The organism is Serratia sp. CY52157, from assembly GCF_052168495.1.
Lineage (GTDB): Bacteria > Pseudomonadota > Gammaproteobacteria > Enterobacterales > Enterobacteriaceae > Serratia > Serratia ureilytica.
In genome coordinates, this window is sequence record NZ_JBJNMO010000001.1 from 728533 (window position 1) to 786203 (window position 57671).

The 57671-nt window shown below is 57.5% G+C and carries 48 protein-coding genes and 1 pseudogene (2 of these 49 only partly in view); 26 read left to right on the forward strand and 23 right to left on the reverse strand.

Translation table 11 applies throughout. The annotated features are described in order from the left end of the window. The 9 genes from ACJ8IP_RS03580 to ACJ8IP_RS03620 all read right to left on the reverse strand — a co-directional run. On the reverse strand, positions 1 to 2268 hold the 5' portion of the coding sequence (locus ACJ8IP_RS03580; protein ID WP_223084770.1) for a glucose/quinate/shikimate family membrane-bound PQQ-dependent dehydrogenase. It extends 168 nt beyond the left edge of the window; 2268 of the gene's 2436 nt are visible here — the first part of the coding sequence; it begins with the start codon at positions 2266 to 2268; its stop codon lies off the left edge, out of view. A 149-nt stretch (positions 2269 to 2417) separates the two neighbouring features. Further along, positions 2418 to 4727: a pyrroloquinoline quinone biosynthesis protein PqqF gene (pqqF, locus tag ACJ8IP_RS03585; RefSeq protein ID WP_273974296.1), complete on the reverse strand. Its 2310-nt coding sequence runs from the start codon at positions 4725 to 4727 to the stop codon at positions 2418 to 2420. A 2-nt stretch (positions 4728 to 4729) separates the two neighbouring features. Beyond that, positions 4730 to 5866 carry a pyrroloquinoline quinone biosynthesis protein PqqE gene (gene pqqE, locus ACJ8IP_RS03590; RefSeq protein ID WP_033643058.1) on the reverse strand — a complete coding sequence of 379 codons (1137 nt, stop codon included), beginning with the start codon at positions 5864 to 5866 and terminating at the stop codon, positions 4730 to 4732. Further along, the gene (gene pqqD / locus ACJ8IP_RS03595) at positions 5859 to 6137 is read right to left on the reverse strand and encodes a pyrroloquinoline quinone biosynthesis peptide chaperone PqqD (protein WP_033643059.1); all 279 of its coding nucleotides are present in this window, start codon (positions 6135 to 6137) and stop codon (positions 5859 to 5861) included. The genes pqqE and pqqD overlap by 8 nt, the downstream gene beginning before the upstream one ends. Continuing rightward, positions 6137 to 6892, reverse strand: a complete 756-nt coding sequence (gene pqqC / locus ACJ8IP_RS03600) for a pyrroloquinoline-quinone synthase PqqC (RefSeq protein WP_089194742.1) — start codon at positions 6890 to 6892, stop codon at positions 6137 to 6139. Before pqqC ends, pqqD begins: the two co-directional genes overlap by 1 nt. Before the next feature lie 9 nt (positions 6893 to 6901). Continuing rightward, entirely contained in the window at positions 6902 to 7813 is a 912-nt protein-coding gene (gene pqqB, locus ACJ8IP_RS03605; RefSeq protein ID WP_033643061.1) for a pyrroloquinoline quinone biosynthesis protein PqqB, read from the reverse strand. 58 nt (positions 7814 to 7871) lie between these two features. Next, positions 7872 to 7949 carry a pyrroloquinoline quinone precursor peptide PqqA gene (pqqA, locus tag ACJ8IP_RS03610; protein WP_004937827.1) on the reverse strand — a complete coding sequence of 26 codons (78 nt, stop codon included), beginning with the start codon at positions 7947 to 7949 and terminating at the stop codon, positions 7872 to 7874. Positions 7950 to 8066: 117 nt separating this feature from the next. After that, the gene (locus tag ACJ8IP_RS03615; RefSeq protein WP_442524303.1) at positions 8067 to 9116 is read right to left on the reverse strand and encodes a dipeptidase; all 1050 of its coding nucleotides are present in this window, start codon (positions 9114 to 9116) and stop codon (positions 8067 to 8069) included. A gap of 81 nt (positions 9117 to 9197) precedes the next feature. After that, positions 9198 to 9860: an O-methyltransferase gene (locus tag ACJ8IP_RS03620; RefSeq protein WP_442524304.1), complete on the reverse strand. Its 663-nt coding sequence runs from the start codon at positions 9858 to 9860 to the stop codon at positions 9198 to 9200. A 94-nt stretch (positions 9861 to 9954) separates the two neighbouring features. Between ACJ8IP_RS03620 and ACJ8IP_RS03625 the strand changes: the two genes are divergently transcribed. After that, the gene (locus ACJ8IP_RS03625) at positions 9955 to 10596 is read left to right on the forward strand and encodes a TetR family transcriptional regulator (RefSeq protein ID WP_047575227.1); all 642 of its coding nucleotides are present in this window, start codon (positions 9955 to 9957) and stop codon (positions 10594 to 10596) included. Between the two features lie 40 nt (positions 10597 to 10636). Here ACJ8IP_RS03625 and ACJ8IP_RS03630 read toward each other — a convergent pair whose 3' ends face one another. The 4 genes from ACJ8IP_RS03630 to ACJ8IP_RS03645 form a co-directional block, all read right to left on the reverse strand. Beyond that, positions 10637 to 11542, reverse strand: a complete 906-nt coding sequence (locus ACJ8IP_RS03630) for a LysR family transcriptional regulator (protein WP_047026114.1) — start codon at positions 11540 to 11542, stop codon at positions 10637 to 10639. Positions 11543 to 11685: 143 nt separating this feature from the next. Beyond that, positions 11686 to 13155 carry a pyridoxal phosphate-dependent decarboxylase family protein gene (locus ACJ8IP_RS03635; protein WP_442524305.1) on the reverse strand — a complete coding sequence of 490 codons (1470 nt, stop codon included), beginning with the start codon at positions 13153 to 13155 and terminating at the stop codon, positions 11686 to 11688. Between the two features lie 18 nt (positions 13156 to 13173). Next, positions 13174 to 14556 carry a diaminobutyrate--2-oxoglutarate transaminase gene (locus tag ACJ8IP_RS03640; protein WP_071845182.1) on the reverse strand — a complete coding sequence of 461 codons (1383 nt, stop codon included), beginning with the start codon at positions 14554 to 14556 and terminating at the stop codon, positions 13174 to 13176. 505 nt (positions 14557 to 15061) lie between these two features. Further along, positions 15062 to 16282, reverse strand: a complete 1221-nt coding sequence (locus ACJ8IP_RS03645) for an NADH:flavin oxidoreductase/NADH oxidase family protein (RefSeq protein ID WP_096242246.1) — start codon at positions 16280 to 16282, stop codon at positions 15062 to 15064. A gap of 70 nt (positions 16283 to 16352) precedes the next feature. Here ACJ8IP_RS03645 and ACJ8IP_RS03650 point away from each other — a divergent pair, with 70 nt between their 5' ends. The 3 genes from ACJ8IP_RS03650 to ACJ8IP_RS03660 all read left to right on the forward strand — a co-directional run bounded on the left by ACJ8IP_RS03650 (position 16353) and on the right by ACJ8IP_RS03660 (position 20620). Continuing rightward, positions 16353 to 16760, forward strand: coding sequence for a MerR family transcriptional regulator (locus tag ACJ8IP_RS03650; protein ID WP_089194745.1), 408 nt, complete (start codon positions 16353 to 16355; stop codon positions 16758 to 16760). 196 nt (positions 16761 to 16956) lie between these two features. Next, a complete protein-coding gene (locus ACJ8IP_RS03655; protein ID WP_442524306.1) occupies positions 16957 to 18837 on the forward strand; it encodes a PAS domain S-box protein in 1881 nt (626 codons plus the stop codon). A 4-nt stretch (positions 18838 to 18841) separates the two neighbouring features. Continuing rightward, positions 18842 to 20620 (forward strand): bifunctional diguanylate cyclase/phosphodiesterase, encoded by a 1779-nt coding sequence (locus ACJ8IP_RS03660; RefSeq protein ID WP_164106261.1) that lies wholly within the window; start codon positions 18842 to 18844, stop codon positions 20618 to 20620. 90 nt (positions 20621 to 20710) lie between these two features. On the opposite strand, the gene ACJ8IP_RS03665 is transcribed toward ACJ8IP_RS03660, so the two are convergent. Next, positions 20711 to 21580 carry a LysR substrate-binding domain-containing protein gene (locus tag ACJ8IP_RS03665; RefSeq protein WP_033643077.1) on the reverse strand — a complete coding sequence of 290 codons (870 nt, stop codon included), beginning with the start codon at positions 21578 to 21580 and terminating at the stop codon, positions 20711 to 20713. A gap of 181 nt (positions 21581 to 21761) precedes the next feature. Here ACJ8IP_RS03665 and ACJ8IP_RS03670 point away from each other — a divergent pair, with 181 nt between their 5' ends. The 6 genes from ACJ8IP_RS03670 (at position 21762) to ACJ8IP_RS03695 (ending at position 28230) form a co-directional block, all read left to right on the forward strand. Next, positions 21762 to 22934, forward strand: coding sequence for an MFS transporter (locus ACJ8IP_RS03670; protein WP_233092533.1), 1173 nt, complete (start codon positions 21762 to 21764; stop codon positions 22932 to 22934). 17 nt (positions 22935 to 22951) lie between these two features. Continuing rightward, positions 22952 to 24268 carry an NAD(P)/FAD-dependent oxidoreductase gene (locus ACJ8IP_RS03675; RefSeq protein WP_442524307.1) on the forward strand — a complete coding sequence of 439 codons (1317 nt, stop codon included), beginning with the start codon at positions 22952 to 22954 and terminating at the stop codon, positions 24266 to 24268. Next, positions 24216 to 24908 (forward strand): phosphotransferase, encoded by a 693-nt coding sequence (locus ACJ8IP_RS03680; RefSeq protein WP_442524308.1) that lies wholly within the window; start codon positions 24216 to 24218, stop codon positions 24906 to 24908. Before ACJ8IP_RS03675 ends, ACJ8IP_RS03680 begins: the two co-directional genes overlap by 53 nt. 233 nt (positions 24909 to 25141) lie before the next feature. Further along, positions 25142 to 25459, forward strand: coding sequence for a cupin domain-containing protein (locus ACJ8IP_RS03685; protein ID WP_033643078.1), 318 nt, complete (start codon positions 25142 to 25144; stop codon positions 25457 to 25459). A gap of 357 nt (positions 25460 to 25816) precedes the next feature. Continuing rightward, on the forward strand, positions 25817 to 26608 hold the full coding sequence (locus ACJ8IP_RS03690) for an AraC family transcriptional regulator (protein WP_033650400.1): 792 nt from the start codon (positions 25817 to 25819) through the stop codon (positions 26606 to 26608). A gap of 86 nt (positions 26609 to 26694) precedes the next feature. Further along, positions 26695 to 28230, forward strand: coding sequence for a phospholipase D family protein (locus ACJ8IP_RS03695; protein WP_208060208.1), 1536 nt, complete (start codon positions 26695 to 26697; stop codon positions 28228 to 28230). Here the strand turns inward: ACJ8IP_RS03695 and ACJ8IP_RS03700 are convergent. Together ACJ8IP_RS03700 and ACJ8IP_RS03705 are read right to left on the reverse strand one after the other, a co-directional pair. Further along, positions 28211 to 28567, reverse strand: a complete 357-nt coding sequence (locus tag ACJ8IP_RS03700) for a thioredoxin family protein (RefSeq protein WP_089191757.1) — start codon at positions 28565 to 28567, stop codon at positions 28211 to 28213. The two genes, ACJ8IP_RS03695 and ACJ8IP_RS03700, sit on opposite strands and share 20 nt — an antisense overlap. Then, positions 28564 to 28980, reverse strand: a complete 417-nt coding sequence (locus ACJ8IP_RS03705; RefSeq protein WP_227711495.1) for an MAPEG family protein — start codon at positions 28978 to 28980, stop codon at positions 28564 to 28566. Before ACJ8IP_RS03705 ends, ACJ8IP_RS03700 begins: the two co-directional genes overlap by 4 nt. A 192-nt stretch (positions 28981 to 29172) precedes the next feature. Between ACJ8IP_RS03705 and ACJ8IP_RS03710 the strand changes: the two genes are divergently transcribed. Beyond that, positions 29173 to 29487 carry an ArsR/SmtB family transcription factor gene (locus ACJ8IP_RS03710; protein WP_042784504.1) on the forward strand — a complete coding sequence of 105 codons (315 nt, stop codon included), beginning with the start codon at positions 29173 to 29175 and terminating at the stop codon, positions 29485 to 29487. Positions 29488 to 29511: 24 nt separating this feature from the next. On the opposite strand, the gene ACJ8IP_RS03715 is transcribed toward ACJ8IP_RS03710, so the two are convergent. Then, the gene (locus tag ACJ8IP_RS03715; RefSeq protein WP_060660715.1) at positions 29512 to 30897 is read right to left on the reverse strand and encodes an MmgE/PrpD family protein; all 1386 of its coding nucleotides are present in this window, start codon (positions 30895 to 30897) and stop codon (positions 29512 to 29514) included. A gap of 2 nt (positions 30898 to 30899) precedes the next feature. Continuing rightward, entirely contained in the window at positions 30900 to 32498 is a 1599-nt protein-coding gene (locus tag ACJ8IP_RS03720; RefSeq protein ID WP_308324924.1) for an MFS transporter, read from the reverse strand. A gap of 121 nt (positions 32499 to 32619) precedes the next feature. On the opposite strand from ACJ8IP_RS03720, the gene ACJ8IP_RS03725 reads away from it, so the two are divergent. Next, positions 32620 to 33228 (forward strand): TetR/AcrR family transcriptional regulator, encoded by a 609-nt coding sequence (locus tag ACJ8IP_RS03725; RefSeq protein ID WP_033643085.1) that lies wholly within the window; start codon positions 32620 to 32622, stop codon positions 33226 to 33228. Between the two features lie 4 nt (positions 33229 to 33232). On the opposite strand, the gene ACJ8IP_RS03730 is transcribed toward ACJ8IP_RS03725, so the two are convergent. Next, positions 33233 to 34372 (reverse strand): ABC transporter substrate-binding protein, encoded by a 1140-nt coding sequence (locus ACJ8IP_RS03730; RefSeq protein WP_182074150.1) that lies wholly within the window; start codon positions 34370 to 34372, stop codon positions 33233 to 33235. Further along, on the reverse strand, positions 34372 to 36513 hold the full coding sequence (locus ACJ8IP_RS03735; protein WP_273974290.1) for a TonB-dependent siderophore receptor: 2142 nt from the start codon (positions 36511 to 36513) through the stop codon (positions 34372 to 34374). Before ACJ8IP_RS03735 ends, ACJ8IP_RS03730 begins: the two co-directional genes overlap by 1 nt. A gap of 137 nt (positions 36514 to 36650) precedes the next feature. Between ACJ8IP_RS03735 and ACJ8IP_RS03740 the strand changes: the two genes are divergently transcribed. From ACJ8IP_RS03740 to ACJ8IP_RS03780, 9 genes are all read left to right on the forward strand, one after another. Further along, entirely contained in the window at positions 36651 to 36875 is a 225-nt protein-coding gene (locus tag ACJ8IP_RS03740; protein ID WP_033643087.1) for a hypothetical protein, read from the forward strand. A 300-nt stretch (positions 36876 to 37175) separates the two neighbouring features. Beyond that, a complete protein-coding gene (locus ACJ8IP_RS03745) occupies positions 37176 to 38780 on the forward strand; it encodes an AMP-binding protein (RefSeq protein WP_046687052.1) in 1605 nt (534 codons plus the stop codon). Then, the gene (locus ACJ8IP_RS03750) at positions 38777 to 39505 is read left to right on the forward strand and encodes a thioesterase II family protein (protein ID WP_033643089.1); all 729 of its coding nucleotides are present in this window, start codon (positions 38777 to 38779) and stop codon (positions 39503 to 39505) included. Before ACJ8IP_RS03745 ends, ACJ8IP_RS03750 begins: the two co-directional genes overlap by 4 nt. Before the next feature lie 42 nt (positions 39506 to 39547). Next, a complete protein-coding gene (locus ACJ8IP_RS03755; protein ID WP_033643090.1) occupies positions 39548 to 40576 on the forward strand; it encodes a PLP-dependent cysteine synthase family protein in 1029 nt (342 codons plus the stop codon). A 22-nt stretch (positions 40577 to 40598) separates the two neighbouring features. Then, positions 40599 to 41156 (forward strand): allene oxide cyclase barrel-like domain-containing protein, encoded by a 558-nt coding sequence (locus ACJ8IP_RS03760; RefSeq protein WP_050440105.1) that lies wholly within the window; start codon positions 40599 to 40601, stop codon positions 41154 to 41156. A gap of 40 nt (positions 41157 to 41196) precedes the next feature. After that, a complete protein-coding gene (locus ACJ8IP_RS03765) occupies positions 41197 to 42372 on the forward strand; it encodes an NAD(P)/FAD-dependent oxidoreductase (protein ID WP_033643091.1) in 1176 nt (391 codons plus the stop codon). 13 nt (positions 42373 to 42385) lie between these two features. After that, positions 42386 to 45265 carry a type I polyketide synthase gene (locus ACJ8IP_RS03770; RefSeq protein WP_442524309.1) on the forward strand — a complete coding sequence of 960 codons (2880 nt, stop codon included), beginning with the start codon at positions 42386 to 42388 and terminating at the stop codon, positions 45263 to 45265. A 16-nt stretch (positions 45266 to 45281) separates the two neighbouring features. Then, complete coding sequence (locus ACJ8IP_RS03775) at positions 45282 to 46319, forward strand: Glu/Leu/Phe/Val dehydrogenase dimerization domain-containing protein (protein ID WP_033643093.1); 1038 nt, start codon at positions 45282 to 45284, stop codon at positions 46317 to 46319. Between the two features lie 61 nt (positions 46320 to 46380). After that, the gene (locus ACJ8IP_RS03780; RefSeq protein WP_033650387.1) at positions 46381 to 47478 is read left to right on the forward strand and encodes a hypothetical protein; all 1098 of its coding nucleotides are present in this window, start codon (positions 46381 to 46383) and stop codon (positions 47476 to 47478) included. 53 nt (positions 47479 to 47531) lie between these two features. On the opposite strand, the gene ACJ8IP_RS03785 is transcribed toward ACJ8IP_RS03780, so the two are convergent. From ACJ8IP_RS03785 to ACJ8IP_RS03795, 3 genes are all read right to left on the reverse strand, one after another. Further along, positions 47532 to 48473, reverse strand: a complete 942-nt coding sequence (locus ACJ8IP_RS03785; protein ID WP_033643095.1) for a sugar phosphate isomerase/epimerase family protein — start codon at positions 48471 to 48473, stop codon at positions 47532 to 47534. Positions 48474 to 48483: 10 nt separating this feature from the next. After that, positions 48484 to 49659, reverse strand: coding sequence for a Gfo/Idh/MocA family protein (locus ACJ8IP_RS03790; protein ID WP_033643096.1), 1176 nt, complete (start codon positions 49657 to 49659; stop codon positions 48484 to 48486). Positions 49660 to 49726: 67 nt separating this feature from the next. Beyond that, positions 49727 to 50650, reverse strand: coding sequence for a substrate-binding domain-containing protein (locus ACJ8IP_RS03795; RefSeq protein WP_033650386.1), 924 nt, complete (start codon positions 50648 to 50650; stop codon positions 49727 to 49729). Positions 50651 to 50966: 316 nt separating this feature from the next. Between ACJ8IP_RS03795 and ACJ8IP_RS03800 the strand changes: the two genes are divergently transcribed. The 5 genes and pseudogenes from ACJ8IP_RS03800 to ACJ8IP_RS03820 all read left to right on the forward strand — a co-directional run. After that, a complete protein-coding gene (locus tag ACJ8IP_RS03800) occupies positions 50967 to 51977 on the forward strand; it encodes a LacI family DNA-binding transcriptional regulator (protein WP_069100158.1) in 1011 nt (336 codons plus the stop codon). A 1299-nt stretch (positions 51978 to 53276) separates the two neighbouring features. Next, a pseudogene (locus tag ACJ8IP_RS03805) lies at positions 53277 to 53687 on the forward strand (DUF2971 domain-containing protein); the annotation flags it as partial. 777 nt (positions 53688 to 54464) lie between these two features. After that, the gene (locus ACJ8IP_RS03810; protein WP_273974193.1) at positions 54465 to 55709 is read left to right on the forward strand and encodes an ABC-three component system protein; all 1245 of its coding nucleotides are present in this window, start codon (positions 54465 to 54467) and stop codon (positions 55707 to 55709) included. Further along, positions 55702 to 56451 (forward strand): ABC-three component system middle component 1, encoded by a 750-nt coding sequence (locus ACJ8IP_RS03815; RefSeq protein ID WP_273974194.1) that lies wholly within the window; start codon positions 55702 to 55704, stop codon positions 56449 to 56451. Before ACJ8IP_RS03810 ends, ACJ8IP_RS03815 begins: the two co-directional genes overlap by 8 nt. Continuing rightward, positions 56423 to 57671, forward strand: partial view of an AAA family ATPase gene (locus ACJ8IP_RS03820; RefSeq protein WP_273974195.1) — the 5' portion only. It continues 1079 nt past the right edge of the window; 1249 of the gene's 2328 nt are visible here — the first part of the coding sequence; its start codon is at positions 56423 to 56425; its stop codon lies beyond the right edge, outside the window. Before ACJ8IP_RS03815 ends, ACJ8IP_RS03820 begins: the two co-directional genes overlap by 29 nt.

Genomic DNA, 57671 nt, shown 5'->3' on the forward strand with positions numbered 1-57671 from the left:
GGACGAATCAAAGGCGCGCAGATAATAATCCTGCGTACCGGCGATAAACACCAGTCCGCCTTGAGTCGCCAGCGTGCCGCCCAGCGTCGGCATGCCGATCGGCATCTGCGCGCGCATTTTGATGCCGAACGGCCCGGTATCCTGCACCGTTCCTACCGGAACCTGCCACACCACTTTGCGCGTCTGCAAATCGATGGCGGAGAGGGTGCCGAACGGCGGTTTTTGGCAAGGAATGCCCAGCGGCGACATGAAGCGATTCTTATTGACGGCATATGGCGTGCCTTTGAGCGGGACCGCGCCCATGCCGGTATTCACGGCTTCACCGCCGTTGCCGGCCGGCGCGCCTGCGTCGGCTTTCTGCGGGATCATCTGCACCCACAGGCCCAGACGCATATCGTTGGCGAAAATATAACGGTTGTTCGGATCGGTAGAGAGACCGCCCCAGTTCATGCCGCCCAGCGAGCCGGGGAAGCTGAGGGAAACGTCGGTGTCCGGCGCGGTGAACAGGCCGTCATAACGCATCGATTTAAAGCTGATGCGGCACATCAATTGATCGAATGGCGTAGCGCCCCACATGTCGGACTCGCTGAGCTTCTGCGCGCCAATCTGCGGCATGCCGACGGAGAACGGCTGCGTGGCGGAATATTGCTCGCCCGGAATGGTGCGGGTCTTCACCGGCAGTTCCTTCACTTCGGTCAGCGGTTTGCCGGTATGGCGATCCAGCACGAAGATCTGCCCGCTTTTGGTGCCGATAACCAGCGCAGGGCGGGTGGTGCCGTCCTGCATCGGGAAGTCGAGCAGGCTGGGCTGCATCGGCAGATCGAAGTCCCACAGATCGTTATGCACGGTCTGATAGACCCATTTCTCTTTGCCGGTGGTCGCGTCGAGCGCCAGCACCGAGGCGCCGTATCGGTGATCCAGCGCGTTGCGGTTGGCGCCCCACAGATCGACGGAGGAGCTGCCCATCGGCAGGAAGACCGTGTTCATCGCCGGATCGTACGACATCGGCGCCCAGGAGTTCGGGGTGCTGCGCACGAAGTGTTGATCCGGTTTCAGGGCAGCGTTCGGCTGCGGATTGCCCGGGTCAAACGCCCAGCGCATTTCGCCGGTGATCACGTTGAAGCCGCGCAGCACGCCGCCGGGCATATCGGTTTGCACGTTATCGGCAACGCGCCCGCCGACCACCACGGTGGTGCCGGCCAGCGTCGGCGCCGACGTCAGTTGATATTTCGGATCGGCGGCGTCGCCGAGACCGTCCTTCAGGTCTACCACGCCCTGGTTGCCGAAGTGTTGGCAGAATTCGCCGTTGTCGGCGTTAATCGCCATCAGGCGCGCGTCGATGGTGTTCATCAATATGCGCCGTTGGCAGCTGTCGCCGGCCGCCAGCGCGACGGGCGCGGCGGGGGTTGAACCCGGCACGCTCGGCGCGGGCAACGGCTTGTTGATATCGAAGTAGGCCAGGCCGCGACAGCGGTTCCATACCTGCGACTTGGCGTTGACTTCTCGCCGCCAAATTTCTTTGCCGCTGTCGGCGTCGACGGCGATCACATTGTTATGCGGCGTGCACAGGAAAATGCGGTTGCCGATTTGCAGCGGCGTTTGCTGATCTTCCGCGCCGTTGCCATCAGGGCTGATAGGGATGTCACCCGTATGGAAAGTCCAGGCGACTTTCAGCTCCCGCACGTTATCGCGGGTGATCTGATCCAGCGCGACGAAACGGCTGCCGCCCGGCGTATTGCCGTAGTTATCCCAATCTTTCTGCTGTTGCGCTTTATCAACCGGGATCAGCGGCAGCGGCTGGCCGCTGAAGGCAACGGTGGGATGCGGCTGGAACATTTGGACAAAGGCGCCGACCATGCCGACCGCCAGCAAGGCGGAGAGCAGGTAAGCCGGCTTGGCCAACGGCGCTTTGCCTTCGCGCTTGCGCAGCGCCGGCCAGGTGAGGAAGGCCAGCAGCATCAGGCCGGTCGGCACCATCAGACGGGAAATCAACGGCCAAAAATCAAAACCGGCGTCCAACGGCGCCCAAATGACGGTGCCGATGAACACCGCCAGGAACAGCCAAACCGCTGAGGACTTGCGGCGGAAAAACTGAATGGCCGACAGCAGGATGACGAGGCCGGCAATCAGGAAGTAGGCGCTGCCGCCCAGCGAGAGCAGTTTGCCGCCGGCGACAGTGAAGAACAGGCCGGTGGCGGCCAGGATGATGCCCAACAGGCAACACCACAGCGTAAGTTTTATGCCCGAACGTGCATTGGCATCTGACATTGAATAATCTCCAATAACATACTGATTCTTAAAGGTGAAAAGGTCGTTATTGGCGACTATTGTAACATTGATGGAGGTGCGCTTGTTAAGGATATGTAACTGTTTTTATGAGGGAAAAGCCGACGTTATCGGCACAACCTCGGTTTGGCTTAGAGGAATATCCGTTTCTGCCAGTGTACGAGCTGCGCGGCAGGCAGAGAGGCAACCTGCGCCACCCGGTGGCGATTTTCCAGGGCGATTTCCCGGGCGCGTTGCAACGGCTCGGCGCTGAGGCGCTGCACGCTTTGCCGCAGCGCCTGTTGCGCCAGCTCCAGTTCGCCGGCGCCGAGGTGCGCCAGTTCATGGCGCATCTGCAGCAAGAATTCGTCGGTTAACTGCCGCAGCTGCTCAACGGCGAACGTCGGGGATTGCAGCGCAAACAGCAGGCCTTCGGCATCGGCGCTGCGATGAAAGGCGCATTGCACCACGTAACCCACGTTGCGCTCGACGCGCAACTGCTGGAAGTAACGCGGCGCGTAAAGCCGGGCCAGCACGCGCAGCGCCCAACGGCCTTCGGCTTCGTCGTTCGGCAGCGGGTAAAATTGCAGCAAGGCGTGTTCTGCGCCGCTTTCCGTCAGGGTGACGGGGTGGTGATGCAGAGGCGTCGGCCGCTGAGCCTCGTCGGTTATGGGAAAAGGAAAGTCATACAGCAAATGCGACAGCCGCCGTTTTAACTCGCCGTCGCCGCCGACCAAGGTGGCATGCCAGAGTGGGGCCGTTGCCGTTGATACGCTCAACGCCGCCGGCAATTGGGCTAACAGGCGGCGAATGGCGATATCGTTTTGCGCTTTGAGCTGCGCGTGGCGCAGGTTTCTCGCCGCCTCGTTGATGACGGCCGGCGGCAGCGCCGCCAGGGCTCGATTCACGACGTTCAGACCGTGGCAGATCAGCGCTGCGCTGCCCGCCAGCTGTAACAACCACACGCCCTGGTGGCGCTCGAAGCTTAAATGTCCCTCCCGATGCGCTAACTCGGCCGCTCCAGGGCGCAATGCCGCCTGCAAACCACAGGCCTGTTCTTCGCTGAGAGCGGCATGCGACGCTGGGCGCAGCAGCAGCACCGGCTGCGCTTCGTCGGGGTGCAGATGCCGCAGCGGCGCCTGGCCGGCCGGCAGGGGCGGGATCGGCAGCGCCGCCGAGGTGGAGAAAAAGCGGAAAGGATCTATCGTGGGCGTCGGCACGGTGCGAACGAAGGGCGCGAGCGCCAACGGCAGCCCTTGAATTTCACGCGTTTCACCGCCTCCCTCAGGCAGCACGGCCAGACGGCGATGCGGCGCGCTAATCAGCGCCGAAATATGCCGTGGCCAATCGTCGTTCGGCTCCACCGGCGGCAGCCCAAATGCTCGGGCGCGCAACTGATCGAGCGGCGCCAAACGGTGGAAATCGCGGTTTGCCAGTTGCCCGAAATGCGCAAGCTGAGCCGGTGTCAGCGCGATAAGCGCCTGCAACCAGGCCAGCAAGGCGCTTTCGATGTGGGCGGCTTCAGACGCCGAGCCGTGATTGACGGTAAAAATAAAACTCAGCAGGGCGCTGTTTTCAGCGCAGCGGGCGTAATCCAGCCTAACGGCGTCGGCCCACGCGTGAGCGCGCAGCCGTGCCAGCAGCCCGCCAGGGGCTTCGTCCAGCAATAAACGCTCCAGCCGCCGCAGCCAGCCGCGTGAACGGGAGTGCGGCAGGGCAAACACCAACCGCAGCTGCGGCGCGCCGGGCAGAGACAGCGTGTAATCTTGCCCGGCGGCCAGCGGCGGCAATGCCTCGGGCGGCGCGACGCTGCCCGGCGGCAAGGCGCCGCCGTAGCGCTGCGCCAGCGCATGCAACTGCTCGAGCGATTGCGGGCCTTGCAGCCACAGAGTGATGTTCGACGCGCGGTAATAGTGGTGGTGAAACTGCCGCAGCACCCGCTGCAACGCGGGAATATCGCTGCCGAAAGCGGCGCGGCTGCCGATATGAAAGCGGTGCAACGCGTCAATGCCGCTGAACATCTGCCGCTGCGCCGCTTCGCAGCGGGTTTCACCGTCGGCGCGCAGCAGGCGATATTCGGCGTCGATGACCTCGATCTCCTGGGCGATTGCCTCAGCCGCCAGCTGTGGGACGGCGAGCATATCGATCAGCCTGGCCAACCCCTCCGCCAGCTGTTCGGCGCCCACCTCAAAGAAAAACGCGGTTTGCGTGGCCTGGGTCGTGGCGTTTAACCGGCCGCCGACCGCCGGCGTCCAGCCCATCAGCCCATCCTGTGCGCTAAAGTTCACGCTGCCGCGAAACAGCATATGCTCCAGCAGATGCGCCAGGCCCGGCCAGGCGGCAGGCGCCTGAAAGCTGCCCGCCTCGATGCGCACCAGCGCGGCGGCGGCCTCGGCGTCAGGCGTGCTTATCGCCCTGACGGCCAAACCGTTATCGAGCTGCCACGAGGCGGCGAGTGTCATCGTCAGCCCTTGAAGATCAGTCGGGAGTTGGTCTGATTGCGAAAACGCAGCTGATCGATGCCGATCTGCGAGCGATTCGCCGCTTCACGCGCCGCCAGAATGGTGCCATGGTGCGGCGACTTGCCGCACACCGGATCGGCGTTGTCGGCGTCGCCGGTCAGCATGAACGCCTGGCAGCGGCAGCCGCCGTAGTCTTTCTCTTTCTCCGAACAGGAACGGCAGGGCTCCGGCATCCAGTCATAGCCGCGATAGCGGTTAAAGCCGAAGGAGTGATACCAAATATGCTGCAGATCGTGCTCCAGCACCGACGGAAAGGCGATCGGTAACTGACGGGCGCTGTGACAGGGTAACGCCATGCCTTCCGGCGTCACGCTCATGAAAATAGCCCCCCAACCGCCCATGCAGCCTTTGGGGCGTTCCTCATAGTAATCCGGCGTGACGAACAGCAGGTTGGCCAGCTTGCCGTCGGCAGCCATGCGTTCGCGATAGCGTTTCACCACGGCTTCCGCATCGGCGATCTGTTCGCGGGTCGGCAGCAGGCCTTCACGGTTCAGGTGCGCCCAGCCGTAGAACTGGCAGGTCGCCAGCTCGACGTCGTCGGCATCCAGCTGGATCGCCAGTTCGATGATGCGGTCGATCTGGCCGATATTATGGCGATGCAAGACGAAGTTGAGCACCATCGGATAGCCGAGCGCCTTGACCGCCTTGGCCATCGCCAGCTTCTGCTGAAACGCCTTGGCGGAGCCCGCCAGTGCAGCGTTCAACGTTTCATCGCTGGCCTGAAAACTGATCTGAATATGATCCAGCCCGGCGTCGGCGAAGGTCTGCAGCTTTTTCTCGGTCAGGCCGATGCCGGAGGTGATCAGGTTGGTGTAAAACCCGAGATCGCGCGCGGCGGCGATCAGCTCGGGCAGGTCTTTACGCACCAACGGCTCGCCGCCGGAGAAACCGAGCTGTACGCTGCCCATCGCCCGCGCCTGGCGAAACACCGCGATCCATTGCTCGGTCGTCAGCTCTTTTTCCTGCGCGGCAAAGTCGAGCGGGTTGGAGCAATAGGGGCACTGCAGCGGGCAGCGATAGGTCAGCTCCGCCAGCAGCCAGAGCGGCGGATTTACCGCCGGCGCGCGTGGCTCAGTCACGGAAAGTCACCCATTTTTGTTCGTAGGCGCGCTGGAAAAACGCCAGCACATCGTCCGCCAGCCCCTCGGCGCCGGGGAAGCGGGCGTTCAGCTGCGCGATGATGCCGTTCAGCGTGGTGTTGCCGTCAACCAGCTGCAGGATGGCGGCGGCGCTGTCGTTCAGTTTGGCCATGCCTTCCGGGTAGAGGATCACGTGGCTGTTTTGCACCTGCTCCCATTGCAGGCGGTAGCCGCGGCGGAAGACGGGGGTGTGTTCAGGATTCAGTGTCATTACACCAGCCTCTGATTGTGCCAGACCCGCGCGGCGGTCACGCTGTGGTAAGGCGGGCGGTTCAGGGTATAGGCCATGCTCATGGCGTCCAGCATGCTCCACAAAATATCCAGCTTGAACTGCAGGATTTCCAGCATGCGCTGCTGTTTTTCAACGGTATCGCAATAGTCCAGCGCCAGCGCCAGCCCGTGCTCCACGTCGCGGTTGGCCTGGCCGAGGCGACTGCGGAAATAGTCGTAGCCGGCGGCGTCGATCCACGGGTAGTGCTGCGGCCAGCTGTCGAGGCGCGACTGGTGGATCTGCGGCGCAAACAATTCGGTCAGCGAGCTGCAGGCCGCTTCCTGCCAACAGGCGCGGCGCGCGAAGTTGACGTAGGCATCCACCGCGAAACGCACGCCGGGCAGCACCAACTGCTCGGACAGCAGGGCGTCGCGCTGCAGCCCAACCGCCTCGCCGAGGCGCAGCCAGGCCTCGATGCCGCCTTCGCTGCCGCCGTAACCGTCGTGATCCAGAATGCGCTGCACCCATTTGCGACGGGTTTCCGGCTGCGGGCAGTTGGCCATGATCGCCGCATCCTTGATCGGAATGCTGGTCTGATAGTAGAAACGGTTGGCCACCCAGCCCTGGATCTGCTCACGGGTCGCTTCGCCGTTGTGCATCGCGATGTGATACGGGTGGTGGATATGATAATAAGCGCCTTTGGCGCGCAGCGCCGCTTCAAATGCCTGCGGAGTCAGGGGGAGTGGTTGCGTCATGGCGATTCCCTACAGTTCGATATTCATGCCGTCCCAGCTCACTTCGATGCCGGCGGCGCTCAGGCTCTGCCGTTCCGCGGAGTCTTCATTGAGGATCGGGTTGGTATTGTTAATGTGGATCAAGATCTTGCGTTTGGCGGGCAAGGTGCTGAGCAGGGCCGCCAGCCCGTGCTCTTCCGCCAGCGCCAGATGCCCCATGTCTTTGCCGGTATTGCGCCCCACGCCGGCGTTGGCCAGCTCATTGTCGCGCCAGAGCGTGCCGTCGATCAGCAGGCAATCCGCCCGGCGCAGCCAGGGCATCAAAGCCTCGTCCGGCTCACCCAGGCCCGGCGCGTACAGCAGACCGACCCCGCGCGCGGTATCTTCGATAAACAGCGCCACGTTGTGGCCCGGCAGCGGGCGATCGCGGTACGGCGAATAGGGCGGCGCGTTGCTGAGCAGCGGAATGGCGGTGAAGCGCACGTTTGGGCAGACCGCCGTGTGGAACGGTTCGCCGGGCGTCACCGGGTGATGGATTAACCCGCCGTTCCAGTGAGAGAGCATGGGAAACACCGGGAAACCGGTGCTGAGATCGTCGTGCACTTCGGGGGTGCACCAGACCTGATGCGGGCAGCCCTCACGCAAATTGAGCAAGCCCGCGCTGTGATCGATCTGGCTGTCGGTCAGCACGATCGCGCCGATGCCGGTGCCGCGCAGCACGTCGGGATTGTTCAATTCGGGCGAGGCCAGCAGCTGATGGCAAATGTCCGGGGAAACGTTGCACAGCACCCAGTTTTTACCGTCGTCGCTGACGGCGATGGAAGACTGCGTGCGGCGCGTGGCGTTGATGCTGTGGCTGCGAACGCCCCGGCAGTTGTCGCAGTTGCAATTCCACTGGGGAAAGCCGCCGCCCGCTGCCGAGCCGAGAACTTTTATCTGCATGTCTGAACCAGAAAAAGAAGGAAAGAAATGCCCGCGAGAAAGGCGGGCAGACAGGCGATTAACGGTTGGAAATGTACAGCGTCACTTCCAGCCCCAGACGCAGGTCAACAAACTCAGGTTTGGTCCAGGTAGTCATAGCGGTGCTCCTTTGCATGCATCGTGATAGTTCGAAGCCAATGAGAAAAATTCGCATTCGGCTGGCTCAATGTTGACGAAATGTGACGGAGATCGCAACCGTTAAAGCGTAACCGGGTTATTCACCCCAGGTGGCGGAGAGCACGTTCAGCCAGTTGCGCCAGGTCAGCTTCTCCAGCAGCCGGTCGTCAAACCCCGCCTGCTTGAGTGCTTGCGTCAGGCGCGGCAGGCCTGCGGCGTCCTCCAACGGTTGCGGTACGTTAACCCCGTCAAAATCAGAGCCAAATCCCACGCGATCTTCACCAAGTTTAGCGATCAAATACTCAACGTGTTTAACAATTTCTGTTAAGCCTGTCGTTGCACTGTCACGTTTTCCGTCAGCCCGCAGGAAGGCGGTGCCGAAATTGACGCCGACCATACCGTCGCTCTGGGCGATAGCGTCCAGCTGCGCGTCGGTCAAGTTGCGCGGTTGCGGGCAGAGGGCGTGGGCATTGGAATGGGTGGCGACCAGCGGTGCGGTGCTAAACGCGGCGGTTTGCCAGAAGGTTTTCTCGTTCATGTGCGAGACGTCAATCATGATGCGGCGCTGGTTGCAGGCGCGGATCAGCGCTTCACCGGCCGGCGTCAGGCCGGGGCCGGTATCGGGTGATCCGGGGAACGGCCCGCTGACGCCGGTGCCGAAGGCGTTCGGCAGATTCCAGAACGGCCCGATGCTGCGCACGCCCAGCCGATAGAAGGCCGCCAGCTGCGTCAGCGCCGCGTCGATCATGCCGGCGCCTTCGATATGCAGCACCGCGGCGATTTGCCCGTCGAGGCGGCACTGTTCTATCTCGGTAGCCGTGCGGCAGAGGCGCAACTGCCCCTGAGAGGCGCCCTCCAACTGGTGCAGGATGGCTATCTGCCGTTCGGCTATCGCCAGCGGATCGAACGCGGCCTGCGCTTCCTCCAGCGTTTGATTACGCATTTGGGCGATATAGCTGACCGGAGGAATAAACACCGCGAACAGCCCGCCGCAGAATCCGCCGCGCCGCATGCGTGGAAAGTCGAGGTGGCCCGGCGTGACGTGCGAATAAAAGGCGGTGACCGGATCGTCATCGTGCTGCAGCCACAGGTTGAGCAGCAGGTCGTTATGGCCGTCGAACACCGGCCAAAGAGGGGGAAGCGTCATGGGCATTTCACTGTGTCAGGCATCATGCCCGCTATGTTGTATGATCGCGCGAGGGGGAACAACCCCCGCGCGATGAGGGATTTAAAGGCGTATCGACAGCTCGACGTCATCCGCGAACGGCGTGGAGAGATAACCCGACGCCGGAGAACGCACGCGCGCCAGATAATCCGGGCTGTAATCGGCGTTGTCGGCGACGATCAGCGCGCCGGGGCGCAGACGATTTTCCAGCAGCGCGAGGATATCGGGGTAAAGCCCCTTGGCGCCGTCCAGCAACAGCAGGTCGACAGTGGCCGGCAGATCGTCGCGCAGCGTTTCCAGGGCATCGCCCACGCGGATCTCCACCAGATCGACGACGCCGCCTTCGGTCAGGTTGCGGCGCGCCTGCGCCGCTTTGCTCGGTTCAAATTCGCAGGTGATCAACCGGCCGCCGCCGTTGTCGCGCAGCGCGGCGGCCAGGTGCAGCGTTGAAATACCGAACGACGTGCCGAATTCGACGATGTTTTGCGCCCGACAACCGCGCGCCAGCATGTACAGCAATGCGCCGGTTTCCGGCGACACCGCCAGGGGGAAATCCTTCAGGCGATGGTAGAGTTCACGATAGTCGGTTTTACTCTGCATCAGTCGATTTTGCTCTTCGTCAGGCACGTCGCGGAACAGGGCGGCGAGCGCCGGTGAACGGCCGGCGGCCTGCTGGAACAGGGTGCTTAGCAGCGGCGCCAACGGCGCGGTGGTCAGGGTACTCATGGCAAAACTCCCGTAGAAAAAGTGAGCGCGAAAGCGCGTGCCACTATAATATGACGAACTATTCGCATTTCACTATTCGCATTGGCCGCCCGCTATGACTGAACGCCGCAGTAAGCAAATTTCCTCGAGAAAACAACCGCAACAGGCGCGATCCGCCGAATTGGTCTCCGCCATTTTGACCGCCGCTATTCAGGTTTTGGCGCAGGAGGGCGCCGCGCGTTTCACTACCGCCAGAGTGGCTGAACGCGCCGGCGTCAGTATCGGTTCGCTTTATCAGTATTTTCCTAACAAAGCGGCGATCCTGTTTCGTTTGCAAAGCGACGAATGGCGGCAGACCACCGCCATGCTGAGCGGTATTCTGGCCGATCGAGAGACTGCGCCGTTCGAGCGTTTACGGTTGCTGGTGCAGACATTTATCCGTTCGGAATGTGAAGAGGCGCAGATGCGCGTGGCGCTGAACGATGCGGCGCCGTTGTACCGCGATGCGCCGGAGGCGCAGGCGGCGAAGGCCACCGGCAAAGACATCGTGCAGGTGTTTATGGGCGAAGCGTTGCCCGATGCGGCGGAAGGCGTCCGTACGTTGGCAGGCGAGTTGATCGTCGGCACGCTGGGGGCGGCGGGCAAGCAATTCTCCGAAACGCCGCGCAGCGATGCGGAAATTGTGGCTTATGCCGATGCGATGGCGGACATGTTTTGCGCCTATCTGACCGATTTAAACGGGCGAGAGGCGCCGTAAGGGAATGCTTGGTGACATTGTCACTTGAGGTGCGCGGTGCCTACGCCCGTTGACGGCAAACGGCCAACACCAACTGCCGCAGCCAGCGGTGCTCCGCTTCAGCGTCCAGGCGCGGGTGCCACATTTGCGAGACGGTAATGGGCGGCGTTTTCACCGGCAGCTCGAACATGCGCAGCGGGCCGTCGTCCGGATGAGCATGCAGAAAGGAGGCGGGTAACAGCGCCAGCAGGTCTGAGGCTTGCGCCACCGCCAGCGCGGCCGGAAAGCTCGGCACCACGGCGGCAATCTGGCGCGTCAGCCCCAGCTCCGCCAACGCGGCGTCTACCGGCCCGAGAATGCGCCCGCTGCGCGAGGCCACCACGTGGCCGCAGGCGGCGTACTCGGCGGCGCCTATCTTGGGCCGCTGCGCCAGCGGGTGCGCGCTTCTCATCACGCCGACGAAGCGGTCGCGAAACAGCGCCTGCAGGCGGATTTCCGGCCCCATTTCGCCCAACACGCCAATCTCCAGATCGACCAGGCCTTCACGCAGGGGGCGGTCGCTTTTCTCCGGCTTGGGCGCAAAGCGCAGCCGCGCCCGTGGCGCCTGTTGCGCAGCGGCGGCGATCAGCGCTGGGCCGAAGGCCTCGACGAAGCCGTCGTTGGCGCGCAGCGTAAAGGTCCGGTCGAGCGTGGCGGGATCCAGCGCGTTCGGCGTCGGACGCAGCAGCGCCCGAGCTTCGAATGCCGCGTTTCGCGCCCGTTCGCGCAGCGTTTCGGCATAAGGCGTCAGCACCATATGACGCCCGGCGCGCACCAACAGCGGATCGCCGGTGGCCGTGCGCAGTCGGCTGAGTGTGCGGCTCATCGCCGAGGCGCTTAAACCGAGACGTCGCGCCGCGCCGGCAACGCTGCCCGTCGACAGCAGCGCGTCGAGCGCGGTCAGCAGGTTGAAGTCAGGGTCGGTCATGCGTTTATCCTGTGGCGCCGGAAATAAGAGAAGGCGTTTACTGCAGTATATCAGCGTAAGCGCTGTGTCACTTGCTCTCTGATGGGCAATAAAAAAGCCGATAACCTGGGGGTTATCGGCTTTTAATGCGCAGTTGCGGAGGGTTACGCCGGCAGCTGCTGCGCGGTTTTCTCGACCAGCGCCAGCAGCAGCTTGATGTCTTCCAGCGTCACGATCGGGTTCAGCAGCGTCATCTTCAAGCAGGTCACGCCATCGAACTCGGTCACGCCGACGTTGGCGCGGCCCGACTCCAGCAAGGCGTCACCGATGCGCTGGTTGAACAGCGCGACGGCCGCGTCGCCTTTCGCCGCCAGCTGCGCCGGACGGTAGCGGAACAGCACGCTGGCCAGCTGCGGCTGCATCACCAGTTCCAGCGATTCCTGATCGGCGATGTAACGCGCCACCTGTTGCGCCAGCGAGACGCCATGATCGATGATCTCGGCATACTGCTTCTGCCCCAGCGCTTCCAGCCCCATCCACAGCTTCAACGCATCGAAGCGGCGGGTGGTCTGCAGCGATTTGGAGACCAGGTTCGGCACGCCTTGCGCTTCGTCGAATTCGGAGTTCAGGTAGGCCGCCTGATAGCGCATCAGCTCGTAGTGGCGCTCGTCTTTCAGCAGGAAGGCGCCGCAGCTGATGGTCTGGAAGAACTGCTTATGGAAGTCCAGGGTGATGGAGTCCACCAGCTCCAGGCCGTCCAGGTAGTCGCGGTACTGCTCGGAGAGCAGCAGCGCGCCGCCCCAGGCCGCATCCACGTGCACCCAAATTTTCTGCTCCGCCGCCAGCCGCGCGATATCGCGCAGCGGGTCGATCGCGCCGGCATCGGTGGTGCCGGCGGTGGCGACGATCGCCATCACCTGCTCGCCGTTAGCCTTGGCCTGCGCCAGTTTTTCCGCCAGATCGTTCACGTCCATTCGGGCGAAGCGATCGGTTTTCACCAGCGTGACGGACTGGTAGCCGAGGCCCATCAGCGCCATGTTCTTCTGCACCGAGAAGTGGGCGTTTTCAGAACAGAACACTTTCAGCTTGCGCAGATCGCCCACCAGACCGTCCTGCTGCACGGAGTGGCCCTGACGCGCGAAGAATGCATCGCGCGCCAGCATCAGCCCCATCAGGTTGCTCTGGGTGCCGCCGCTGGTGAACACCCCGGCGTCGCCGGGCGGGTAACCGACCTGGGCGCGCAGCCACCCGATCAGCTTCATTTCGATCAGCGTGGCCGACGGGCTCTGATCCCAGGAGTCCATGCTCTGGTTGGTGGCGTTGATCAGCACTTCAGCGGCCTGGCTAATCACCAGGCTCGGGCAGTGCAGATGCGCCACGCACTGCGGGTGGTGCACCGACAGGCTGTCTTTCAAAAAGTACTCGATGGCGCGCTCGATCGCCGCCTGGTTGCCCAGGCCTTGCGGGGTAAAGTCGAGCTGGATGCGCTCGCGCAGTTCGGCAACGCTTTTGCCCTGATACATCTCAGGCTGTTGCAGCCACTGCACGACGGCTTCACTGCTCTGTGCGATCGCCTGGCGGTAAGCCTCGGCGCTGTGCGCCGAGGAAGCCAGAATCGGGTTTAACTTGGACATCGCGGTCATTCGCTCCAATCAGACTGGCTTGACGCCGGCGGCCAACAGCGCCTGCTCAAATTTATCCAGGAAAATACCCAGCTCATCATTGGTGATCAGCAGGGAAGGCAACAGGCGCAGCACACAGCCATTGCGCCCGCCGCGCTCCAGGATCAAGCCGGATTCGAAGCATTTTTTCTGCAGCAGCGCGGACAGCTCGCCATCGGCCGGGTAGCAGCCCATGTGATCCTGCGCTTCGTTCGGCTTGACGATCTCGATGCCGATCATCAGGCCCAGACCGCGGACGTGACCGATCACCGGATAACGTTTCTGCAGCTCGGCCAGCTTGCCTTTGAGCCATTCGCCCTGAGCGGCCACTTTATCGGCGACCTTATGCTCCTTCAGGTACTGCAGGGTGGTCAGGCCGGTGGCCATCGCCAGCTGGTTGCCGCGGAAGGTGCCGGTGTGGTGGCCCGGTTCCCAGGCATCGAACTCTTTTTTGATGCCCAGCACCGCGAGCGGCAAGCCGCCGCCGACCGCTTTCGACATCACGATGATGTCCGGCTCGATGCCGGCGTGTTCGAAGGCGAACAGCTTGCCCGTACGGGCGAAACCGGCCTGAACTTCGTCGATGATCAGCAGAATGCCGTGTTCCTGCGTCACTTTGCGAATGCGCTGCAGCCACTCGGCCGGGGCCGGGTTAACCCCGCCTTCGCCCTGAACGGCTTCCAGGATCACCGCCGCCGGTTTACGCACGCCGCTTTCCACGTCGTTAATCAGATTATCGAAGTAGTAGGTCAGCGCCTTGACGCCGGCTTCGCCGCCGATGCCCAGCGGGCAGCGGTATTCATGCGGATAAGGCATGAATTGCACTTCCGGCATCATGCCGTTGATGGCCGCTTTCGGCGACAGGTTGCCGGTGACCGACAGCGCGCCGTGGGTCATGCCGTGGTAGCCGCCGGAGAAGCTGATCACGCCGGAACGGCCAGTGTGTTTTTTCGCCAGCTTCAGCGCGGCTTCCACCGCATCGGCGCCGGACGGTCCGCAGAACTGCAGGCAGTACCCTTTGCCTTCGCCCGGCAACAGAGAGAGCAGGTAGTCGGAGAAACGATCTTTCAACGGGGTCGTGAGATCGAGAGTATGTAACGGCAAGCCGCTGGTAATGACATTTTGGATGCTTTGCAGGACGTCGGGGTGATTATGTCCAAGAGCCAACGTTCCCGCCCCGGCCAGGCAATCAAGATATTGATTATTCTCAACATCAGTGATCCAAACGCCCTGGGCTTTCGCAATTGCCAACGGCAATTTGCGCGGATAACTCCTAACATTCGACTCAAATTCGGCTTGACGCGCCAAATAGGTTTCATTGTTTCCGTTTAATGAGTTTGCAACTAAAGTATCAATACGGACTTTATCCGTCATCATATCTCTCCTACAACCGAAGGTCTCAAGACGCAACGATTGAATTAATGAATTAGAAAAGTAACTGCCTTGTGAAAAGCGCGACCAATATATGGCTTTTTCGCCTGGGACTCAATAGCCGATTTTGTTTTGAATTGTTTAGTTTTTTCTTAGGCTCATCAATATGTTGTTGATTTGTTGACCGTTGGTTTTGCCGGCAAAAAACAACATTTCTTTAACATTGCGTAAAAATCCTTTTCTGCTTTCCTTTGGCTGCTTCTTTAATGCATTTATTATTAAGGTGAATTTCCGATTAATAACATAAATAGAAAATAGCGGCTTATTTTCATCTATTCACCACCTTAAGTCCTATAGCGGTTATATACACAAAATTTGTGATGAATATAAGCAGTCGAGCGTTAAAAGCGCAGTATCCAGGGTGGTGATTTCTTGCAGATTTTACGTAGCGCGATCAAAACAGCGGGATTTTTGTGCGGCGCCGGCGTGTCTGCCGGCGCCGCAGTCATTAACGTTGCCGTAACCAGGCATGATAGCGCCGCAGAGTGCGGCGGGTGCGCCACCGATCGATGAGCAGCGACCACAGCGGTGAGTAACGCACGTTGCGCGTCCGATCGCGGCTCAGGGCGTGCATGCGGCGCTTGATCAGCGCCATGCGGGCGAGCAGCGTCAGCGTTTTGTCGCGCCATTTTACCGGTTCGGGCAGCGCATGAGGGGCTTCGCCGGTTTGCCAGCGGCGCGGCAGATCGGGAATTTCCGCCATGGCGGTGGCGATGCCGACCACCGCGACGCCGCTGTTCAGCACCCGTTGCGCCACCGACGGGCGGGCGATGCCGCCGGTGGTCATCACCGGCATGCGCGCTACTGCGGCGAGATCGCGGGCGAAGGTCAGAAAATAGGCTTCGCGCGCCAGGGTGCTGTCGTCTGCGGCTTCCCCCTGCATCGCCGGGCTTTCATAACTCCCGCCCGACAACTCCACCAGATCGACCGGCAGTTCGTTGAGCATCAACAATACCTGTCGGGCCTCGTCCGGCGAAAAGCCGCCGCGCTGAAAATCGGCTGAATTGAGCTTCACCGCCACGCAAAAGTCTGGCGAGACACGCTGGCGCACCGCGCGCACCACCTCCAGCAGCAGACGGGCGCGATTCGCCAGTTCGCCCCCCCAACGATCGCTGCGCCGGTTGGCCAACGGCGACAAAAACTGGGAGATCAGGTAGCCGTGCGCCGCGTGGATCTGCACGCCGGTAAACCCGGCCTTTTCGGCGGCGTGCGCGCTGGCGGCGAAGCGGGCGATCACCTCGGCAATCTGCGCTTCGCTCATGGCCTCCGGCTGCGCGAACGCCTTGCTGTACTTGCCCATCGCCATCGGGATGGCGGAGGGCGCCCAGGCGTTGCCGCCCATGTTGGCCATCACCTGACGGCCCGGGTGGCTGAGCTGCATCCATACCTGTGCGCCTTCCTGGCGCGAGGCCGCCGCCCAGGTTTTGAACGCCTCGAGCGGCGTATCCTGTTCCAGCACCACGCCGCCGGGGCCGGTCATGGCGCGTCCGTCGATCATCACGTTGCCGGTGATGATGAGGCCGGCGCCGCCGATACCCCAGTGGCGATACAGACGCCATAGCGCGGGGCCGGGCAGTTGGCCTTCATCGGCCAGATTTTCTTCCAACGCGGCTTTGGCCAAACGGTTGGGTAAGCGGCTGCCGTTGGGCAGAATCAGCGGGGTAAACATCGGGTACGTTCCTGTCGCAGGGGGAATGGCGCTATACTAGGTTTAAAGTTAACTTTAAGGTCAATAGGGCATGAAAATCGGAGAGTTGGCGGAGCGCGCCGGCATGGCCGCCTCGGCGATACGTTACTACGAACAGCAGGGTCTGCTGCCCAAAGCGGTGCGCGGCGTTAACGGATATCGGGTGTATAGCGAAAGCGCGCTGGAGCGGCTGCACCTGATCCAAATCGGCCAGAATCTGGGGTTCTCGCTGCAGGCGATCCGCGGGGTATTGGCGCTGCAGGGCAGCGCCTATCAGGATGGTTTGATACAAGGCGTCGACAGCCGGCTGGCGGAAATCGAGCGGATGATGGCGACGCTGAACGAGCAGCGTGAGACGTTGATGGCGACGCGGCGCATTCTGTTGGAATCCGGCGTGGCGGGGTTGTGCCAGGTCAAAAATGAAAAGCTGGCCGGCGGGCTGCCGCCCTGCAAGGCTTAGCGGGGGGCGCCCGGCCTGTGCCGCCGCGACGACGCCGGCCGACAGGCCTTGTTCCAGCTGGCGAGAATGCATAATCGGATTGATACTGAGTGAGTCTATGATGGACAAGGATATTTGCCGCTAACCGACGGATAGGCTGAACGGAATCACGCCGGCCGGCTGCACCGGATCCGTGGGTGTCACAATGGGAGTCAACATGCTCGAGCCATGCTTCCCCGAAAACGAAGCCGAACGCCTGTCGGTATTGGATTCGCTGAACGTGCTGGATTCGAACTCAGTAGAAAAGCTGGATCGCATCACGCGGCTGGCTGCGAAATATTTCGGCGTCACCATTGCGCTGGTGTCACTGATCGACCGCGATCGTCAATGGTTTTTATCACGCTATGGCCTGGATGTCCGGGAAACGCCGCGCAACATCTCGTTCTGCGGCCATGCCATTCTGCAACGCGAAGCGCTGGTGGTGCCCGATACCGCGCAGGATCCGCGCTTTTTCGATAACCCACTGGTGGTCGGTGGCCCGCGCATCGGCTTCTACGTCGGGCAACAGCTGCTGTCCCTCGACGGGTTGCCGCTCGGCACGCTATGCATTATCGACAGTCACCCGCAGCCGTTTCCTCAAGATAAACTGGCCGACCTGCGTGACTTCGCCGCGGTGGTGGAAGAGTATCTGCAGAGCATCGAACGCAACGTCTATACCGAAAACCTGAAATCCGATCTGCAGCGCACGGAGGCGTTATTCGAACAGACTTTCTCTCAGGCGGCGGTGGGCATGGCGCTGGTTTCGCTGCAGGGGTATTGGCTGCGGGTCAATCCGCGCATCTGTGAAATGCTGCAATACTCCGAGCGCGAGCTGATGGATCGCACCTTTCAGGACATTACCTATCCGCTCGATCTCAACACCGATCTGGAAAAACTGCAGCAGTTGCTGAGAAACGAGATCGACACCTACTCGCTGGAGAAACGCTATTTCCGCGCCGATGGCACGATCGTGTGGGTGGAACTGACGGTGGCGCTGAATCGGCTGCCGAACGGCAAGCCGGATCATTTCATCTCGGTCATCGTCGATATCAGCGAGCGCAAGGCGGCGGAGGCCGACCTGTATGCCTTGCAGCATGAGCTGGAAGAACGCGTCGAAATTCGTACGCATGAGCTTAACGCGGTGGTCAAACAGCTCAACGAAGAGATAGAAACCCGGGTGCTCGCCGAATCTCAGCTCAGTGCGGAAAAAGAACGCCTGCGCGCCATTACCGACAATATGCCGGCGTTAATCAGCCAAATCGACGCCAATGAACGCTACCTGTTCGCCAATAGCGCCTATAAGACCTGGTTTGGTCTGGAAGAGGCCAGCCTGCAGGGCATGACGGTGCGCGAGTTCATGGGGGAAAGCGTGTATCAGATGGCTCGGCCGATGATCGCGCGGGCTTTGGCGGGCGAAATGGTCAGCTTCGAAAACGAATTGCAGACCCAGCAGGGGCTGCTGATGATCCATACCACGCTGGTGCCGTGCGAGGCTCAGGGCTTTTACATTCTCTCCATGGATATCACCGAGTTGAAGCGGCTGCAGCAACGATTGGAATATGACGCCACGCACGACATGCTGACCGGGTTGACCAACCGACGCGCATTTCTGCGCCGGTTGTCGGGCACGTTGCAAGTCTGCTGTCATCAGCGGCAGATGGCCCTGTTGTTCATCGATCTCGATGGTTTTAAGGGCATGAACGACAGTTACGGCCATGACTTCGGTGATCTGATCCTGAAGACGTTCGCCAAATTGCTCAGCGCTTGCGCCGACGAACGGTACAGCGTCTCGCGCCTGGCCGGCGACGAGTTCACGGTGATCCTGTGGCCGCTGACAGCGCCGCGGCCTGAGGTCAGCGCGTTTTGCGAAAAGGTGTTGGCGGAGCTGGCCGGTATTTCGCAGATCGGTCAGCAGAAGGTCTGCCTGTCCGCCAGCATTGGCGCCGCTATCTCTGCGAGTGGGGACGTGACGCCGGAAATGCTGCTGGCCAGCGCCGACGGCGCGATGTATCAGGCGAAATCCGCCGGCAAAGGCACTTACGCCATCTGTGAGCTATGAGCCAATGTTACGACATCTCAGTAAGAACGAAGACGAGCGCCTGGCGGCCATCGATGCGCTGGCGGGGTTGGGCGCCGGCCATGACGACGCGATCCATCAGGTGCTGACGATCACCCGCAAGCTGTTACAGGCCGAGGGCTGCCTCATTTACCTGCACGGAACGCGCAAGATTTGGATCCGCGAGCACATTGACGTCGGGTTCGAGGAGATCGATTTCGTCAGCCCCTTGTTCAATTTCGTTCGTCTGAGCGGCGAGGCGTTGATTTGTCCGGACACCCATGCGGATGAACGCTTTGCCTCGGATCCCATGGTCAACGGCGCCGCGGCGATCCGCCACTGCGCCGCCATCCCGCTGTGCACCCGCGAAGGCTATACGATCGGCGCGTTCTGCCTCGTGGGTTCGCAGCCAAAGCATCTGACTCGCCGTCAGGTCGAACTGCTGCGCAGCATGGCCACCATCGTCGGCGAGCTGATTGAAGCGCAGAGTGAGATCGGCCTGGTCGATGCCATCACTCGCTTGCCCAATCGACAGCGGCTGATGGGGGAACTCGGCAATTTACCGGACACGGGCAAATACGCGTTATTGCTGTTCGATACGATAGATATCCAATACGCCTACGAGATGGCGCGTTCTTTCGGCCTGTCTACGGTAGAGTTACTGCTGGGGGATATCAGCCATTTCCTGAAAGAGACGTTTCTCAGTGAGCGCATGCTGTACAGCATCGCGCCCGGACGTTTCGCCGTCATTATCGAGGCGCAGCACATGCCGCAGGCGAAGCGCGATCTGTTGCGTTGCGCCGACCGTTTGCATCACGAAGTGAGAGGCGCCGTGCCGCTGCGCCTGGAGCTTAATGCCGGTTATGCGTTGTTTTCCGCGCCGCATGCCGATCCTCCCGAGATTTTGCGCCAGGCGACCAGCGCGCTGCATGATTCGATCGACGAGGGGCGAGCCGTCTCCCTCTATAGCGAGCCGAAGGATGCGGCGCGCAAGCATAATTTCAATATTTTTAATGAGTTGGCGCAGAGCCTGAAGGAAAATAATCGCGGGCTATTTTTGGAATACCAACCGCAGATTGATTTGGCGAGCGGCAGGATCGTCGGCGCGGAAGCATTGCTGCGTTGGCGGCATGAACGTTGGGGGGCGATCCCGACGGGGGAGTTCATTCCGCTGGTGGAAAATACCTCGCTGATCAAACCGTTGACCGAGTTTGTCATCGCGCAGTCGATTGAACAGTTGTTGTTGATGCGTGAAGCGGGGATCGCGTTTCCCATCTCGATCAACGTGACGGCCGGCAATCTGGCCGAGCGGCACTTTGCGGCACGGTTGAATGAAGCCATCACCCGGCGCGGGCTGCAGGCGGGGGACATTGAGATAGAGTGCCTGGAGTCGCAACGCATTCAGGAAAGCAGCGCGGCGTTGGCCTGTCTGCATGCGCTCAAGGCCAACGGGCATCGCATCGCGCTGGATGATTTCGGCGCCGGCTACAGCAATTTAAACTATCTGCGCCATATCCCCGCCGACGTCGTCAAACTGGACGCCTCCCTGATAAGACTGCTGAAGAGCGATGCGGACAGCCGCATCATCGTGCAAAGCATCATCGATATGCTGCATAAACTCAACTATGAAGTCTTGGCGGAAGGGGTTGAAGACCTGGAGTCGCTCCACTACCTGACCGAGTATCGGTGCGATGTCGTACAGGGTTTCTATTTTTCACCGGCGGTGACGTTGGAAAAGCTTTGCGCGCTCGTCGACATTCACGGACAGCAGCGGCGAAATCCCTGAGGCAACGCCGCTCATGGCGCGCCAACCGGAAATCGCCGGCGATTCTCACCCAGGCGCAGGCCATGACTGTCCGTCAATGTCGTCACCCGGTCAGGCCTGGTAAGTGCGCAGCCAGGCGGCGAATGTTCTCACGACGTCATCGTCCCGGTCGCGCAGCAGCAGAGAATAGACGCCGGTTCGGATGGTCAGCGTCGGGAAAGGCGACACCAGTCGGCCGGACGACAGGTGTTTGGCGCAGAACAAATAAGGCACAACGGCCAGCCCCAGGCCGTCTTCGGCCGCCTGAATGGCGGCGAAGGTATGATCGAGCGTGAGCGGCGGCGGCGAAGCGTCCAGCGCCGTCGGATAAGCATTCAGCCAACTGCGCCACAAATCTTCCCGGGCGCGGATGCGGATGGCGGTATGCTCGCCAAGCGTGTCCGGCGCAATGACCGGTCTGGCGTGCAGATAGCTCTGGCTGCAGACCAGCAGGCTGTCTTCCTGCAGGAAAGGGATCGCTTTCAGCCCGGAGAAGTGCGCGGGATCGCGCCGGATCGCCACGTCAAACGGCGTATTGCGATCGACGGCGCCGATGCCGGTGGTGATATCAATCGCGACCCCCGGATGACGCTCATTGAATGCCGCCAGCTTCGGCATCAGCCAGTGCATGGTGAACGTCGGCAGGCTGTGCACCACCAGCCGCTGCTGGCCGGCGCTCGCTTTCAGCGCGCTCTCCGCAGCAAACAGTTCGCCGATGACCCGGGACGCGGTGCGGGAAAAGTTCTCACCGGCCTGCGTCAGCCGCACGGATTTGTGTCCGCGATAAAACAGCGTGATCCCCAGCTGTGCTTCGAGACTGCGAATATGGCGGCTGACCGCGCCGGTGGTGAGAAACAGCTCATCCGCAGCGGCGCTGAAGCTGCCGAGACGGGCGGCGGCTTCGAAAGCGGACAGGTGCGGCAGGGAGTGGATTTTTTTCATAGGTTGAGTCTAGCTCAACCAAATGGGGGAAGAAAGATCGTTTGTCAGCCTTTGATTTTGCTCACTATGATGAGGCATCTCCTTCTGATTGCTGAGTTTATGATGCAGATCTTTTGGCTATCGGTCATGCGTGTTAATGGCGTTATCCTCCCCCTGCGGTTGGCAGGGAGGCGGCGCTGAAATGCGGGCTTTTTATCTGCTTTGCGTGAGCCGGGCGGGTCTGTGTCTGGGCACCATGATGTTCGCCGGCGCGCTGCCGACCATCAGGAGCGAGTGGCAGCTCGACGCCGCTTCCGCCGGCACGGTGCAGACGGTGTTCAGCCTGACCAACGCCCTGGCGTTGCTGGTGGCCTCCTGGTGGTGTGATTCGTTGGGCGCCCGCCGGGTTTATCTGCTGTTCTCCTGGCTGGGCGCCGGTGCGCTGATGCTGTTCGCCGTATTTGCCCATTCTTATCTCAGCGCGTTGGTGTTGATGGCCTTCGTCGGTTTGACGCAGGGCGGGGCTTATACGCCGGCGCTGCTGTTGGCGATGGGGATGAACGGTCCGGCGCGGCGCGGTTATGCCATCGGCATGGTGCTGGCGGCCAGTTCGTTGGGGTATTTTCTGTCGGTTTTCATCGCCGGTTGGAGCGCCATGCGCTGGGGCGCCGGCGTGGCGTTTTCTCTGTGCGCCGCCGGTGCGTTACTGGGAGCGTTGGCGGGATCGTTGGCCCTGGTCGGTTATCGGGAACCGCAGCCGCGCACGCTGGGGAGGAAGACGAAACGTGAGAGCTATGCTATCACCTATGCGACCCTGCTGTTGCTGATCGGGTATATCGCCCACAGCTGGGAACTGCTCGGCAACTGGGCCTGGGCGCCCAGCCTGGTCAGCGAGGCGTTGAGCGGTTTCTCTCTGGATCCGCTCAGCGCCGGATTGATCGTCGCGGCGGTGATCCACCTGGCCGGCATGATCGCCACGCTGATTGTCGGCACCGTTTCCGACTATTTCAATCGCGCGTCGGTGCTGATGTTTATGGGCGCCGCCGGCGCATTGGGTTCGCTGCTGATGGGAGGGTCGGCGAACTGGGGGCCGGGCTGGACGCTGCTGCTCGTCAGCATCGGCAGTTTCTTTATTCTCGGCGACTCCGGCGTGCTGTCGGCCGCGATGGCGGACAACGTACCGCCGCAACAGCTCGGCAGCGTGATGGGCTGGCGATCGTTGCTGGGATTCGGCATCGGTTCGTTCGCCCCTTTCTCCTTTGGCGTGGTGATGGATACCACCCACAGTTGGGGCGCGTCTTATGCCGTATTGGCCTGCGGCGGCGGGGTAGCCTGTCTGGCGGCCTGCTTGCTTTGGCGACAACATTTGAAATGAGGTACGGACATCATTAAATGAATGGAACATCATCACGCATTGTTATCGTGGGCGCCGGGATTGTCGGGGCATCGATCGCCTATCATCTCGCGCGTCAGGGGCAGCGCGTTATCGTCGTTGAGCAGACGCATCCCGCGGCGGGGGCCACAGGCAGCTCGTTCGGCTGGATCAGCGAAGGCGTGCCAGAGGGCGCTCCCGACGCGTTTCTGCGGCGCGAGATCGTGGCTGACTGGGTGCGGCTGACGCAGGAGATCCCGGAATTGTGGGTGAATTGGTCCGGCGCGCTCAGCTATGGTCAGGCGCCGGCGACGCAAAACCCCGACAATCGGCGTCTGTCCTCCGCCGAGGTGATGGCGCTGGAGCCGGCGCTCGGGCGGCCCGATAGCCAGGCCTATTTTGCGGCGCGCGATGGCGCGGTCGATCCGCAAGAAGTGACACAGCGGCTGCTCGAACGGGTAGGCGCGTTGGGCGGCGAGTTGCTTCTGGGACGTGCGGTCAGCGGATTTCTGCGCGAAGCCGGTGGTCAGATAACCGGCATCGTTACCGAGGAGGGCGCGATCGCCGCCGAACGGGTAGTGCTCGCCTGCGGCACGGGGATCTCGGCGCTGCTGGACGGCAGCGAATTCTCGTTGCCGATCGAGGCGTCGCCGGCAATTTTGTTGCGCTATCACGCGGCGGCGCAGGCGGTGAACACGCTGATTGCGGGCGACGACATCGAAGTGCGTCATGCGCAAAATGGCGATCTGCTCGCTGCGGAGGATTATCCCGCGGGCGGCGATGTCAAACGCGTGGAAGAGGACGCGCGATCGGCGATTCAAAACCGCCTGCACGGCTCGGCGCCATTGCAACTGCAGGCGTGTTCGGTGGGGCTGCGCCCCAGGCCGCGCGACGGTTATCCCATCCTCGGGCCGCTGGGCGCCACCTGTCTCTATGTGGCGGTGATGCATCCGGCCGTGATGTGCGCTCCGACGTTGGGTCGGCTGGTCAGCGACGAGCTGTTGCACGGCGTTAATCCCGCCATTCCTCACGGTTACCGCCCGGCGCGATTTATTGATGATGGGGGTGAAGGGGGGGATATCATCGCGATTGCCGGTCGGTTCGCGCTGGATACCGCGCAGCCGCCGCTCAGTCTTTATCCCTATGCGCCGGTTTATAAGATAGGGGATCACGTCCTGAAGCGCACCCGTCCGACGTCGGGCGAAGCCCGGGCGCTGGCGGCGTATCTCACCGCGTTGCGTCGTCGTGGCGCCGACGGCCTGTCCGCAAGAGATAGCGGGCAGTATGTGGGTGGTTTATCCCTTTGTGGCGGGAGAAAAATATGCGGGCCGCGATGAGCAGATTATCGCGGCGGGCAGGCTGTTGGGAAGGATCCACGCGTTATCTTCGGCAGACAATAACGCCGGGCTGGCGGTTTATGACGAGTATGCACTGACTGAAGACGATATCTCGGCGGATCTGGACGAGATCGCCAGTCATGCGGCAAGCCAGGGGCTGACGCTCGACATCGAGGCGCTAAAAACGCGTATGCTGCAGATTGCCGGGCGGCAGACGGCGCTTAGCGCACGGGGTCTCCCTTGCGTGGAAACGCCCTATGACTTTAAAGCCGATAATCTGATTTATGTCGCGCAGGATAGGCCAGTGCTGATCGACCCCGACAACGCGCTGTTTTTGCCGCGCGTGTTCGATCTGGCGCTGGTCCTGCTGCTGTTCCACAACGCACTGGACTCGGCGCCCGACCGCGTGTTCACCGTACGGGAATGGCGGCTGTTTTTGACGGGGTACGGTGAGTCTGTCGCGTTGACGGCCGGCGAAGTGCAAAGCTGGCATCAGGCGGTAGAGCATCTGTTTCTCGACGAAGTCCTGTGGCTGATGGCGGACTTTGCCGATGGCTGGCGCGATCCTCGGCAAACGGCGCTGTTCTTCTCTCTGATCGGGCTGCTGGATAATCTTTCCGACTACGGATTAACACCGTAATGCGCTCAACGTTGCAGTGGTTTTTTGCGCCGTTGGCGAGGCTCTTATATATTTATTAGCATGCCTGAGGCAGGTTAGGCATGAAGCGGAGGCCGTACAGGCCGCTGCAAGCACGACAGTTAATCCGTTCGCCAAGAGGCTGCGAGACGGTGCTTTCGGTAGGGACAGCCGCCAAACGTTTTTACGGCGACCGAAGGCGGAGCAGCTACTCACAGGTCACGAGGACACTTACCATGCATAAGAGAACACTGGCGTCACTGCATTACGAAAACATGCCTTACGATGGGGTGCGCTTTCATATTTTGAAACGGGAGACGCCGGGCCATACGGCGTTGCTGAAGCTGGATGCGGGCAGCCGACAACCGGCGCGTTTTCATCCGGGATGGGTGAAACTGATGGTGCTGAGCGGTGAACTGAAGGTTGACGATCAGACGCTGCAACCTCATGAGATGTTAATCATTCCTGCCAATACCGCCTATACGGTAGAGGCCATAACGGAAGTGATTTGTCTGGCGATTTCCGAGCTGGACGGCGCCGAACTGGCCCGTTGACGTATTGACAAGAAGGGATAGCGGAGAGCCTAGGCGCTCTCCCTATCCCTTCAGCATTGAGCCGCCCCCCAGGCTAAGCTACCTGCTGACTAGGCATAAACCTCCTGATTCAATCCACCGCGCTTTCCCTTTCCATCACTTTCGGCCTCCGTCGCCCCCGCAACGTTGCCGCCATTGTGCAGCGCATGCACAATGTCATCGCCCCGTTACCACGCAGAACGATGAAATGTGGGTGTCATAGTGAGTTTATTCGCATAAGGCCCCTGGTGTGGCTTGCGAGAACGTCACTATATGGAGGATCATGCGGCCTCTCTATCAAATAAAAGACATTCGCGTTATCAAAAGGGACAAACGACCATGGGATTCGAAGTCGACAACGCCGAAACGAAACGCATCAACCTGAGCAGCCACGAGAATTCCTCGTTCGAGGTGACAGGGCTGGTGAAACACTATCCGGCAGGCTTTGTCGTTCCTTTCCACTCGCATAAACGTTGCCATTTGCTCTATTCGCAACAGGGAGTGATGGCGGTCGAGGCGGGCAGCGGGCGTTGGATCGTGCCGCCAACCACCGCGGTCTGGCTGCGGCCGGGGGTGGAGCATCAGCTGGTCATGCAGAGCAATATCTGCGTTTACGGGATTTTTGTCGATGAATTCACCGCCGCGCGGTTGCCGTTGCGCGACGGCGTTTTGCAGGTGTCACCGCTGCTGCGGGAGTTGATCGCCCAACTGGCGACGCTGGCACCCGAGGGCGAGGAAACCAAACGCCACGCGCTGCTCAGAGCGCTGTTCCTCGAGGAACTGAGCCTGCAGCCGCAGCTGGCGCTGCATCTCCCCTGGCCGATGGAAGCGAGAATGGCCGACATTTGCCGGCAGTTGGTCATCACGCCGGCCGACGATCGCGGCATTGAGATCTGGGCGGATTCACTGTCGATCAGCGCGAAAACCTTCCAGCGTCACTTTACTCAACAAACCGGCATCACCTTTGGCCAGTGGAAACAGCGTCTGCGGCTGCTGTCGTCCATTCCGCTGCTGTTGGCCGGCCACTCCATCATACACGCCGCTTTCGAAAGCGGTTATGAGAGCCACAGCGCCTATTCGGTGGCGTTTAAAAAACTGTTTGGCGTTTCGCCTTCGCGCTTTACGCTATAGCCGTATTGCAGAGCGCGCTTCTCCTATAGATTGAAGCAACCTAATGACGTATAAAGCAAAGCAGTCAACCTCCGAGGCCGCTTCCCGTGATAAAAATTGTCGTGTACCTGATTATCGCCGTGACGATCGCCATTATTGCGGCAAGAGTCATCTTTCGTTTGCCGGATATTTCGCAGCGTCTGCCGCAGGCGGCCTTGCCGGCGGATCCTGCCGCGCTATTGCCGGCGCGGGCCGCCGAACAGATGGCGGCACACCCCGGCCTGAGCGGCGTGGTGCCGCTGGTCAGCGGCCACGATGCGTTCGCCAGCCGCCTGGCGTTGGCGCGGATGGCGGAAAGGTCGATCGATGCCCAGTACTATATCTGGCATAACGACACCTCCGGGCAGATCCTGCTGAAAACCCTGTATGACGCGGCCCAACGCGGCGTGCGTGTGCGGCTGCTGCTGGACGATAACGGCGTCGCCATGGATGAGACGCTGGCGGCGCTGAACGCGCAGAAAAACGTCGAGATCCGTCTGTTCAACCCGTCTACCGTACGTACGCCGAAGCTGGCCGGTTACGCCTTCGACTTTATGCGCATGAACCGGCGCATGCATAACAAGTCCTACATCGTCGACGGCGCCGTGGCGATCATCGGCGGCCGCAACATTGGCGATGAGTATTTCCAGGTCGGCGACGAGAACTATTTCCTCGATCTCGACGTGTTGAGTGTCGGCAGCGTGGTGGCGGAGACCGCCGATGTCTTCGATCGCTACTGGAACAGCGCCTCGGTATTCGGCGTTGAGCAAATTATCCGGGGCCAGGGCAACCTCTCGGCATTCCTGACGCAGGCTGCCGCAACCGAAACCAGCGAGCGCGCCCGTAAATTGGCGGTGCAGCTGGAAACCAGTGCGGTGCGCTTTCGCGATGGCGCCGTGCAGCCGGAATTCACCCAGGTAGAGCTGGTGGCCGACGATCCGGCGAAAGGATTGGGCAAAGCGTCGCGCGATCGCTTGATGGTGACGCAGCTGGGCAAGATCATCGGCGGCGTCAGCCGGCAATTGGATCTGGTCTCCGCCTATTTCGTGCCGGGGCGGGAAGGGGCAACCTTCTTTGAATCGCTTGCCAAACAGGGAAAATCCATCCGCGTGCTCACCAACGCGATGAACACCACCGACGTGCTGGTGGTCCACGCCGGCTACGCCAAATACCGGCGTGAGCTGCTGCAGGCGGGCGTCGAGCTGTTCGAGCTGAAGCTGCGCGCCGGGCAACCGACGGGGCGCAAGGAACTCAAGCCGCTGGGGCTGTCCGGTGCGGCGCTGCATGCTAAAACCTTCGCCATCGATGACAAACGGGTGTTTATCGGCTCGTTCAATTTCGATCCGCGCTCGGCGCACCTGAACTGCGAAATGGGATTCTTGATCGATAGCCCGTCGCTGGCGGCCGACACCCGCCAACTGTTTGATGGCCCGCTCGAATACGCCGCCTATCGGCCGGTATTGACGCCCGAAGGCAAAATGGTGTGGAAAGAAGCCTTCGAAGACGGCCACACCGAGGTGCACCTGCAAGAACCCGGTGCCGGCTGGGTAAAACGCATCGTTCTTACCGTGGCCGGCTGGCTGCCTATCGAGTGGATGCTGTAACGCCGGCGAAGGCCGTCGCCACCCGGTGTGACAGCCGTTGCAAGGGAACCTCGCCCGCGATGATTGCGATGAGGCGCGCATCCTCAAACAGGGCGAGGGAGGGCACGGATTTGATGCCGAACGCAGGGGCGACCGTCGGCGCCTGCGCGACGTCAATGCGGCCGAAGGCGATCTCGTTGGCGTGACGGTGCAGCTGTTCAACGATCCCCTGCATATTCTGACAAGGGCGGCACCAGGAGGCGGAAAAGTAGAGGATGGCCCGCTGCCCCTCGGGTTTGTCTGCGTCATAGAGGAAACGGGTCACCTCATGGGGCTCTGCCAGGTTCGTGATCGTCATGGCAGGCTCCTGACGATCTCTATCCCCATCCAAATCATCGTGACGATTTGCGTGAAAAAGAAAGCGAAGCGCCAGGTGGCGACTTTCTCCGTCTGCTCGAAACCGATGTGAACCAGACTCTGCGCCATGCGCGCGCCGAGCAGGACCAGAGACAAGACATTCAGCGTCGTGCTTTCCACCTGAAATGCGGCTATCGCCACAACGAGGGCGGTATAAACCGGCAAATTTTCAATGCAGTTGCGATGCGCCGCAATGGCGCGCTGGTAGCCATCGCTGCCCTGCGGTTTGTTCGCTTGCCATTCGCTGACCGTGGCGCGGCCGGTTAAAATTCGGGACCAGCGATAAACACCGACGGTGCCGAATAGAATCAATAATGTCCAGCCGGCAAACGCCAGCAACACCAGGGTTGGCATATTCATAACGCATTCTCACTTGTGTTGGGAAAGAGCCTGCGGCCTCAGGGAGAGCCGCTCGGCTTGAATACAAGGTTATATTAGTATTATATAAATTAGCAATATCTAATTTAATGAATGCTAATGTAATGCTGTGCCGGCGCCTGAAAGCCGCTATAATGCGGCTGAATGATGACGGGGCCGTGATTGACCATGAATGCAAAAGCTAAGCAGGATCCCTTTTTGAATGAAGGGGCGATTGAGGCCGCCAGGCTGTTGAAAGCGATAGGCAACGAACACCGTTTGCTGGTGCTTTGCCTGCTATTGAAACACGATGAGATTGCCGTGGGGGAGCTTCAACAGTTGGTGCCGCTCAGCCAATCGGCGCTGTCGCAGCACCTGGCGAAAATGCGCAATGAAGGTCTGGTAACGTACCGACGCGAAGCGCAAACCCTGTTTTACCGTATCGATAACCCAAACGTGGCGAAAGTGATCGCCACGCTCAGAGAGATTTACGCGCCGAAGTGAGGGGGCCGGCGAAGTGCGTCGGGACTAGCGCACTTCTCGCGTTGCGGCCAACAAGGCTTGTAACGAAGGCGCTTCGACCAGATTCTCGATGCAGGCCATCAGTTTTCGCGCATTGAGGCGTAATCCCTCACTGGGGGATTGCGCACAGCAGTGAAGAAATTTCTCACGAATATCCTGCATGTCGGCCGGATTCTCCGGCCAGCCGCGGCCAAACTCGGCCTCGAGCCGCAGCGTATCACCCTGCTCCGGCGTGATGTGTAGTTCGAAGCGGTCAAACCTATCGAAGGCATGTTGTTCATGAACTTCGATACGCTGCGCCAGAGCAACGACCGTAGGTTCTGTCGCTGAAGCCGCGCTGAATTCACGTGCGCTGGCCTGGCCGCGCAGCAGCGCATTGGCGATGATGTAACGCGCGCTGAATTGCGCATCGATTTCGGCCGTTTTCTGCGGCTCGTATGGCGCGCCGCAGACCATGCGCATGGTCGGCGAGGCATGCAGAGTGATCTTCGCCCGTGCGGGATCGGGCAACTGCCGATGCGGGCCGTCGTTCAACAGCGCTTCGGTCAGCGCCAGCAGAATGCTGCAGTGCGGGTAGAGTTTGAAACAGGTCGCTTCTTCACCCAGAAAGGCGGTGCCCAAGTGGTGGGTCAGCAATCCCAGGTCGGGTTCGCCCGGGGCATAGAGATTGAAAAATCCGTTCTCGCCGCTCAGGACGCGTTTAGGGCCACTTATTCCAGCCTGCGCCATTAAAACCGCTTCCAGCGCATGGCGAGCCACCAATCCCTGGCTGATACGTACCGCCAGCGTCTTGTCCTGATAGTGTTGGAAGGTGCCGATGCCAAAATCGAACGCCAGGCCGATAGCGTCGGTAAAGGCGTGCAGGTCCAGGCGCAACAGGCGGGCGGCGATCGCTGCGCCGGAAAACAGGCCGAGGATGTTCGAGTCGAATCCGCGGTAGAAAAAGCCGTTCGCCTGCGCGGCGAGGTTGATGCGTTGAGCGAAGTCTTGCCCAACGGCCAACGCAGCCAAGGTGTCGAGGCCGGAAGCGCCCGACAGTTCCGCAGCCGCCAAGGCCACAGGAATATCCGAGGAGCTGGGGTGCCAGCCAGGAGAAAGCACGTCGCAATAATCGAGCGCGCGAGCGCGTACGGCGTTGACAAACGCCGCCTGCGGCGCGGCGAGCCGCTCTTCGCTGCCGATAATGCTGGCTTCGGCGTTGCCGCTCCAGCGTCTGGCCAGCGACAGCGCCGCGTCAACGCCGCTTTGATCGTAGCCGGCGGCGAGACAGCCAAGATTATCCATGAGCCGTTTACACTGGAATGCCAGGACGGCGGGGGGAATCATGCACGCATCTACCTGCGAAGCGAAAGCGATCAATTCTTCGATCGGGTCGACCGATAATTTTGTCATGTTCATTCCTCGTTCAGTCGTTCAGGTGACTTGTTCAGCACGGCGTTTCCGGCCTGAGGATGCAGACGGAAACGCGGATGCAGCATGATCAGCAGCCACACGGTCATCACGATGCTGAGTAATCCGGCACACAGCATGGCGATCCCGAAACCATCGGCGAAGGCGCTGTGCGTCAGCGCTTGCATGCGGCTCGCGCTCAATGCATCAACGGCCGTTTGCTGTTGTTCGATGACCGCCGTCCGGGCGATTGCGGCGGCCTGTTCCACGCCTTGCGTTTGCAAAGCCGCAGTCAAGGTGGTCACCGCTTTCATGCTCATCAGCGTGCCCAGCAAGGCGATGCCCAGCGTCATGCCGGTTTGTCGCAGCGCGTTCATCGTTGCCGACGCCATCCCGGAACGTTGCGGCGCAACGGTGCGCATCACCAAGGCGCTTGTCGCCGGCATGGACAGCCCCATGCCGAAACCGAGCAGGGCCAAATAGAGCGCCACCAGAGCGTAAGGCGAATCGGCGTGCAGCTGCGTCAGCAACAGCAGGGCAACGCCCATCAGGCCATAACCGACGATCATCAGCGAGTTCACGCTCAGTTTGGCGGACAGGCGGCCAAAACCGGAAGCGGCCAGCGCCATGGCGAGAAATTCCGGCGCCATGCGCCAACCGGTGTCGGCGGGGCTCCAGCCCTGGGCCTGTTGCAGAAATAGCGAGACGAAGAAGACGCTGCTGTAAGCGGAAAAACCGAGTACAAAAGAGGCGAGGTTATAGCCGCTAAAATCGGCGTTGCGAAACAGGCTCAGCTGCAGCAAGGGGCGTTTGACCCGCGTTTCCACCCAGAGAAACAGCGCAAACAGCGCCAGGGCGGCGTACAACGGAAAACGCGATTGCACACTGTGCCAACCGAATTCTCCGGCGGCAATCAGCCCGTAGGTCAGCGCGCCAAGCCACAAGATGCTCAACCCTTGCCCCAGCGGGTCAAGCGCAGCGTGCTCAGGATGCGAGCTTTCTCGCAGCCCCCAACCGCCCAATATCAACGCGACGATCCCAACCGGAATGTTGATCCAGAATATGCCTGGCCAACCGGTGGTATGCACCAGCAAGCCGCCCAAAACCGGGCCAATCACCAGCGAAAGGGCATTGACCGAAGACCAGATCCCGATCGCGCGGGTGCGCAACTGTTCCTCCGGAAAAGCATGAGTCAATAACGACAATGCCCCAGGGATAACGGCTGCGCCGGCGATCCCTTGTATCACCCGGCCCGTCAGCAGCATGCCGAGAGAGGAGGCGAATGCGCAAACGATCGAACCGACGGTAAACAATGCAACGCCGTACAGCCAAATACGCTTGCGGCCAAATCTGTCGCCCAGCGGACCGGAGGAAAGGATTAACGCGGAAAGGCAAAGGGCATAGGCGTCAACGACCCACTGCAGGCCCGACATGTCGGTTTGTAGCGATTCCAGCATCGTGGGCAGCGCCACATTGACAATGCTGATATCAAGCGACGCCATAAATGTACCCAGACAGATGGCGGCAACGAGCGAAATCCTGCGCATACCGGACATAGTGGGGCTCCTTATTGAGATGGGGGTGATAGTGAAAACTATTCTCATCCTATATTATGACTGACCGTCGGTCAATGGAGCGTAAATATTGATTTCACTGAGATAGGCCGGCTGGTCAATGGCAACAACATTGGTTACGATGGCCGCTGGACTCCTAGTGGATGTTGATATGAAGACAAAAGAGAAGATGAAAGAAACACAGCCTCGAACCAAACCGGCGGAAGTGCGCTTGGATGAATTGATGGATGCGGCGCAGAAGCTGTTTATCGAAAAAGGGTTTGAAGCGACCACCATCAGCGATATCGTCCGCGACGCCAACGTCGCCAAAGGGACCTTCTACCACTATTTCCCGTCCAAAAATGAAATGTTGTCCGCTTTACGTATACGTTTCACCAATCACTTTATCGAGAAAATTCAGCTGGCTATCGATGAATGTGCGCCGGATGACTGGTTGGCGCGTCTGAGAGCCTGGTGTGATGCCGGCGTGGCGACCTATTTTGAAGGCATGGAACTGCACGATGCGTTGTATCACGATCATCATTATCATACCCGAGGCAATCAGGATCGTGATGCCGTGCTGGAGCAGATCCTGACGATTTTAAACGATGGCGCAGCGGCGGGCGCCTGGCGTCTGGAGAATCCGCATCTGACCGCCATCTTGATGTATCACGGCATGCATGGTGCCGTGGATGACGTTATGGTCAACCCCGACGCCGACCGCCAAGGGCTGGGGCCTGCGCTGGCGCAGGAATTCATGCGTTTGCTGGGATGTCGCTGATCGTTTACGGCGCCGCCTTGAGCGACACCCAGTAACCGGGCTGATACGGAATGGGAAGAAAGCGGGCGAAGAGTTCAGTAAAAGTCGCTTCGGGATCAACGCCGGCAAACAGCGACGGATGGAACCAAGTGGCCAGACGTTCGATCGCAACGAAATTAAAAGGGTGATCGTAGAACGGGTGCCAGATGGCGTACGCCTGTCCGTTCTTTGCCGCGGCCAGGGTGCGATAAGCCGAGCGTCGCATCAATTTTTCCAGCCGCGTTTTTGCCAGCGTCAAATCTGCGCCTGGCCCAAGGTTGATCCAGTCACCGTGGGGCGAGTAATGACTCCAGTTGCTGCCGGTCACGACGATTTTATCGGGCCGGGAAGCGATCACCGTTTCCTGACTCAATGCGCCGTAAACGCCGTGAATATGCGTCTGAGCCAAATTGAATCCTCCTGCGCTATCCACCATCTCGCCGTAGTTGCCATTGCCCCAAGACAGGCAGCAATCCTCGTATAATCCGGCGGCGCGCTCCATCATTATGCGTGGGCGCGGCGGAGCCCGTTTCATCAGCGTGTCGCGGATCGTATCGAGATGACGCTGGCGGAAGCGAATCAGGCTATGTGCACTTTGCGGATTATCAAACAGCTGCCCCATGATGGCGATGCTTCTGGCGCTGTTGTTCATCAGGCCGATGCTCATATCGACAAACACCACGGGGATGTTCGCCGCCGTAAGCTTAGCCATCAGGCCGCTCGTTTCCAGCACAGAACGCGTATTCGCGTTGAGCAACATGGCTTCGGGCCGCAAGGCGATCAACCTTTCCAGATCGAATTGCATTTGCTGCACGCCGGCGAAGGCCGGCAGCTTGGCCAGTTCGGGAAAATAGCGCAGATACAGCCGGTAGCTGTCCAGGTCGGCGGTGCGGAAATTGTCTCGCCAACCCACCAGTTTTTCCATCGGCGCGCGTGGGTTGAGCGCCGCAACGGTATAAAACAGGTTGCCTTCCGCCAGGAAAATACGCCGCAGAGGATAGCGTAAAGTCACCGTACGCCCGACGATATCGGTCACGATCTGTGTATCAGCCTGGGCGCGCAGAGAGCGTGAAGGCGAAGAAAGTGCCAGCAAAGCGGCCGCCTGAAGAAAACGTCGTCTGTGCATCAGAAATACCAGCTTATCGAACCGATGATGCGGCGTTCGATGCCGATGCTGCAGTAAGGCGCACTGGTGCAACTGGCGATGTAAGATTTGTTGGTCAGGTTGTTGACCGTCAATCCCAGCTCCAGATTATACAGACGAGGATCCCAGGCACCCGGCGTATAGCGAACGGTCATATCGCCGAGCCAAACGGCGGGCACTTTGAAGGTGTTGGTGCCATCTCCCCAACTGGCCCCCAGGTAGCGGGTACCGCCACCGATCAGCAGCCCCTGCAGCGGCCCTTTAGTAAAGCGATAGTCCAGCCACATCGAGCCGGTCTGCGCCGGAACCCCCACCGGATGTTTCCCCTGCGTGCTATCGTTAGCCTCCGTCACGACGTTGTTGACCCAGGCATAGGACAGCATCAGATTAAGGTTATCGGTCACCGCCGCCCGTGATTCCAGCTCCACGCCGCGAGAACGCACTTCACCCGTTTGGGTGTAATAACTGGGATTAAGGGGATCGATGGTGTTCACATCGCGCTGCGTCAGTTGGTAGACCGCCAGGCTGGTCATCGTTGCGCTGCCGGGTGGCTGCAGTTTCATCCCCATCTCATACTGAGTGGAATGGGTTGGCTTGAACGGCGTGCCTTGAGCGTTTGTGCCGGTCAACGGCTCGAAGGCGGTAGAGACGCTGGCCCACGGCGCCAGGCCATTGTCGAACGGGTAGCTCAACCCGGCGCGATAGCTCCAGGCTGCGTCATTGGTTTGCGTTTGAGTATGGGCCAGATTGTCACTGGTACGCATGCGTGACCAGTCATGACGGCCGCCCAACAACAAATGCCATCCGCGCCAGCTGGCTTCGTCCTGTCCGTATAAGCCCGTGCGCTGGAAGCGTTGCGTTGTCGACGTGCGTGAAACCGGGATAGGTTCGAATGAAGGGCGGTACTGTTCGGACCAGGGATCAAACGTCACGGTTTGCGATCCCCACCAGTCTTTATCCAATTTACCGGCCTGAAAGTCGATCCCGGCCAATCCCTGATGGACGATGGCGCCGGTAACGAATGTCGTCTCGGCCTGGTTATCCATCACGATGCTGTCCGCCTGACTCGGTGCGTCCTGATAAACCGCCGTCAAAAGTCCCTCGTCCGGCGTGATGGCGCGCGTAAAATCGCGCCGCACCGTCGAGTCTACGTGGGAATAGCGCAGGTTTTGCTTTAGGCGCCAGCGATCGTTCAATTCGAATTCAAGCAGCGAGGTCATATCGTATTGCGTACGGCTCGAGTGTTCGTGCGCGGGATCGCTGTAATTTCTATCGGTATCTATCTTGCCGTGCGGATTGGGCAACAGCCCCAAAACCTGGGCGGGAAGGGTGTTGTAATAGCCTGATTGGGGTTCGCGAAGATAGTGAGCCAACACGGTCCAGCGCGTGCGGTCATTGGGTTGCCAGGTGATTGCGGGCGCCAGAAAGAGGCGCTTTTGCCTGGTGTCTTCGATCTGCGAACCGCGCGTGGCCGCCAGGCCATCGAAGCGGTACACCCACTGTTCGTCATCGGTCAGCGCGCCGGTGGAATCGAGGCTGAGGGAGTGCGAGCGGTCATTGCCGACATCCCATTTAAGCTGATTCGACTCGGCGGTGGAAGGGCGTCGGGAAATCATATTAATAACGCCGCCGGCGCCCCCCTGGCCGTATAACGAGGATGAAGGGCCATGCAAGACTTCAACGCTTTGCACTCCCCAGGTTTCAATTTGCGGTCCCCAAATGCCGGTATTGCCGATGACGCGCAATCCATCCAGGTAGTAGTCGGCCTCAAAACCGCGCATTTTGGCGAAGTCCACGCCGCTGGAAAAGGCGCCGAAACGTTCCACGGCAACGCCGGCGCTGTAGCGCAACGCCTGGCTAACCGTGTCGGCCGACTGCACATCCATTTGCTGGCGATTGACCACCGAGACAAATTGCGGCACATCGACCAACGGTGACCGGGTTTTGGTCGCCACCGTCGCTTGCTGTGCGGCATAACCCTGTGGGGCATTGTCTGAGGATGAACCCTCTGCGACCACCCAGATCGACTCTTCATCGACCGCCAGGGTCAGGCAGGGCATCATGCCCAGCAACAACGGGCAAAGATAAGCCTTCCGCAGGCGAAATCCGTTGAATTTATTCAAAAAAAATCCCTCTTTAAGTAAGAGTCTCGCTGCGAGGGCGGGAGTCTGGTCATCTCAGGCAAGCGTTAAAATACTCATTGACCGACTGACGGTCAATATGAATAATTATCAATACCATTTAACGATTGGATAACATTATGAAGACTCTGGATGATTTGTTGGCGCTGTTGGCTGAGGTGGGGGTGCCTGAAGATGTGCTGCAAGAGGCGGATGGCAGCTGGCAGTTGCGTCAAGATTTAGCACTCAGTTCGGCGGAAACGGTGGCATTGCAAGCCCTGCTGAAAGCCCGCTGTGTTAACGCGCCATCGCTGTGGGGAGGGCGAGACTATTCATTAGAACAGCTTATTTCTGAAATGTCATAAGCAAGTATAAAAAAAGTATTATTTATAATGTGTTGTTTATAAAGGAGATTAAAACGACATGATAGGGGTGAAACATAAGATCTACAAATAATTAACGCCAAGGTAATTGACTGACGGTCGGTCATGGTGTTTGATGTCGGCCAGAAAATGAAGTGTTTTTGAGTCCGTTTTGCTTTTCATTCTGAGCCAATACAGAAGTGATGGCGCCGCCTGACCGAGGTGCCGAAAGCTGTTTGTTTAACGAATTGTGATTGAGAAAGATAACAGTCAAACAGTGAGTTAACTCATTATGGAGTCGCTATGGTTAGTGTTGAGGATTCGATCAACCAACGTTTATTGCTGGCCCTTCAACAACATGGACAGCGCCCGGCGCTTTTTGAACACGGGGAGGTTTACACTTACGACTGGCTGAACGGTGCGGTGGCTTCAGCCGCTTTGAAGCTGTGTCAATTGGGCGTGGTGAAGGGTGATCGGATCGCCTATCAATTGCGCAACACCCGTGAAGCGGTTGTCATCATGCTCTCTTCGTTGATGCTCGGTGCGATCCCGGTGCCGATATTACCCTCTTATCGAGAAAAAGAGCTGAGGCACATTCTGCATCTGACGGCGCCAAAAGTATTTGCCCTGCAGCGAGGTTCCCGTCGCTATAACCCACTTGCCGCTTTGCAGACGCTGTTGGCCGAAGGTCTCAATATCGATGTGATATTGGTCGAAGACTACGATGACGCCGGGCACGACACTCGTTACCTAAACCTGCAACATTTCTGTTCGCCTTTGACGCCCGCGCCGCCACTTCACGCCGCCACCATGACGCCCTCGGATACCGCCGTCATGTTGCTCTCGAGCGGCACCACCGGTTTACCTAAAGCGATTGCCCGTAAAAATGGCGGCTACAGCTATATGATCGAGTGCGGCTGTGACGTGTTTGCTTTAGACAGCCATTCGGTCTATTTCGCCGCGATGCCGGTTTCGCATGGGTTTGTCATCAATTGCCCCGGTATACTCGGTACACTTTCTCGCGGCGGCGCCGTTGCGCTCGCCGACGCTCCGTCGGCGGAAACGGCGTTGGACGTGATCGAGCAATGCGGCGTGACGCACACCACGCTGGTGCCTGCGTTGCTGTCTCAATGGAGCGAACTGCAGCGGCAAACGCCGCGCGACCTGACGTCTTTGTGGCATGTTCAGGTGGGTGGCGCCAGGGTGACGCCTGAGCTAGCGGCCTCCGCCTCCCGCAACCTCGGCATTACCCTGCAGCAGTGCTATGGCATGAGCGAAGGGCTGCTGTGTTTTAACTCGATTGACGATGATGACACTCTGCGATTCAGCTCTCAGGGCCGGCCGTTGAGCCCGCATGATGAAGTACTGATCGTCGACGAAAACGGCCGTCCTTTGCCCGTGGGCAAATCAGGCGAACTGATCACCCGCGGCCCTTATACGCTCACCGAGTATTACCAAAATCCCCAGGCGAATCGTAGCGCGTTTACCGCGGACGGCTTCTACCGTACCGGCGACCTGGCGCACGTCGATGCCGCGGGCAACATTTTCATCGACGGCCGCGTAAACGACTCGATCAACCGCGGGGGAGAGAAATTCAGTCCCAATGAGATAGAGGAGTTGGCTGAACAGCATCCTGCCGTGGTGCGAGCCGCCTGCGTTGGTATGCCGGACGATCTCTACGGTGAGGTGCCTTGTCTGTTTGTCACCAGCACGGATGCCACTCTGACTCTCAGCGCATTGCGCCGCTTCTTTGAGAAAGAAGGGCTGGCGGCGTTCAAGGCGCCGGAGCGGCTGATTGTCATCGATACCATTCCGATGAAAGGGATCGGCAAGATAGATCGCGTGACGTTGCGCGACATGCTGCGCCAGGAACAGACGGTCAAAAATACGGCGGGGTTGAACTCATGACGCCATTGCGCACGTCTCTCGGTTGCGTGGTGAGGCTCAGCCGCCCATGCAGTTCACCGGTCAGCAAACAATTGGTCGTATTTCCACATGCCGGCGGCGGCGTTGCGTTCTACCAGCACTGGCGTGATCTGCTGCCGGACGAGGTGGATCTGTTCATCGTGCAGTACCCCGGCCGAGAAGACGCGCAAGACGCGCCGGCTTGGGAAACGGCGCAGCGAGCCATTACGCGCTGCGTTGATGCGCTGCATTCTTCGCTGGGCATCGCGCCGGTGGTGATTTTCGGTCATAGCATGGGCGCGCTGTTTGCCCTGCAGGTTGCCGCGGCGTTACAAGCGTCGCGTTTTAACATCGACGCCGTGTTGTCGGCCCAGCGCGCCCCCTCTGAACTGAAAATACTTCAACAGGAAAGCCTGCGGCAAGAGGTGTTGGGCGACATCCTGACATTCAGTGAAAGCAGCGGCGCACTGTCGCTGGATGAGATCACTCGCCCGCTTGTCACCCGCTTGATACAGCAAGATCTACAGCTGTTGGGCGCGCTCAGCGCAGAACCTTTGCCCGACATGCAGCCACGCATTTTGGGCGGCGATAACGATCCGTTGGTTAGCCGCGCCGCGCTGTCGCTGTGGGAAAAAGAACTCCCCGGCAGCCGGGTGCAATTCCTCGCGGGCGATCACTTTTATTTCGCGCAGGACACCGCTGCGTTTCTCCGCCAGCTGCTCCGGTAACGCTGGCTTATTTGTCAACGTATGGCTTTAAAGGAACCTCTGATGAATTTTGAGCTGTTTAACCCACAGGATTGCGCACCGGATACGGAGAAAGCCTTCGCTCTGTTCCCCCAGTTGAAAAAATTCTATGCGACGTTAGGCAATACCCCGCTGGTTGAAGTGCCGTCGCCAAAGGGAAAGGCGTCGATTTACGCCAAGTTTGAGTTTGAGAATCCGTTTGGCTCGGTGAAAGACCGCACCGCGTTCGGTCTGTTTTGCGATGCCATCAATCAACACGACTTCGCCGCCGGTGAATTGAAGTTGCTCGATTCCTCGGGGGGCAATATGGCGAAAGCCCTGGCCAAACTCGGCAATATGTGCGGGATAGCGGTGCAAGTGGTGATCCCGGATTCGTCTCCGCAACCGCTTATCGACACGTTAAAAGCCGATAAAGCCATCGTTACTCTGGTCGATCGCAATCAGTTCCTGCTCGGCGTCATTGCACGCAGCCAGCAGATTGCGCATGAAGATGGCAGTTGGACGCTGCTTTCTCAGCATCTTAACCTGGTCAACACCGCCGTACATCAGCATGCGACGGGCGCAGAGATTCGCCGGCAGCTGGAGGGTGAGCGCATCGACGGTTGGGTATCGGCGGTAGGGACCGGCGGGACTTTGTCGGGGGTGGCCGCCGCGTTGCGTCAGGATAACCCACAGCTGATCGTATGGGGCAGCACGCCGCGCGAATTGCCTTACGGTACGCTGTCTGCGCCGAACGGTGAACCTAAATTTGCCGGAGCCGGCGGGCTGGGCTTCGGTTTCCGTCAGCCTTTCATCAGTAAGTTGATGCCGCAGGAACCGCCTTTCAATCCGGTTTCCTATCGGGAAGCGCTCAGCGCGATGCACGAATTCCATCAGTTGACCGGCGTTAAAATCGGCGCATCTTCCGCCGCCAACTGGAAAACGGCCTGTAAGCTGGCAGAAACGCTGAGTGCGGATCAACGGGTTGTCACACTCTTTGCCGACGCCGGTTCCGATATCGATCGAGAAAAAGGGCGCGAGTGGTTCAAACAATCTGAAGCCTTGACCGTTTAACAACGTCTAAAAGGAATATTTCATGGAAATTATACAGGGCAATAATAATGTATTGTCTGAGCTAATCGCGCTTGGCGATTATGTTCGCCAGTTAATAAGTTCAGGTAAAGAGGCCAACGATATTGAGCATATTTTGGCGACGAAAGACGGCTATAACAATGCCACCGTGCTTTCCGTTATCGAAATGGCAAATATTACCTTTAAAGCAAAAGCGGATAATGTCCCTAACGTTGGCGATGCCAATTCACATATCGATCGGTTGGTGGATAAGCAGGGGCATGATATCGGCACGATGAAGGGCCAGGGGTGGAAAATCGCCTCACTGCCGGACGACAGCGTGGTTTCCTGGTACCACGAGACGGCCGAGACGCCGCTGGGGCGAATCGAAACCGCCGGCATTTGGAATTCCAGTGCGATTTGGGCGGGGCAATGGCAATCGTTGTTCGCCGCCGGCGTTAGCGGGGATGTCATGGGGAAGATCGGCGTTCGTCAGCTCTATCAGGATATTCCGCGAGAAAAATATCTGACGCTGATCGTCCTGTTGCCGCTGGATCAGATTAAAAGCTTAATTAAAAAATAATTTTATCAAACACACACAATATCCATTACGAGGGATAGGTATGCACACGTCGGTACACTGGGATGTCATTATTATCGGCGCTGGCCCCATCGGGCTGGCCGCCGCATGGAATTATGCGCGAGAGCATCGCGACCATAAGGTTTTGGTCCTGGAACAACATGCGCTATTTACGCAACTGGCCGGCACCAGCGGGGAGGAGCGCCATTGGCGTTTGCAATATTCGGAGCTGGAAATATTCCGCCTTACCCTGGAGGCCGACAAATTGTGGCGGCAGCTGGAACAACAGGCGGACAGAAAACTGATCCACCGCATTGGCAGCCTATGGTTCGGCGATGCGGATGTCTGGACCAATGAGGGGCAAATCCGCCAAACCATGCTTTCAATGGATGAAATGAGGTTGCCTTATGAACGTCTGACGATGCGTGAAATCGAACGGCGCTATGGTTTCACCGGCTTGGACAGCAACTATGAAGGTTTCTTGCAGCAAGACGGTGGCGTGATCGACGTTAAAGGCACCCTGGCGTCGCTTTACTCGCTGGCCAGCGAAGCCGGCGTGGAGTTCCAGTTCCAGCAATGCGTGAAGGCCGTGGAGCCCGATGCTCGGGGCGCAACGGTGCTGACGACGCAAAACCGTTATCGCGCCCGTAAAGTCCTGGTTGCCAGTGGGCCGGGCAGCAAGAAACTGCTGCGCCAGTTGGATATTGAACTTGCGCTTTCTACCTATGAGATGGCCTGCATCAGCATGCTGCGCAGCCAGCGCCTGGGAGCCAACGATCCCTTCTGGTTTGCTTTCCAACCGCCGGTGGAAAGCGACAGCAACCTGTTTTATGGCTTCCCGCCCAACCCTTGGTCCGTCAATGGGTTTGATCGGCTGGGGACCGACTTCGAAGTGGATCCGATCACCGAAGCCAATGCGCCTGGCTATAGGGCAAACCCGCAGCACGTGGAGCGCGCGTTGGAGTTTGCCCGCCGGCATATGCCGTTCCTCGAACCGGATAAACAGCATTCCGCTGCAAGCTGTCTGGCCGTGTTGCCCACCGATCCGGCGCGCCAATTCTATCTCGACAGCGCCAAAGGCCGCTGCCACGGCGGCGAACATCTGGTGGTCTCGGCAGGGGGATGGGCGTTCAAATTTACGCCTCTGATGGGGCAAATTTGCGCCGATCTGCTGGCGGAACGAGAGCCCCGTTGGGACATCAGCGCATTGCGTTTCTGAGCGGAGAACCTTCATGCAGCAGGTGAACAGCAATGAACGGGATATCGCCCTGGTTGGCATGGCCTGCCGTTTCCCGGGTGCCGAGGACATCGAAAGCTGGTGGCATAATTTGATCAACGGTGTCGAATCCCTGGTTCGCGTCGATAACGATCGGGATGATGCCGTCGACAAGGGATATATTCCCGTCGCCGCGCCTGTGGCCGGCGACATATCTCGCTTTGATGCAGGATTCTTCGGTATTAGCGCGCGCGATGCGCTGCTGATGGATCCCCAGCAGCGGCTCTTTTTGGAATGCGCCTGGCACGCGCTGGAAAGCGCCGGTGTGACACCGGGGGAACTTGAGGATACCGGGCTGTTCGCCGGCTGTAGCAGCTCTGACTATTTACGTCAGGCGCAAGGATCCGAGCTACTCGATAAACTCAATCCTTCGCCGTTCGAGCGGCAAATAATGAGCGATAAAGATTACCTCACCAGCAGGGTGGCCTGGCATCTGGGCATCGGGGGGCCGGTGTGCAACGTGCAAGCCGCCTGCGCCACTTCGCTGGTGGCGGTATACGAAGCGGTCCACGCCTTGCGCAGCGGCCGTTGCAACCTGGCGTTAGCAGGCGCTTGTACCCTAAGGATCCCGCAAAACGACGGCTATTTTGCGCAGCAAGGCATGGTGTTTTCCACCGATGGGCACTGCCGGCCATTTTCCGCAGATGCCAGCGGTACGGTATTCGGCAGCGGCGTCGGTGTGGTGGTGTTGAAGCGCCTGAGTGATGCGCTGGCGGCCGGCGATAACGTCGTCGCGGTGATCAAAGGCGTGGCGATGAATAATGACGGCGCGCGCAAAGTCAGTTTTACCACCACCAGTTTGCATGGCCAGCAACGCCTGCTGCGCCAGGCGATGGACGATGCCCGGTTGACGCCTGAGGATTTTCGCGCCATCGAAGCCCACGGTACGGGCACTCTGGCCGGCGATCCCATCGAATTCGAGGCGCTGAACGGCGTTTTCCGAGAGCATACGACACGACGGGGGTTCTGCGCCATCGGCGCAGTCAAGGCTAACGTCGGGCACCTGGAAACCTGCGCCGGCATGGCGGGATTGATTAAGGCCGCCCTGCAAATTCAGCATGGCTGGCTCACGCCGCAGATCAACGTTGGCTCACCGAATCCGGAAATGGCATTGGCGGAGAGTCCGTTTGAGTTTATCTGTTCCGCTCAACGGTGGGATCGCGAGGATCCGCGCCAGGCCATCGGCGTCAGCGCATTCGGTATTGGCGGTACGAATGCGCATGTCGTACTGGCGAGGCCGCCTGTCATGCCGCCGGCGCGAACAGCGGCCTCATTGTCTTCCAGCGTCGTACCGATCAGCGCACAGTCAGAACAGGCCTGGCATCGGCTGGTAAAACGCTATCTGCAGCGACCGCACGGCGAAAACGACGAACGCTTGGCCTGGAGCGCGCAAAGCGGAAGAAAGTCGCTGCGCTATCGCGGCACCTTGCAGATAGACGATCGGGGCGCGTTGAGCGTGAAAGAAAACATGATGGATACGGGGAAAGGGCGCTTGTCGGTAGTTTTCCAATTCCCTGGCCAGGGAAGCCAGTTTATCGGTATGGCCAGCGATTTGATGGCGCAGGACGCGACCTTCAGAAAACTGATGAACGACAAACTGCAGATAGTGCAAACGCAAGCCGCACTGGATCTCTCGGCGTTATTTACCGGAGAGGCCGCGCCCGAGTCGATTAACGATACCGCGTTGACGCAGCCCGCGCTGATCGCCGTCGAAATCTCCGTGGCCGAACTGCTGATGCATTACGGCGTCGAGCCGGATTGGGTCATTGGGCACAGCCTCGGCGAAATTGCGGCGGCCTGGGCCGCTGGGGTGTTCTCGGTGCAAGAGGCGCTGGTTTTCGCCGCTCATCGTGGGCGTCTGATGGCCGGGTTGCCGTCCGGGATGATGTTGGCGGTAGAGCTGAGCGTTCAACAGGTTCAGCCCTGGTTGAGTCATCAGCTATCGCTGGCGGCAGAAAACAGTGATGACGGCTGCGTGCTGTCCGGCACCGCTGAAGCCATTCGCGCTTGCGAACGCCAGATGCGAGACCGAGGCGTGCGATGCAAAGCCTTGAATGTTTCACATGCGTTTCATTCGACCCTGATGGATCCCATTCTTGACGAGCTGGCCAATATTGCGCCGCCGCCGCGTGAATCGGCGACGGGGGTACGTTACGTCTCCGCCTTGCTGGCGACCGAAGTCGAATGTTCGGCGCTTGACGGCCGATATTGGGCGCGTCATGCCCGTGAACCGGTCAATTACCACCGCGCCTTGCAGCAGCTACCGCAGCGCGGCAAGACGTTGTTTATCGAAGTTGGGCCGGGTTCGACGCTCACGGCGTTGGTTGCACAGCTAAAATCCGCCGGTTCTGTGACCGCGGTGCGAACCTTGCCGCGTCGCGACGAAGCGCAGAATGAAGGCGCCGTATGGATCCAGGCGCTGCAAAAAATCTGGCGCGCCAGCGTCAACGTTAACTGGCGCCGCCTGTGGCAACTGCCGCCTTCGCGCATCGCATTGCCGATGTATCCCTTCGATCCGGCGCACTGGTGGTTGGGCGAACGGGACAGGCAGGGGCCGCAAGCCGAGCGAACGCCGGCGGCAACAAGCCAGTCAGATCCTCAGATGGCGCGTATCTGGCGCGTTTGGGGGGGTGTGACCGGCGTGAACCCCGATTCTAACCACTGTGACTTTTTTGACGCCGGCGGGCAGTCGCTGATGGCGCTGCGCCTGCTGGCGATGTTGGAGCAAGAGTTTGGCAAGGCAATAGGGATGGCCGATTTTCTTAAGCGGCCTACGCCGTGGGGCATTAAACAACAGTTGGACCAGGCTGGAGCATTCGAGCAAGATTCTCATTAAAACAGGATGGCAAATTATGTCAGTTAACAATGAATTGCTGAATACACATAACCAATACCAGATAGAAACGGTCGTAATCGATGACGAAACGTCATTCACCCTGGCTTACTCGTCGCAGATCAAGCTGCTACCGGCCAATGGCGGTATCCGTTGGCGAAACTATGCGTCCCGGCAGCAGCAGGAAGAGGAGGCGATCATGCTGGCGCAGCGCATGTCGCTGAAGCACGGGCTGTACAATACCGGCTTCAGCGGCGGCAAAATCGTGGTGAACAGCAAACGTTCTCCCCAAGAGCAACCGGCAGTGCTTGAAGCGATAGGCGCTCTGCTCAATCGCTATGGCGGCACCATGTTTACGGGATGCGATATCAATACCGGCAATCGAGAGATGGACTATCTGCGGCAGTTTACGCCGTGGATCCTGAATGCCATGGACAGCCCACAAGTCGATACATCGGTGGCAACCGGCTACGGCGTCTGGAGTTCGATGAAAAAAGTGTTGACGCTGAGGCTCAATCATTTGCCTCGCGCGCGCATTGCCATTCACGGTATGGGCAAGGTCGGCACTGAAGTGGCGAAACAAAGCCTGCTGTTCGGTTGTGAGGTGACGGCCTATGACATCAACCCCGCAGCGCAATTTCCTGCGGGGGTGCGCCGCGTGAGCGAAGAGGAACTTTGGGCGCAACCCAGCGAGGTGCTGTGCATCGCGTCGATGTCCAACGTATTGAATGCACAGAATATTGAACAGCTGAATACCCGCTGGGTGGTGAGCAGCGCCAACTCACCGTTTAATACGCCACAGGCTGAACAGCGGCTGTTGGCGCGCGGTATTCACTATCTGCCGGACTACGTCAGCAACGCCGGCGCAGTGATCTGCGACAGCATCGAAATGGCGTTTACCGACCGTTATAACCAAATGAACCAGGAGCAGGTCAACGCCTATGTTCACTCCGTGATTGGCGCCAAGACGGAGGAGTTGCTGCAGCGCGCTCAACTGCTCAATTGCGATATTGGACAATTGTTGCAACCGATCAAATCCGCCGCCATGGTGGCGTAAGAAATGGGCCGGGGAGCCTGCGCTTTCCCGGCCTCGGCATTTTTAACGGGCACATAACTCCATGATTATTGTAAAAGACGCTTTGCGTTGCAAAGTAGAGGCCGAATCGCAAGGGCGTCGCACCGTGCTTTACACCGCAAGTGGGCAGCCCAGCTATATGCATGTGATACCTCGTTTTACGCTGCAAGAGGTCACATCAGGGTTAGGCGAGGCGGTTCATCCTGCGTTTATCGTCAACGGTCAGCGAAAAGAGGCTTTCTTCTACGGCTGTTACCCCGGCACGCTGATCCATGGCGAACTGGTCAGTCAACCTGAGACGGCCCCGGCCAGCTGGCATGACCTGGCCGCATTTCGACAGGCGGCGGCTCGCAATGGACGCGGCTGGCACATTGGCACCAACGCCGAATGGGCCGCGTTGATGTTCTGGTGCCGTCATCATGGCTGGCCGGAATTAGGCAATACCGAGAGTGGGCGATCGCATCGCGATCGACGCCAGTATGGCAAGCGATGTGACGGCGGTGCCGTGGGCGATGAGCAGGGCGATCCGACAACGTTTACCGCATCCGGGCCGGCTGCCTGGTATCATGACGGTACGCCGCACGGTATTGGCGATCTCTGCGGCAACCTTTGGGAATGGCAACACGGGCTGAAATTGGTCGCGGGGGAAATCCTGCTTTTACCGGACAATGACGCCGCGATGCCGATGACCGATAATGAAGACGAACGCTGGCGCGCGGTCGAGCTGGCAACAGGCGAGTGGCTACCTCCCGGCAGCCCGGGAACCGCAAAATTCGATGCTTCATCGCCGAGTCTTACCGGCAATGCCGGCACGCCGCGCATTTCGGACCGTATCCGGCATTTCAACGGCGATCCGCATGACAATGGGTATCCGCCAGGTTTGATGGATGATGAGTTCGGGCGTATTGGTGCGGCAAGTGGAGAGTCGGTGCCGGATATATTGAAAATCCTCGGCGTTGTACCGCATCACCGGTGTGCGGACGGCGATCAGGTTTATCTGCGCAACTACGGCGAACGCATGCTGATGCGAGGCGGCGCCTGGTATTCCGGTGCGGGTGCCGGGCTGAGAACGCTGTGCCTGAGCCATGGCGCTGGGCATGCCAGTGCGACGGTGGGCGCCCGGCCGGTATGGTGTTTGTAAGCGGTTGGCAATTCACTGGGTGGCGCAGCGGCCGTGGCCGCTGCGCAGGATATTTATTGGCTGAGGGTTTGCTGCAGCGCCTGAACGGAAGAGGCGATGCCGGCATCGACCGACATGGTCAAGTCTTCCATTTCCAGTGACACCCAGTCGTTGTAACCCATCATGCGCACCACCGAGAAGAATTCCTTCCACCACTGCAGATCCCGGCCGCAGCCGACGGCGACATAATTCCAGGCCCGGTCAGCTACCTCGTCTATCGGTTTGGTCTCCAGCAGCCCGTTAACCTCGACGACGCCGCGCTCAAGGCGTACGTCTTTGCCGTGCACATGGTGAATGGCGGGCCCAAGGGCGCGGGCCACCGCGATGGGATCTGCGCCCATCCAGATCAAGTGGCTGGGATCGAGGTTCAGACCCACCATCGGGCCAACGGCCTCTCGCAGCCGGAACAGCGTTTCCGGGTTCCACACCAGCATGGCGCTGAAGTTTTCCAGCGCAAAGCGCTCGACGCCGCACGCTTTGGCTCGGGCGACCAGCGCCTGCCAATAGGGGATCGCCACCTCATTCCATTGATAGTCCAGACAGTTTTTCACCGTAGGGGGCCAGCTGACGGTATAGGTGATCCAGTTGGGGATGGTGTCATGCGGGCTGGCCGGGGGCAGGCCGCTCATCATGACGATCTTCTTCACCCCCAGCAGGCCGGCCAGCTCCAGCGTATTGTCGGTTTGGCGCAGATGGCGCTGCCCCAGCTCGCCCGGATCGAGCGGATTGCCGGAGACATTGAGCGCGGCGATCTCCATGCCGCGGCTGGCCAGGGCCTGCTGCAGCTGCCGGCGTTTGGCCGGGTTGGCCAGCAGATCGTCGGTATCCAGATGGGGCGCCGGAGACCAGCCGCCGGTGGTCATTTCCACGCCGCGCACCCCCAGCTCCAGCAACCGATCCAGCATCGGCTCGAAGGGCAAATGGCCCAGGCTGTCGGTACAGAATGAAAGTTTCATGATGCTTTCCTTATCGGTAATTGACCCAGGTGGCGCCGTTGTCGGCGGAACGAACGCAGTTTTCAATCCAGCGCACGCCTTCTAACCCGGCATCGATATCCGGATAGATCAGCGTGGCCAGCGTTTGCCGATCGCCGTGCTGGCTGGCGCTGATGGCGATGGCGAACTTGAGGTAAATATTGGCCCAGGATTCGGCCAGCCCTTCGGTATGCAGCGCGCCGAGCCGCTCTTCGGCCAGCGCGCTGTCGTCCAGATAGGGCATGCCGTGGTGCAGCGTTTGGTTGGGCCGCCCCTGGATCTCATAGCGCAATTCGCCGGGCGTGGAATCGCTCCATTGCAGGCTGGCGCGTGCGCCCACCACGCGAATGCTTTGGCTGTCCATCGCGCCCGCGTTGATGGCGGAGGCCCACATGCGGCCGACGGCGCCGTTTTCGTAGTGCATCAGCACCATGGCATTGTCTTCCAGCGGGGCGCGGGAAGGGATAAAGCTCTGGCGATCGCACAGCAGGGAGGCAATTTTCATGTCGGGCATCACCAGCTGTGAGATGTAGAAGGTGTGGGTAGAAATATCACCCAGAACAAAGGAGGGGCCGGCGATTTTCGGATCGACGCGCCACTTTTGCGCCTCGAACGTGTCCGCGCTTTCGTTGGCGTTGAAGCCATGGGTGTACTGCAATTCGACCATGCGTATTTCGCCGATGTCGCCGTTCGCGATCATGGCGCGCATCTGCATCAGCAGCGGATGCCCGGAGAAGCCGTAGGTTACGCCGACGATCAGGCCTTTCTCCGCCGCCAGCGCCTTGATTTCTCTCGCCTCCGCCGTAGTGAAGAACAGCGGTTTTTCGCAGATGACATGCAGGCCGGCATTCAGCGCGGCGCGCGTGATTTCATAGTGGGTGCCGTTAGGGGTGGCGATGGTCACCACCTCAACACCATCTTCGCGGTAGGCCTCTTGTTTCAGCAACTGCTGATAGTCGTCATAGCAGCGTTCAGCGGGCACGCCGAGATTGACGCCAAACTCACGCCCGCGCGCCGCGTCGATATCAAAAGCGCCGGCAACCAGCCGATAGGCGGTATTGTCGCGCAGTGCGCCGGAACGGTGCTTGTAGCCCACCTGACTGAGGCGGCCGCCGCCGATCATCGCCCAACGCAGCGGGCGAGGGATGCTTCTTTCACCATTTAACATGCTGACTCCTGATACTGTGGTTTTGCACTCGGGTGCAAAGTGGGTTGAAAAAGAGAGTGGCAACGGTTTATTTCTGGTTCATTTGCGCAAATTGCGGGTAGTTTTCTCGCGTCACGGTGGCATAAGGCACCCAGTTGTAAGACTCGGTTTTGGCGTGATCCAACATCGCTCGGGTCACTTGCACCGCGCCGATCGCCTGGGCTTTGGCATCCTGGAAAATGGTCACCGCCAGGTCGCCGTTTTTGATAAATTGCAGGCCGTCGGGCGTGCCATCGATACCGGCAACCAGTACGCCGTTCTTTTTGGCCTGCTTCAGCGCCATGATCGCGCCGATGGCCATCTCATCGTTGTTGGCGGCGATCGCATCGATCGGTACGCCGTTCAGCAACCAGCCGGAGACCACGTCGACCGCTTCATTGCGTTGCCATTTCGCAGTCTGTTTCTCTACCACTTTCAGCTCTTTGTGTTTGGCGATCACCGCCTCCACCGCGCGGGTGCGCTCGCGGGTTTCTTCGTTGGAGAGGGCGCCCATCAGGATCGCCACGTTGCCGCGGTAATTCATTTTTTTCGCCAGAGCCTCCATCTGCAGGCGACCGCTGAGCGCCGAATCGGAGCCGACGTAGGCCGTCGCGCCGCTCAGCGGCACTTCGGGTTTGCGGTTGACGAAGATAAGGGGGATAGCGGCGCGTTGGGCGGCCGCTATCATCGGCTGAACGCCTTGCGTATCGACCGGGTTGAGGATAATGGCGTCCACGCCCTGATTAATCAGATCGTCTACCTGCTGCACCTGCAGGGCGACATCGCCTTTGGCATCAACGAACTGGCCTTGCAGCTGCTGCGCAACCAGTTCCCGCGCCATTTGGCTGCGCAGGATAGAGACGAAGTTGAGATCGAAGTTGGCCAGCGCCACGCCGACCTGGTAGGTCTTGGCCTGGGCGGTCACGACAAACAGCGAGCAGGCTAACATCAACAACAGTCTGGTTTTTTTCATTACGGTATCCTGTTGAGAAGAGAGGTATTATGTAAAAACAGTGTTTTGCAACCGGGTGCAAAACAGGAGACAAAACGGCGATGAGTCTCTGAATGCCACCGTGAATGTCGGCCATGGATAAAATTTGGTCAACAGGGGAAAGGTGAAAACAGCGCGGACGATCACAAACTCTTTATGTTTTGCACCCGGTTGCATAACAAATTGCAATCGGGTGCAAAAACGGGACATAATCGCAGCAGGTATGCCGGCAGGCGCTTAGGGGATCTGAGCGAGCAGGGTATAGTGTGACTTCACCGAAGCAGGGATCGACGCAACCATGACGAAACACCACAAAGCCACCGCCAGCGACGTCGCCGAAAAGGCCGGCGTCTCTAAATGGACGGTATCGCGCGCCTTTACGCCCGGTGCGTCGATCTCAGACAGCGCGCGTGAAAGCGTACTGGCGGCGGCGGCCGAGCTGGGCTATCGACCCAATCTGCTGGCGCGCAGCCTGTCGCAAAAACGCACGCACATCATCGGCGTGGCCATCGACGAAATGAAGAACCCGCATTCGATGATGATGCTCGATATGGTCACCAAACAACTGCAAACCCGCGGCTATATGGCGCTGCTGTTGAACATCACCGCGGGGGAAAACTACCGGGCGGTGATGGCGATGGCCGATCAGCTGCAGGTCGATGGCATTTTGTTCCTGGCGACGGTGTTAACCCAAGAGTGGGCGGCGATCGCGCAAGATCTGCATCAGATCCCGCTGGTGCAGGTGTGCCGCAATACGGAAAGCGAACACATTGATGTGGTCAATATCGACGGTTACCGCGCCGGCGAAGAGATCGCTGGGTTGCTGATAGAACAAGGGCATCGGCGCTTTGGCTACATGAAGGGGCCAGACACGCAAAGTAGCCATTTGCTGCGCATGGAAGGCTACCGCGATAGGCTGATAACCTCTGGCTTTCAGCTGGATCGGGTGCTCACGGCTGGCCACTACGATCGCCAACGCGGTTTCCAGCTGATGAGCGAATACCTGCAGGCAACGCCGGAAAGCGAGCGGGTTGAGGCGCTGTTCTGCGAGAACGACGTGTTGGCGCTGGGGGCGCTCGAAGCGCTCAGGCAAGTGGCACCGTCGTCTGCAATGGCCGTGGTAGGTTTCGACGATATCGACGAGGCCGGATCAGCCAACTGGGCGCTGACCAGCTACAGCCAACGCATCGACCGGCTGGTCGAAGAAGCCTTGAATCGCCTGCTCGATAATCGCACCACGGCAGACGGCGCCTGGCGGCATGGGGAATTGCGGGTTCGGCGGTCGCACCTGGGAGAGAAACAGGCGTGAAGCTTCGCTTTTATATGACAATGTCACTATTGAAGATTGATTGTAGATTGAACTGCCGAAGTTAGCCAGATTTCACGTAGCGCGATCAAAAAGGAGGGCATTTTGACCCATTTTGCAGAGTAGCTTAGCCAAGTCCAATTGAAAGAATGCATGGTCAATAACAAAGTCGCTGATAATATGCTTAGAGCGTCTCGGATGAACGCTCAGCGGTGATTCGTACTTTAGATTCGCATATTTTGACGAATACCTTAGCCACTAACTGAGAATAGCAATAAAAAATTGTCAGTGGCATGCTCAACCTCTCACTGAGTTGAATAGATGAAACCACAAGCAATTACAAGCTTGTATCGGTGTCAATCTTTGAGCAAAAGCAACCTTAAGACAGAAAAAAGGAATTGGATCATCTCGAAATCTTAAGTGATTATTTATTAATCTTTACTTAAATAAAAGCTGTCACAGCTCATCATTTTAAACGTTGCTACTTGATTTTATTAACCTTTATGGCAATCTAAATTCATTGATGAATTGGAGGCCGCATGCGGGGTGCACTGAACCTGAGGGCGGTAGCGTATATCGACTCCAGTTATTCCTAATCTGAACTTTTTCTTATACGATAGTGATGACCATGCTAACAGATGCTACCCGGCGCAAAGTAAGATTATTTTTTTCAATAGATAGTCACTAAGTGAAATTACCGTGTGTGTGGCAGATGTGATTATCACACAAACTGATTTCCACCGCCGTAATAATAAGCTGGCTTATAAATCGATAAGCGTGACAGCTCGTCTTGCCCGCGTTTACCGGCTGGAAATCATACGTTTTTGCAACCACAGATCGAGTCGTTAGACGTTATCCTTACTATAACATGCTAAGATTTTGATTTGTTTTATTAAATTCATACAGTAGTAGTATAACACACGGACTAAGTTTTCGTAATCTGGCACGACTGACACTAATTCAAGAGGACGAAATTGAACAAAAAACATTGTAAATAGAATTCAGCTATTTACTTTTTAATTTCTCTGGATTAAGTTAAGAACATATTTTACCAAAGTGAGATTTCGCAACATGAGGGTTTATTATTTTACCAAATCAGAGTATGGGTTAGAAAATATTAAATTATCCAGGTTGAAAATATCAACTTTCAATAATTTGAATGATCCATTTGAACTTTTAGGTGTGGAACTATCCGACAGAAATGTCAGAAAAGCCATTCAATTTGAAAAAGACCAATTCTCATCCTCTCATGGATTAATATGCTTTAGTGAAGATTGACAAGATCCTGTTCAGTGGGCCCACTACGCGGAAAATCATAAGGGTATTTGTCTAGGGTTTGATATAGATAACAAACTATTAAAAAAGGTTTCTTATGTAAAATATCGTCTTAAGTACGATTTAATTAATTCTAATGACAAGGGAAAGGACAATAAATTACTAACAACAAAGTTTTATCATTGGAGTTATGAAAAAGAGCATAGAATTATAATTCCAATAAAAAAACTTATGTCAGAAAACGGATTGTATTTTCAGTCATTTAGCAACGAAATTAAGTTAAAAGAAGTTATCATTGGATGTCAATCCAATCTAACGCAGTCGGATATTTTAAAAGAATTTAAAATTAAACCTGATAGTGTGCGAATCATTAACACACGACCTGCATTTAGACAATTTAAAATTGTATGGGATCGAAGTAGAAAGTCAACCAAATAAAACAAGCCGATTAATAATCGTAATAGAACAGCTTATTTTTGATAAAACAATTGCTTAACACTCAACATGAGCTACATAGGTTAGCACTAGATTACTGGAATCCAAAATCATCCATGGAAAGAAGACAGGTCTTAGAAAAGCTGCACGATAAAAATAACATTGAAGGTACGTACATTCTGTCTGATTTTCCTTCAATTGATTTTTCAGATTGCATTGTCAGGAAAAGTACATTTAGACATTTTAGGGATTTATTTAATTGTAAAATAAACGAAGGCACAAAATTCATTGATTGTTACTTTATGGACTGCACCGGAAAATTCAGGCAAGAAAATATAAGATCCCAATCATTTATCGAGTGTAAATTGGATGAAGGAATGAGGCATTTATTATATGATGGTGACGAAAAAAGGGTTGGAATTTCAGTTAAAATAAAATCTGATGTTAAACAAGTTTTAGTGTCCGGGATGATTAGACCACTACACTCTGAAACTGGTCCTGTGAGGCATGCCCCATCGCTATCCTTGCCACGAGTGTTGCAGTTCTGTTCGGAAGTTTGGCTGACCCTTTTTTTGACCCTACAGGTATGTTACATTCGGCGATGTCATAGTGATATCGCTCAAGGGAATGCATAAAAATGACAATCAAGGAAGTTTTCATAACGCCGCTGGGCGCGCACAACAAAAAATCTAAACATCGGATACAGAAATTAAGATCACATTCTACTGAGTTAGAAGGTTACTTCTGACTCTGTCTCTAAATTTGCCTAGGACATATTGCATGTCGAAATCGGCTTCCTCCCATCCTCATACAGCTGCACCTACATGGAGTGGGTTTATTTATCAAGGGCATTTAGCGCTTTATCATTCCATAGAATGTGTGCTCAATAAAATGTCGTTTGAGTTGCAAATCGACAGCATTGATGATTTTGCGATAATTGAAAATGGAATTGCAGTTTCTACGCATCAGGTAAAAGCGCTAGCAGATGATAAAAGAGCTGCCTATGAGGAGGCTCTCGAAAAAGCCGCATCTACATATATGTTGTGTGATAAGACTACCAAAAGATATTTTCATACATCTGCGCGCCTTGATGATGCTTCTGATTTTGTTGGCAGCAATGGGAATGTCGTTAAATTTTATACTTACGATGGACTGCCTTACTGCTATCTCCAAGATGTTGAAGAAAAAACGAAATCAAAAATTGAGAGGTACTTGCTTTCCGAAGAGTTACCTTGTAGTGATTTTTTAGTGAATTTGAAGTTCGAGGCTTTGCAGAGTCATATTGCCGCTCAAGTAATATATATACACGCGTGCAATCAGGATGGGTTAATGAGCGCCGCAGAAGCCGCGTTTACTCAAACTTTAAAAAGTGAGAAGATTGTAGAGTTATTAAGCCTCACCGCTACCCATGAAGACGACATTGTATACAAAATGTTCCAAGCCAGGATGGCCGTTTGTAAATCATTGTATCGGTATACCAATACAATGGAAAAAACAGCAGATAGAACTGTTATTCAAAAAGTTGCAAATGTTTACGATCAGATTAAAGAATTGGGTGATACTCCATTTATTTGGTTGTGGAAGTCGTTATGTTTTGGATCTTCCACAATGGTCGTGAGTGAGAACAGTGTTTATGATTATGTGGATGTGATCTACGATATAGATAAAGCACCACTGAGTGAGCAAAAGCCTCCTTACTATAGGTGTTCTGCCGGCGATTTTTATTTACCAACAGCAATTTCGGCAGACAATGCTCGACGGGAGCATAGGTTTGCTGAAGATCTAATGGAACAGCTGAAAAGCGATCCAGAACTGATAGATATCTTAGTTGAATATCAATGGTTAATCGCAGCTAGAGCAAATATTTTTTCACCCGCTGAGCGATTTTGTGCAGCTACCGGAGCTTCGCGGGATGCTGTAGAAGATGAGTTTTCATTGATGGGTAAGGATCGTAACAAAATAACTAAAGCCTTTGATGCAAAAATAATTTCAAAGGAAGAGGCGAGGATGAAGTTGAATGATTAAAGATATTGTTCTACAGGCTGCCTTGAAACATGAGTTTACTTTGTTTAATACCGGTGACTATTCTAAAGCAGATGACGTCACCATAGAGTATTCGGCAGGAGAAACTTTAGCTGGCCTTGAAGGTGTTGATTATAAGTCTTTGACTTATTTTAGTCAGGATAGTGGAGATAGGAAGCGATTCCTCGCTGTGGCTGAGTGTGGAAATATACCATCACCGCAGGTGCTGAATAAATTAGTGTTACTGTATGCTCCTGAAGCATTCAAATCTGATCCTGCTTTCGATAAAAATACCGATCTGATTATTTTGCATAAATTAAGGCGTCGAGCTGATTTTAATGGAATTGAGAGTAAGGTGTTTGGTATTGAAGAAAATCCATATTATTTTAAAAAATATTTTCTTTATTACAGCGAAGAAGAGCTTAGGTTGTTAGAGGGGCACAACTTCGAAAGCGTTTCAGCGATGGTTGTCGATGATAGGATGTTTGCAGAATATCGAGATCAACCGCTATCGCCTACATTATATAGTGTCGCGGCGAGAATTTTTATAAAGCTTCCATTTGTAAATGTTCCTGTTAAGGAAAGCTCACTGAAGCCGCTTGATATTTATGTAGAGGAAGCACTCGCCGAGAAAAAATTGACCGATCTTCATCTCAAAATCTTTAATTCTTCTGCATCTGGAATTGAAGCAGACAAACTAATCGAGACTCTGATTCATGAAGAAATGGAAAATATCCAGCCTTAAGATTGAAAATTTCAAGCCATTTGAAAATACATCTATTGATTTTCGAGCTGCCTCCATGATTACTTTGGATGGCCCCAATGGTTTTGGAAAAACTAGCATATTTGATGCGTTGGAGCTTTTGTTTACTGGCGTTATACAAAGAATTATCAATACAAATGATGCAACAGTTGCAAAACGTTCGCGCAAAAAACAATTTGAAGAAAACATATACTGGAATAGAAATAAAGAAGGCGACATCGCTATTAGAGCTGAGCTCATAAATCAAGATTCGGGAGAGTCAATTTTCCTAGCTCGTGTTGCTACCATAGCGGACCTATCGAACCCGGATAATAATGCACCTGATAACTTTTCTATTTTTAAGCTTTACGAAATAAGCAGTATTGACTCCAATAAGTTTGGAGAGAGTCTTGATTCTAAAGCACTAGAGAGTATTCTAGGAGAGAACTTCTTAAAAAATTTCTCTTTATTGAACTATCTTGAGCAAGGGCAGAATAGATACCTGTACTCGACGGATGCCACTGAAAGAAAAAAAGGCATTGAGCATCTTATTAATACCGATAAATTGACGAGACAGATATCATATTGCTCTGCGTTAGAAAGTATTATTACGGAATCTTATACTGGGAAAGTGCATACTGACCTCCAAGCTGAGTTGAATGAAAAAATTAAACAGCTTAGTGGTCAGTTTCAAGATGCCGAGAATACCGTTGACTTCAAGCGGTTAAGTACCGCGCTGCCGTCACCTAGTTGGGATGTTGAACAGCCTCTATCGGCTGTAAATGATACAGATATTGAAACTCTGATACGTGAATTACGGAATATATTTAGAATATATCAGAACTTTGATGAGGTTCTGACGAGAAAGGCTAATAGTAATATTGATGAGTTTTTAAAAAGAGAGGTCGATATAAAGTTGGCTCTTCAGTTGGGTTCTGAAGTAGCTGGATATGAAGGTCTGAAAGTAAAAGAGTCAACGCTAGTTGGGCTGGATCATGATCTTTTGATATTCAGAAAGCCAGCTTCAGAGATAAATGAAGTAGACCTAAACGGTCTCAAGAATGCTGCTAATTTGGTTGGTGTAAATAGTCTCATTGAGGCACGGGATCTAATTAAATCTGATAGTGCAGCCAAGAACGCAAAGCTTGTAAATTTACTAAATGCTCATGCAGAGTTGCTGCGGCAACACCAAGAATGTGAAGATTTGGAAATATCCGGTTGTC

Bases quoted from the DNA above. Each gene is read 5' to 3' on its own strand.
- pqqF (WP_273974296.1), bottom strand. From the start codon at position 4,727: ATGACACTCGCCGCCTCGTGGCAGCTCGATAACGGTTTGGCCGTCAGG.
- pqqD (WP_033643059.1), bottom strand. From the start codon at position 6,137: ATGACACTGAATCCTGAACACACCCCCGTCTTCCGCCGCGGCTACCGC.
- pqqC (WP_089194742.1), bottom strand. From the start codon at position 6,892: ATGACGCAACCACTCCCCCTGACTCCGCAGGCATTTGAAGCGGCGCTG.
- pqqB (WP_033643061.1), bottom strand. From the start codon at position 7,813: ATGCAGATAAAAGTTCTCGGCTCGGCAGCGGGCGGCGGCTTTCCCCAG.
- pqqA (WP_004937827.1), bottom strand. From the start codon at position 7,949: ATGACTACCTGGACCAAACCTGAGTTTGTTGACCTGCGTCTGGGGCTG.
- ACJ8IP_RS03615 (WP_442524303.1), bottom strand. From the start codon at position 9,116: ATGACGCTTCCCCCTCTTTGGCCGGTGTTCGACGGCCATAACGACCTG.
- ACJ8IP_RS03620 (WP_442524304.1), bottom strand. From the start codon at position 9,860: ATGAGTACCCTGACCACCGCGCCGTTGGCGCCGCTGCTAAGCACCCTG.
- ACJ8IP_RS03625 (WP_047575227.1), top strand. From the start codon at position 9,955: ATGACTGAACGCCGCAGTAAGCAAATTTCCTCGAGAAAACAACCGCAA.
- ACJ8IP_RS03630 (WP_047026114.1), bottom strand. From the start codon at position 11,542: ATGACCGACCCTGACTTCAACCTGCTGACCGCGCTCGACGCGCTGCTG.
- ACJ8IP_RS03635 (WP_442524305.1), bottom strand. From the start codon at position 13,155: ATGTCCAAGTTAAACCCGATTCTGGCTTCCTCGGCGCACAGCGCCGAG.
- ACJ8IP_RS03640 (WP_071845182.1), bottom strand. From the start codon at position 14,556: ATGACGGATAAAGTCCGTATTGATACTTTAGTTGCAAACTCATTAAAC.
- ACJ8IP_RS03645 (WP_096242246.1), bottom strand. From the start codon at position 16,282: ATGTTTACCCCGCTGATTCTGCCCAACGGCAGCCGCTTACCCAACCGT.
- ACJ8IP_RS03650 (WP_089194745.1), top strand. From the start codon at position 16,353: ATGAAAATCGGAGAGTTGGCGGAGCGCGCCGGCATGGCCGCCTCGGCG.
- ACJ8IP_RS03655 (WP_442524306.1), top strand. From the start codon at position 16,957: ATGCTCGAGCCATGCTTCCCCGAAAACGAAGCCGAACGCCTGTCGGTA.
- ACJ8IP_RS03660 (WP_164106261.1), top strand. From the start codon at position 18,842: ATGTTACGACATCTCAGTAAGAACGAAGACGAGCGCCTGGCGGCCATC.
- ACJ8IP_RS03665 (WP_033643077.1), bottom strand. From the start codon at position 21,580: ATGAAAAAAATCCACTCCCTGCCGCACCTGTCCGCTTTCGAAGCCGCC.
- ACJ8IP_RS03670 (WP_233092533.1), top strand. From the start codon at position 21,762: ATGCGGGCTTTTTATCTGCTTTGCGTGAGCCGGGCGGGTCTGTGTCTG.
- ACJ8IP_RS03675 (WP_442524307.1), top strand. From the start codon at position 22,952: ATGAATGGAACATCATCACGCATTGTTATCGTGGGCGCCGGGATTGTC.
- ACJ8IP_RS03680 (WP_442524308.1), top strand. From the start codon at position 24,216: ATGTGGGTGGTTTATCCCTTTGTGGCGGGAGAAAAATATGCGGGCCGC.
- ACJ8IP_RS03685 (WP_033643078.1), top strand. From the start codon at position 25,142: ATGCATAAGAGAACACTGGCGTCACTGCATTACGAAAACATGCCTTAC.
- ACJ8IP_RS03690 (WP_033650400.1), top strand. From the start codon at position 25,817: ATGGGATTCGAAGTCGACAACGCCGAAACGAAACGCATCAACCTGAGC.
- ACJ8IP_RS03700 (WP_089191757.1), bottom strand. From the start codon at position 28,567: ATGACGATCACGAACCTGGCAGAGCCCCATGAGGTGACCCGTTTCCTC.
- ACJ8IP_RS03705 (WP_227711495.1), bottom strand. From the start codon at position 28,980: ATGCCAACCCTGGTGTTGCTGGCGTTTGCCGGCTGGACATTATTGATT.
- ACJ8IP_RS03710 (WP_042784504.1), top strand. From the start codon at position 29,173: ATGAATGCAAAAGCTAAGCAGGATCCCTTTTTGAATGAAGGGGCGATT.
- ACJ8IP_RS03715 (WP_060660715.1), bottom strand. From the start codon at position 30,897: ATGACAAAATTATCGGTCGACCCGATCGAAGAATTGATCGCTTTCGCT.
- ACJ8IP_RS03720 (WP_308324924.1), bottom strand. From the start codon at position 32,498: ATGAGAATAGTTTTCACTATCACCCCCATCTCAATAAGGAGCCCCACT.
- ACJ8IP_RS03725 (WP_033643085.1), top strand. From the start codon at position 32,620: ATGAAGACAAAAGAGAAGATGAAAGAAACACAGCCTCGAACCAAACCG.
- ACJ8IP_RS03730 (WP_182074150.1), bottom strand. From the start codon at position 34,372: ATGCACAGACGACGTTTTCTTCAGGCGGCCGCTTTGCTGGCACTTTCT.
- ACJ8IP_RS03740 (WP_033643087.1), top strand. From the start codon at position 36,651: ATGAAGACTCTGGATGATTTGTTGGCGCTGTTGGCTGAGGTGGGGGTG.
- ACJ8IP_RS03745 (WP_046687052.1), top strand. From the start codon at position 37,176: ATGGTTAGTGTTGAGGATTCGATCAACCAACGTTTATTGCTGGCCCTT.
- ACJ8IP_RS03750 (WP_033643089.1), top strand. From the start codon at position 38,777: ATGACGCCATTGCGCACGTCTCTCGGTTGCGTGGTGAGGCTCAGCCGC.
- ACJ8IP_RS03755 (WP_033643090.1), top strand. From the start codon at position 39,548: ATGAATTTTGAGCTGTTTAACCCACAGGATTGCGCACCGGATACGGAG.
- ACJ8IP_RS03760 (WP_050440105.1), top strand. From the start codon at position 40,599: ATGGAAATTATACAGGGCAATAATAATGTATTGTCTGAGCTAATCGCG.
- ACJ8IP_RS03765 (WP_033643091.1), top strand. From the start codon at position 41,197: ATGCACACGTCGGTACACTGGGATGTCATTATTATCGGCGCTGGCCCC.
- ACJ8IP_RS03770 (WP_442524309.1), top strand. From the start codon at position 42,386: ATGCAGCAGGTGAACAGCAATGAACGGGATATCGCCCTGGTTGGCATG.
- ACJ8IP_RS03775 (WP_033643093.1), top strand. From the start codon at position 45,282: ATGTCAGTTAACAATGAATTGCTGAATACACATAACCAATACCAGATA.
- ACJ8IP_RS03780 (WP_033650387.1), top strand. From the start codon at position 46,381: ATGATTATTGTAAAAGACGCTTTGCGTTGCAAAGTAGAGGCCGAATCG.
- ACJ8IP_RS03785 (WP_033643095.1), bottom strand. From the start codon at position 48,473: ATGAAACTTTCATTCTGTACCGACAGCCTGGGCCATTTGCCCTTCGAG.
- ACJ8IP_RS03790 (WP_033643096.1), bottom strand. From the start codon at position 49,659: ATGTTAAATGGTGAAAGAAGCATCCCTCGCCCGCTGCGTTGGGCGATG.
- ACJ8IP_RS03795 (WP_033650386.1), bottom strand. From the start codon at position 50,650: ATGAAAAAAACCAGACTGTTGTTGATGTTAGCCTGCTCGCTGTTTGTC.
- ACJ8IP_RS03800 (WP_069100158.1), top strand. From the start codon at position 50,967: ATGACGAAACACCACAAAGCCACCGCCAGCGACGTCGCCGAAAAGGCC.
- ACJ8IP_RS03810 (WP_273974193.1), top strand. From the start codon at position 54,465: ATGTCGAAATCGGCTTCCTCCCATCCTCATACAGCTGCACCTACATGG.
- ACJ8IP_RS03815 (WP_273974194.1), top strand. From the start codon at position 55,702: ATGATTAAAGATATTGTTCTACAGGCTGCCTTGAAACATGAGTTTACT.